This is a genomic window from Saccharibacillus endophyticus (genome assembly GCF_013185185.1).
GTDB classification, from domain to species: Bacteria; Bacillota; Bacilli; order Paenibacillales; family Paenibacillaceae; genus Saccharibacillus; species Saccharibacillus endophyticus.
In genome coordinates, this window is sequence record NZ_JAAZWE010000005.1 from 1 (window position 1) to 57671 (window position 57671).

General features: G+C 54.2%; 44 protein-coding genes and 1 pseudogene (1 of these 45 running past the window's edge). 19 read left to right on the top strand and 26 right to left on the bottom strand.

The window, feature by feature from the left end:
* On the top strand, positions 1-201 hold a 201-nt coding region (locus HRQ63_RS25750), incomplete at its 5' end, for a hypothetical protein (protein WP_216673984.1).
* Positions 202-504: 303 nt separating this feature from the next.
* Here HRQ63_RS25750 and HRQ63_RS17545 read toward each other — a convergent pair.
* Together HRQ63_RS17545 and HRQ63_RS17550 are read right to left on the bottom strand one after the other, a co-directional pair.
* On the bottom strand, positions 505-2097 hold the full coding sequence (locus tag HRQ63_RS17545; RefSeq protein ID WP_172246178.1) for a gluconokinase: 1593 nt from the start codon (positions 2095-2097) through the stop codon (positions 505-507).
* 204 nt (positions 2098-2301) lie between these two features.
* Positions 2302-2970, bottom strand: a complete 669-nt coding sequence (locus HRQ63_RS17550; protein ID WP_172246200.1) for a TorD/DmsD family molecular chaperone — start codon at positions 2968-2970, stop codon at positions 2302-2304.
* A gap of 463 nt (positions 2971-3433) precedes the next feature.
* Between HRQ63_RS17550 and HRQ63_RS17555 the strand changes: the two genes are divergently transcribed.
* Positions 3434-4684 carry an MFS transporter gene (locus HRQ63_RS17555; RefSeq protein ID WP_244966324.1) on the top strand — a complete coding sequence of 417 codons (1251 nt, stop codon included), beginning with the start codon at positions 3434-3436 and terminating at the stop codon, positions 4682-4684.
* Positions 4685-4814: 130 nt separating this feature from the next.
* Here HRQ63_RS17555 and HRQ63_RS17560 read toward each other — a convergent pair whose 3' ends face one another.
* The gene (locus HRQ63_RS17560; RefSeq protein WP_172246204.1) at positions 4815-6518 is read right to left on the bottom strand and encodes a glutamine--tRNA ligase/YqeY domain fusion protein; all 1704 of its coding nucleotides are present in this window, start codon (positions 6516-6518) and stop codon (positions 4815-4817) included.
* Positions 6519-6849: 331 nt separating this feature from the next.
* Between HRQ63_RS17560 and HRQ63_RS17565 the strand changes: the two genes are divergently transcribed.
* A complete protein-coding gene (locus HRQ63_RS17565; RefSeq protein WP_172246206.1) occupies positions 6850-7407 on the top strand; it encodes a GNAT family N-acetyltransferase in 558 nt (185 codons plus the stop codon).
* 18 nt (positions 7408-7425) lie between these two features.
* Here HRQ63_RS17565 and HRQ63_RS17570 read toward each other — a convergent pair whose 3' ends face one another.
* The 3 genes from HRQ63_RS17570 to HRQ63_RS17580 all read right to left on the bottom strand — a co-directional run bounded on the left by HRQ63_RS17570 (position 7426) and on the right by HRQ63_RS17580 (position 11604).
* Complete coding sequence (locus HRQ63_RS17570; RefSeq protein WP_172246208.1) at positions 7426-7926, bottom strand: GNAT family N-acetyltransferase; 501 nt, start codon at positions 7924-7926, stop codon at positions 7426-7428.
* An 82-nt stretch (positions 7927-8008) separates the two neighbouring features.
* Positions 8009-9217 carry an MFS transporter gene (locus HRQ63_RS17575; RefSeq protein WP_172246210.1) on the bottom strand — a complete coding sequence of 403 codons (1209 nt, stop codon included), beginning with the start codon at positions 9215-9217 and terminating at the stop codon, positions 8009-8011.
* A gap of 266 nt (positions 9218-9483) precedes the next feature.
* Positions 9484-11604 (bottom strand): molybdopterin-containing oxidoreductase family protein, encoded by a 2121-nt coding sequence (locus tag HRQ63_RS17580; protein WP_172246886.1) that lies wholly within the window; start codon positions 11602-11604, stop codon positions 9484-9486.
* 347 nt (positions 11605-11951) lie between these two features.
* Here HRQ63_RS17580 and HRQ63_RS17585 point away from each other — a divergent pair, with 347 nt between their 5' ends.
* Entirely contained in the window at positions 11952-12761 is an 810-nt protein-coding gene (locus HRQ63_RS17585; RefSeq protein WP_172246212.1) for a hypothetical protein, read from the top strand.
* 206 nt (positions 12762-12967) lie between these two features.
* Positions 12968-13552: an LOG family protein gene (locus HRQ63_RS17590; RefSeq protein ID WP_172246214.1), complete on the top strand. Its 585-nt coding sequence runs from the start codon at positions 12968-12970 to the stop codon at positions 13550-13552.
* Positions 13553-13770: 218 nt separating this feature from the next.
* On the opposite strand, the gene HRQ63_RS17595 is transcribed toward HRQ63_RS17590, so the two are convergent.
* Positions 13771-14607, bottom strand: a complete 837-nt coding sequence (locus tag HRQ63_RS17595; protein ID WP_172246216.1) for a formate/nitrite transporter family protein — start codon at positions 14605-14607, stop codon at positions 13771-13773.
* Positions 14608-14849: 242 nt separating this feature from the next.
* On the opposite strand from HRQ63_RS17595, the gene HRQ63_RS17600 reads away from it, so the two are divergent.
* A complete protein-coding gene (locus tag HRQ63_RS17600; protein ID WP_172246218.1) occupies positions 14850-15803 on the top strand; it encodes an aminoglycoside phosphotransferase family protein in 954 nt (317 codons plus the stop codon).
* A 225-nt stretch (positions 15804-16028) separates the two neighbouring features.
* Here the strand turns inward: HRQ63_RS17600 and HRQ63_RS17605 are convergent, their stop codons facing one another.
* The 4 genes from HRQ63_RS17605 to HRQ63_RS17620 form a co-directional block, all read right to left on the bottom strand.
* Positions 16029-17423, bottom strand: a complete 1395-nt coding sequence (locus HRQ63_RS17605) for an FAD-dependent oxidoreductase (protein WP_172246220.1) — start codon at positions 17421-17423, stop codon at positions 16029-16031.
* A 384-nt stretch (positions 17424-17807) separates the two neighbouring features.
* Positions 17808-18686, bottom strand: coding sequence for an ABC transporter ATP-binding protein (locus tag HRQ63_RS17610; protein WP_172246222.1), 879 nt, complete (start codon positions 18684-18686; stop codon positions 17808-17810).
* A 292-nt stretch (positions 18687-18978) separates the two neighbouring features.
* Positions 18979-19425 carry an AbrB/MazE/SpoVT family DNA-binding domain-containing protein gene (locus HRQ63_RS17615; protein WP_172246224.1) on the bottom strand — a complete coding sequence of 149 codons (447 nt, stop codon included), beginning with the start codon at positions 19423-19425 and terminating at the stop codon, positions 18979-18981.
* Positions 19426-19838: 413 nt separating this feature from the next.
* Positions 19839-20033 (bottom strand): aspartyl-phosphate phosphatase Spo0E family protein, encoded by a 195-nt coding sequence (locus HRQ63_RS17620; protein WP_229714329.1) that lies wholly within the window; start codon positions 20031-20033, stop codon positions 19839-19841.
* A gap of 248 nt (positions 20034-20281) precedes the next feature.
* Here HRQ63_RS17620 and HRQ63_RS17625 point away from each other — a divergent pair, with 248 nt between their 5' ends.
* Positions 20282-20713: a MarR family winged helix-turn-helix transcriptional regulator gene (locus HRQ63_RS17625; RefSeq protein ID WP_172246226.1), complete on the top strand. Its 432-nt coding sequence runs from the start codon at positions 20282-20284 to the stop codon at positions 20711-20713.
* A 751-nt stretch (positions 20714-21464) separates the two neighbouring features.
* Here the strand turns inward: HRQ63_RS17625 and HRQ63_RS17630 are convergent.
* The 5 genes from HRQ63_RS17630 to HRQ63_RS17650 all read right to left on the bottom strand — a co-directional run bounded on the left by HRQ63_RS17630 (position 21465) and on the right by HRQ63_RS17650 (position 27921).
* On the bottom strand, positions 21465-23159 hold the full coding sequence (locus tag HRQ63_RS17630) for a DEAD/DEAH box helicase (protein ID WP_172246228.1): 1695 nt from the start codon (positions 23157-23159) through the stop codon (positions 21465-21467).
* 111 nt (positions 23160-23270) lie between these two features.
* Complete coding sequence (locus HRQ63_RS17635) at positions 23271-24713, bottom strand: SulP family inorganic anion transporter (protein ID WP_172246230.1); 1443 nt, start codon at positions 24711-24713, stop codon at positions 23271-23273.
* A 235-nt stretch (positions 24714-24948) separates the two neighbouring features.
* Entirely contained in the window at positions 24949-26622 is a 1674-nt protein-coding gene (locus tag HRQ63_RS17640; RefSeq protein WP_172246232.1) for an ABC1 kinase family protein, read from the bottom strand.
* A 1-nt stretch (position 26623) separates the two neighbouring features.
* The gene (locus HRQ63_RS17645; RefSeq protein WP_172246234.1) at positions 26624-27010 is read right to left on the bottom strand and encodes a phasin family protein; all 387 of its coding nucleotides are present in this window, start codon (positions 27008-27010) and stop codon (positions 26624-26626) included.
* Between the two features lie 65 nt (positions 27011-27075).
* Entirely contained in the window at positions 27076-27921 is an 846-nt protein-coding gene (locus tag HRQ63_RS17650; RefSeq protein WP_172246236.1) for a uroporphyrinogen-III synthase, read from the bottom strand.
* A gap of 567 nt (positions 27922-28488) precedes the next feature.
* On the opposite strand from HRQ63_RS17650, the gene HRQ63_RS17655 reads away from it, so the two are divergent.
* From HRQ63_RS17655 to HRQ63_RS17670, 4 genes are all read left to right on the top strand, one after another.
* Entirely contained in the window at positions 28489-29856 is a 1368-nt protein-coding gene (locus HRQ63_RS17655; protein ID WP_172246238.1) for a DNA-binding protein, read from the top strand.
* A 242-nt stretch (positions 29857-30098) separates the two neighbouring features.
* Positions 30099-31430, top strand: a complete 1332-nt coding sequence (locus HRQ63_RS17660; RefSeq protein ID WP_172246240.1) for a helix-turn-helix domain-containing protein — start codon at positions 30099-30101, stop codon at positions 31428-31430.
* A gap of 510 nt (positions 31431-31940) precedes the next feature.
* Positions 31941-33086, top strand: a complete 1146-nt coding sequence (locus HRQ63_RS17665; RefSeq protein ID WP_172246242.1) for a hypothetical protein — start codon at positions 31941-31943, stop codon at positions 33084-33086.
* Positions 33087-33096: 10 nt separating this feature from the next.
* Positions 33097-34458 (top strand): helix-turn-helix domain-containing protein, encoded by a 1362-nt coding sequence (locus HRQ63_RS17670; protein ID WP_172246244.1) that lies wholly within the window; start codon positions 33097-33099, stop codon positions 34456-34458.
* 157 nt (positions 34459-34615) lie between these two features.
* On the opposite strand, the gene HRQ63_RS17675 is transcribed toward HRQ63_RS17670, so the two are convergent.
* The 5 genes from HRQ63_RS17675 to HRQ63_RS17695 form a co-directional block, all read right to left on the bottom strand.
* On the bottom strand, positions 34616-36067 hold the full coding sequence (locus HRQ63_RS17675) for a stalk domain-containing protein (protein ID WP_172246246.1): 1452 nt from the start codon (positions 36065-36067) through the stop codon (positions 34616-34618).
* A gap of 32 nt (positions 36068-36099) precedes the next feature.
* On the bottom strand, positions 36100-37494 hold the full coding sequence (locus tag HRQ63_RS17680; RefSeq protein WP_172246248.1) for an MBOAT family O-acyltransferase: 1395 nt from the start codon (positions 37492-37494) through the stop codon (positions 36100-36102).
* Between the two features lie 310 nt (positions 37495-37804).
* The gene (locus HRQ63_RS17685) at positions 37805-38437 is read right to left on the bottom strand and encodes a hypothetical protein (protein ID WP_172246250.1); all 633 of its coding nucleotides are present in this window, start codon (positions 38435-38437) and stop codon (positions 37805-37807) included.
* 230 nt (positions 38438-38667) lie between these two features.
* Positions 38668-39606, bottom strand: coding sequence for an aldo/keto reductase family protein (locus HRQ63_RS17690; protein ID WP_172246252.1), 939 nt, complete (start codon positions 39604-39606; stop codon positions 38668-38670).
* A gap of 58 nt (positions 39607-39664) precedes the next feature.
* The gene (locus HRQ63_RS17695; RefSeq protein WP_172246254.1) at positions 39665-40696 is read right to left on the bottom strand and encodes a phosphotransferase family protein; all 1032 of its coding nucleotides are present in this window, start codon (positions 40694-40696) and stop codon (positions 39665-39667) included.
* A gap of 332 nt (positions 40697-41028) precedes the next feature.
* Between HRQ63_RS17695 and HRQ63_RS17700 the strand changes: the two genes are divergently transcribed.
* On the top strand, positions 41029-41895 hold the full coding sequence (locus HRQ63_RS17700; protein ID WP_172246256.1) for a manganese catalase: 867 nt from the start codon (positions 41029-41031) through the stop codon (positions 41893-41895).
* A 105-nt stretch (positions 41896-42000) separates the two neighbouring features.
* Here the strand turns inward: HRQ63_RS17700 and abc-f are convergent, their stop codons facing one another.
* Together abc-f and HRQ63_RS17710 are read right to left on the bottom strand one after the other, a co-directional pair.
* Entirely contained in the window at positions 42001-43986 is a 1986-nt protein-coding gene (gene abc-f, locus HRQ63_RS17705; RefSeq protein ID WP_308809938.1) for a ribosomal protection-like ABC-F family protein, read from the bottom strand.
* Positions 43987-44229: 243 nt separating this feature from the next.
* Positions 44230-44481 carry a hypothetical protein gene (locus HRQ63_RS17710; RefSeq protein WP_172246258.1) on the bottom strand — a complete coding sequence of 84 codons (252 nt, stop codon included), beginning with the start codon at positions 44479-44481 and terminating at the stop codon, positions 44230-44232.
* 195 nt (positions 44482-44676) lie between these two features.
* Here HRQ63_RS17710 and HRQ63_RS17715 point away from each other — a divergent pair, with 195 nt between their 5' ends.
* Together HRQ63_RS17715 and HRQ63_RS17720 are read left to right on the top strand one after the other, a co-directional pair.
* Positions 44677-46215: an FAD-dependent oxidoreductase gene (locus tag HRQ63_RS17715; RefSeq protein WP_172246260.1), complete on the top strand. Its 1539-nt coding sequence runs from the start codon at positions 44677-44679 to the stop codon at positions 46213-46215.
* 185 nt (positions 46216-46400) lie between these two features.
* Positions 46401-48692 carry a hypothetical protein gene (locus HRQ63_RS17720; protein ID WP_172246261.1) on the top strand — a complete coding sequence of 764 codons (2292 nt, stop codon included), beginning with the start codon at positions 46401-46403 and terminating at the stop codon, positions 48690-48692.
* A gap of 91 nt (positions 48693-48783) precedes the next feature.
* Here HRQ63_RS17720 and HRQ63_RS17725 read toward each other — a convergent pair whose 3' ends face one another.
* The gene (locus HRQ63_RS17725) at positions 48784-49488 is read right to left on the bottom strand and encodes a GntR family transcriptional regulator (RefSeq protein ID WP_172246263.1); all 705 of its coding nucleotides are present in this window, start codon (positions 49486-49488) and stop codon (positions 48784-48786) included.
* A gap of 190 nt (positions 49489-49678) precedes the next feature.
* On the opposite strand from HRQ63_RS17725, the gene uxuA reads away from it, so the two are divergent.
* The 4 genes from uxuA to HRQ63_RS17745 are packed head-to-tail and all read left to right on the top strand — an operon-like array spanning position 49679 to position 55460.
* Complete coding sequence (gene uxuA, locus HRQ63_RS17730) at positions 49679-50794, top strand: mannonate dehydratase (RefSeq protein ID WP_172246265.1); 1116 nt, start codon at positions 49679-49681, stop codon at positions 50792-50794.
* Complete coding sequence (locus HRQ63_RS17735; RefSeq protein WP_229714328.1) at positions 50778-52541, top strand: mannitol dehydrogenase family protein; 1764 nt, start codon at positions 50778-50780, stop codon at positions 52539-52541. Before uxuA ends, HRQ63_RS17735 begins: the two co-directional genes overlap by 17 nt.
* Positions 52538-54631, top strand: coding sequence for an alpha-glucuronidase (locus tag HRQ63_RS17740; protein WP_229714327.1), 2094 nt, complete (start codon positions 52538-52540; stop codon positions 54629-54631). The genes HRQ63_RS17735 and HRQ63_RS17740 overlap by 4 nt, the downstream gene beginning before the upstream one ends.
* Positions 54632-54653: 22 nt before the next feature.
* A complete protein-coding gene (locus HRQ63_RS17745; protein ID WP_172246267.1) occupies positions 54654-55460 on the top strand; it encodes a Nif3-like dinuclear metal center hexameric protein in 807 nt (268 codons plus the stop codon).
* A gap of 98 nt (positions 55461-55558) precedes the next feature.
* Here HRQ63_RS17745 and HRQ63_RS17750 read toward each other — a convergent pair whose 3' ends face one another.
* A complete protein-coding gene (locus tag HRQ63_RS17750) occupies positions 55559-56029 on the bottom strand; it encodes a hypothetical protein (protein ID WP_172246269.1) in 471 nt (156 codons plus the stop codon).
* A 273-nt stretch (positions 56030-56302) separates the two neighbouring features.
* Here HRQ63_RS17750 and HRQ63_RS17755 point away from each other — a divergent pair, with 273 nt between their 5' ends.
* The gene (locus HRQ63_RS17755) at positions 56303-57025 is read left to right on the top strand and encodes a 3-ketoacyl-ACP reductase (protein ID WP_172246890.1); all 723 of its coding nucleotides are present in this window, start codon (positions 56303-56305) and stop codon (positions 57023-57025) included.
* Positions 57026-57492: 467 nt separating this feature from the next.
* Here the strand turns inward: HRQ63_RS17755 and HRQ63_RS17760 are convergent.
* Positions 57493-57671, bottom strand: a pseudogene (locus tag HRQ63_RS17760) (nitric oxide synthase oxygenase); its annotated part runs 910 nt beyond the window's last position; the annotation flags it as partial.

Consider the following 57671-nt stretch of genomic DNA (forward strand, 5'->3'; position numbering starts at 1 on the left):
GGCTCGGCTCGGCTCGGCTCGGCTCGGCTCGGCTCGGCTCGGCTCGGCTCGGCTCGGCTCGGCTCGGCTAACGGATTCTATGTCCTTCAGAAGCCGAAATCAACCCTCTTCGCGATTTTAACGGATCACATATCCGTTAGCCGCTTTTTCATCGCTTTTGCCAACAAAATCAAGCCAATTCCTATTCTAAGCGTCACCTGAATCCGTTAGAATTTTCAAACCGCTAAAAACAGCTTCTAAGCGTCGCCTCGATCCGTTAGAATCTCCGGACGTTCGAGAACAGTCTTCGAATGTCTCCCTGTTTCTTGAACGTTCATCAATCGCAACGATCCAACCGGATCGATCCGATCATAACGTATTAACCTTGCCGTCCAAGCACCTAGCCAACCATACATTATCCATCACGTCTGCGCCGATCTGCATCGATCCTCGCCGATAACCGCCTACATCAGACCTCGCACGTCGAGCACGTTTAAAAGCAACAGGATTCCATCCCGCGTCACATCAATTTTGCCGCTCCGCTTTGGCATGACCGTTTTCGCTTTCTTCTTCCTCGTTCACGCCCGTTCCCCGCTGAAGCTCCGCAATCTCCGGGAACACCGGTTCCAACTGCTCGTAAACGCGTTTGAACAGCGAATAATACTGTTCGTACGTTTTGAAGCGACCGGAGTCCGGCTCGTGCGTGCGCAGGATATGGATTCCGTTTTTCAAGTCGGCATAATCGCCGATCGCCCCGTCCGCTTTCATGGCGACGGCTGCCGCGCCGAACGCGGAAGCTTCGTACGTATCGGGCACTACCACCTGAGTCCCCGACAGGTCCGCCAGCATCTGCGTCCAAATATCGCTTTTGGCGAAACCGCCCGAAGCCAGCAGCGTACGGCGCTCCCCGCCAAGTTCCGTCAACGCGTCGTATACCGTCCGCACGGCAAACAGTACGCCTTCCATCGTGGCCCGGCCGAAATGCGCCCGCCCGTGATGCAGCGTCGCTCCGAAATAAGCGCCGCGCGCATCCGCGTTCCAATAAGGCGCGCGTTCGCCGCTCAAGTACGGCAAAAACAGCAGCCCTTCGGAGCCCGGAGGCACGGAATCCGCCAGTTTGACGATCCGATCGAGCGCCTGCTTTTCTTTCAGATCGCCGCTTTCGCCTTCCTCTTCGTCGATCACGAACTTCTCCAGATACCAGCGCAGCGCGATGCCGCCGTTGTTCGTCGGCCCGCCGACGAGCCAGCGATCCTGCTCGAACGCGTAACAGAAGGTCCGGCCGGCCGGATCCGTCGACGGACGGTCCGCGAACGAGCGAACCGCGCCGCTCGTGCCGATCGTCACGGCGGTTTCGCCTTTGCCCAGCGCGCCTACGCCGACGTTCGCCAATGCGCCGTCGCTTGCGCCTGCGATCCAAGGCGTGTCGGGATGCAGGCCCATCCGATCGGCCAGCTTGCGGTCCATGCCGCTTAACCGCTCGGTAATCGGCACGATCTCGCCCAGTCGATCCGGCGATAGCCCGGTCAGACTTAGCGCCGAATCGTTCCATTTCAACGTATGCAGATCAAGCATGCCGGTTGCCGAAGCGAGCGAAAGATCGAGCGCGTACCGTCCGAACAACCGGTGCAGCAAATATTCTTTGAAAGATACGAATTTGGCGGCTCGCTTGAACAGCTCCGGCTCGCGGTCGGCAAACCACAGCAATTTGGTCAGCGGAGACATCGGATGGATCGGCGTTCCCGTGGCGCGGTACAATTTGCCGGCTTCGCGGCCTTTCCGCAAAGCGTTCACCTGTCCGATGCTGCGATTATCCGCCCAGGTAATCAGCGGCGTCAGCGGATGTCCGTCATGATCTACGGCCATCAGGCTGTGCATCGCCGCGCTGATGCCGACCGCCGATATATCGTCGGCATGGGCCTTAGCGTCCGTCATCGCTTCGCGAATCGCGTCGATCACCGCATCCAGCAATTCGTCCGGCCGCTGCTCCGCCCGTCCCGCTTCGGGAACGAGCAGCGTGTACGCGGACTGCGAACCTCCGCGAATTTTTCCTTGTTCGTCGTATACAAAAGCTTTAGTGCTCGTCGTACCGATATCCAGCCCGATATACAATCCCATCCGTGCTTCCTCCTTCGCTTCCGGACGTCGCTTGGCGCCAGGCTTGGTCGGACCGCGGAGATCCGCGATCCGTCGACTCGCCCGCCTATTCGCCAAGCGACGATACCCGGTCTATGCCTCATTTGGACGTGCGGCGAGCAATCGAAACAAAAAAGCCGCGCGCTTCCTTCCCGAAAGAAGAAAACGCGCGGCTTGCTCGTGTGCCTACTTGCTGATCCGGTCGCTCAACCAGGCATAATCGGAAGCAATCAGTTCTTCCATCAACGTGCACAGGCTCAAGTACAGCGGACTTTCCGTATGTTTGCGAAGTTCGCCGCAAAACGCGGGCACCCAGGTCAACAGATGCCGTTTGACGAATCCCCATTGGATACGCGTAAGCTGCTCGCATTCGCCTTGCGAACGCACGCCTTGCTCGGTCAAGCGCTCGGACAGCACGGCCATGAATTCCAGTTCCATGCTCAGCTCGTCGTCTTTTTCCCCGGAAGTCTTGTTGAGGATCACGCCGGCCCGGTCGTATTCCGCGCTGACGCGCATCGCGGCCAACTCCGCTTCGCATCCGGCGTAGAAAGATTCACGCAGCGGAATGCCCGCCTGACGCTGTCCGACCAATCGATCGTACTCCGACGTTTCGTTTCGGCAAAAAGCTGCCAACGAAGCCGTGTCGGGCTCGGAAATGATCGTTTTGAACTGATCGAAAGCTTCGCTTTCCCATTCCAGCCGTTGCAGTTTCCCGCGCCATTTCATCACCAGATGCACGCTCGGTCTATAAATAATAAAATCGCTTAACAATTGATACATCATCCATCGGGTATGCGTCCATTGATTCTCTTCTCGCTCCATCGTAACCGCCTTTTCCATCGTCGCACTCGTCATGGACATGAGCCTCCTTATGGGAATAAGCGTCCGGAGTCATTCCGATCGGGATCAAAGAATCCGGTCGCCCATTACTTATTCTGAAATGTTCGGGTTGCGTACGCTTACACTTAAATTATACCCGCAATTTGAAACAGCTCGAATAGCATGATGTGACAAAACGGTAGCAGTTCTGATCGAGGCGCGTCTTTTCGAGTAAGCTTCGCGTGATTTCTTTTCGACACAACCGACAATTTCGCAAACGGCATACTGTCGAAGCTGCATAAGAGTAGGCTTTTTCAATATGATTTCCCTTTCTTCTATTAACGCTTTAGATGATTTTGTTGTAATCTGTCTTGGGAAGGACTATATTGTCGATTAGGGACCCTGCCGTCCGGCTTGGTTCCCTCGCTAAACCTTACACGAAATGAAAGCCCTTACTTATTCGGACCAAGACCGATTTTCCGCAAGGAGCGTGCTCGACTTGTCGCAACCACAATCAAATCAACCTCAAAATCAACCTTCAAGCCCTTCGCCTTTCCTCCCGCTCAAAGCCTTCAATTTCTTCCTTTACGGTGCAATTGCAGTCTTCGCCAGCTTTTTCCCGCTTTATTTGCAAGACGGGGGCATGAGCAAATTGGAGATCGGAACGCTGATGGCGATCGGGCCGTTCGTGTCGCTGATCGCCAATCCGTTCTGGGGATACTTGGGCGACCGGCTGGAAAATACGCGGCGCATGCTGATCCTGATGCTGGCCGGCACGTTGGTGCTGTCCCAGTTCGTCTTTCACGTGCAGTCGTATGCCATGATCTATCTGGCGATGATCGCTTTTTATTTTTTCCAAAGTCCGGTCTTCGCGCAGAGCAATACGATGATTCTCGGCTATATCGACGGAACGAATCGAAAATTCGGCGGATTCCGACTCTGGGGTTCGTTAGGCTGGGCACTGACCGCCGCGGCGGCAGGATTCGTTATTGATCGGGCCGGAACGTCGCCGGGCGTACCTTGGTTATTCACCGGTCTCATCGGTGCAACGCTGCTGGTAGCAGTCGTGCTGCCGTCGCTTCGTCGTCCGGCCGCGACCAGCATCGTCGCGCCCGGCGGCTTCGGCAAGGTATTGGCTAACCCGACCTTCGCGAGTTTCCTGCTGCTGGGTGTACTGGTCTCTATTCCGAATGCGATGAACGGAACGTTCATGACGCTCTACATCACCGACCTCGGCGGATCGCGTCAGATGGTCGGCTGGGCCGTCTTTTCCGCATCGGCTGTCGAAGCACTGTTCTTCCTGTTATTCGACCGCTTTTTCCGCAAAAAATTGGGCTTCATGATGGTATGCCTGACTGTGGTGAGCGCATTGTTCGCCGTTCGTTGGTACCTCATGTCGACCGTGACCGATCCGATGCATATCGTCTATATCCAGATGCTGCACAGCGTGACGTATGCCGGCTACTTTTACGTGGGCACGCTGATGACCAGCATGTTCGTGCCGACCGCGTACCGGGGAACGGGACAGGCTCTGTTCACATTGTCGTGGAGCGGCGTATCGGGCATCGTGGCGGGCATTCTCGGCGGCTGGATGTTCGACAATTTCGGAGCGCCGATGATGTACCAGAGCGGTACCGTGCTGTCCGTGATCGGAGCCGTCGGCTTCACCGCGATGGGCTATACGCTGTACCGAAGCGGTCAACTGACTCCGGCAGCGGCTTCCAACGTTTCTGCGGGGTCCAAAAGATAAAGATGGACAAGTTCGGGAAAAACGATATGACGCAAAAAGGTCCCGATTCTCCGGCGCGCGGAGAGCGGGACCTTTCGATGTTTCCGGTTCCGATATTTATCGTTTGATACCTATCGCCGGAAGCTTCATCTTATTTCTTCGGCAGCTTGAACGAGCTCTTCATCGACACGATGCGGCCGAAGACCGGTTTTCCCGGCTCGGACAGCTTCGGATCAACGTTGAAGTAGCCGTGACGGAAGAATTGGAACTTGTCCTGCGCTTTCGCGTCTTGGAGCTGAGGCTCCACGAATCCGTGCACGATTTCCAAAGAGTCTTTGTTGACCTTTTTCAGGAAATCGTCCACTTCGTCCGCGGATACGTCGTTTGTTTCGTCCGTCGCCAGCTCTTCCGATTCTTCGTCTTCGCCGAGCAGCGGCTCGTACAAACGGAATTCGGCCGGAACCGCCGCGGAAGCATCTACCCAGTGGATCGTGCCTTTGACTTTGCGGGCGTTGAAGTCGCTGCCGCTTTTCGTTTCCACGTCATAGGTACAGTGGATTTCGACGACATTGCCGTTCTCGTCCTTGATGAAATCATGGCATTTGATGAAATACGCATGCTTCAGACGAACTTCGTTACCCGGGAACAGACGGAAATATTTGCTGACCGGCTCTTCCATGAAGTCGTCCTGCTCGATATAGATTTCACGCGAAAACGGAATTTGGCGAATGCCCATCTCTTCGTTTTCGGTGTTGTTTTCGGCCGGCAGCAGTTCGCTTTCGCCTTCCGGATAGTTGGTGATGACCACTTTCAGCGGACGCAGGATCGCCATCGTGCGCGGTGCTTTGAGCTTAAGGTCTTCGCGTACGAAATGCTCCAGCGTTTGGATATCGACCAGGCCCTGGCTGCGCGAAATCCCCGTCTCGTAAATGAACGCTTTGATCGCTTCCGGCGTATAGCCGCGGCGGCGCATCCCCGAGATCGTCGGCATGCGCGGATCGTCCCAGCCGTCGACCAGGTTTTCTTCGACCAGTTTGCGCAGCTTGCGCTTGCTCGTCACCATCGTCGAGACGTTCAGGCGGCCGAATTCGTATTGACGCGGCTGAGCCTCCATCTCGCACTGCTCCACGACCCAATCGTAGAACGGGCGTTGATCTTCGAATTCGAGCGAACACAAAGAATGCGTCACGCCTTCGATCGCGTCTTCGAGCGGGTGCGCGAACGTGTACATCGGGTAGATGCACCATTTGTCGCCCGTGTTATGGTGCGTCGTATGCGAAATGCGGTAGATGACCGGATCGCGCAGGTTGATGTTCGGCGATGCCATGTCGATCTTCGCGCGCAGCACGCGTTCGCCGTTTTGGAACTCGCCGTTACGCATGCGCGTGAACAGATCCAGGTTTTCTTCCGTGGAACGATCGCGGTACGGGCTGTTTTTACCCGGCTCGGTCAATGTGCCGCGGTTCTCGCGAATCTCGTCGGCCGATTGATCGTCGACATAAGCAAGTCCTTTGTTGATTAACAGGACGGCGCGCTCATACATTTCATCGAAATAATCCGACGCGTAATACTGGTTATCCCATTCGAATCCGAGCCACTTGATATCTTCCTTGATCGAGTTCACGTATTCCACGTCTTCCTTGACCGGGTTGGTATCGTCGAAACGCAGGTTGGTGCGTCCGCCGAACTCGTCAGCCAACGCGAAGTCGATAAAGATCGCGCGAACGTGCCCGATATGCATGTAGCCGTTCGGTTCCGGCGGGAATCGGGTCACGATTTCTTTGACTTTGCCGTTCTTCAAATCTTCTTCGATGATGCTTTTAATAAAATTCGGTGGGGTCTTGGCGTTCTCCACATCGATCAACCTTTCGTTATGCCCGGATATACCGGTTTTTAACCGTTATGTCTGCTCTTTTCGGCCTCTGCTCTTGCTCTACACTTCAATATAACGCAAATCAGCCTTGCCGTTCAATAAAAACGCCTGTCTTTTACTCGGTATAATGTTTTGTCAACTCTTAATCAGAGGATTACGTTTGGCTGAAACTCACACGCTTTAGGTGTGTTTCAGACGGGCGTAACCTCACTTTTAGCGTTGACAAAGCAATAGACCGCTTGGGCGGTTTTGACGCACTCCGTGTGTTGGAGTAGCATAAGGAACATCATCCCCGCGAAAAGGAGACCTCTCTATGTTCAGCCTGCCGTTAAAAGAATCCGTACAGCTTAAGCCCCTGCGCAGCGGTCACGCCCCCGAGCTGCTTCAATTGATCGAAGGCTCCCGTCACACGCTGGGCCCCTGGATGCCGTGGACGCAGCAATTGCGGGAGCTTGAAGATGCCGAAGAATTTATCGGCAATGCCGCCCGGCTTTATGCCGACAACGACGCGGTTACCGCCGGGCTGTGGGAACGCGAGCGATTGGCCGGAGTGATCGGCTTTCACGAGATCAACTGGCGCAGCCGTTCGACCCAGATCGGGTATTGGCTGGGTGAATCGTTCGAAGGACGGGGCTTGATGTCGCTGGCTTCCCGGGCGCTGATCGACTATGCCTTCATCGAGCTGGGCCTGCATCGGATCGAGATTCGCTGCGCGACGAACAACCAGCGCAGTCGGGGAATCCCTGAACGGCTCGGCTTTCTGCTTGAAGGCGTTCTTCGCCAAGCCGAGAAGCTGAACGACGGTTATGCGGATCATGCGGTCTACGGAATGCTGGCCGAAGAATGGGGCGCGAAACGGCCGCTTTTTTAAGTAGGTTATCCATCCCTTTTACAGAAGCCAGCAGCTCATGAGTACGTCATCGACGAACTTTCCGTCAATATGATACTCCCGCTCCAGCTTACCTTCCATCGCGAAGCCGCAGCGCAGATAGAAACGAATGGCGTCTTCATTGGTCGACAGCACGCGCAGGCGCAATTTTTTCACGCCCCGACGCATCGTGTGCAGCTTGATCGCCGCAATGAGCTTCCGACCGACCCCCATCCCTTGGTAAGCCGGATGGACCGCGATGTAGATCTCCGCCACATGCGCGTTGCTGAACATCAGAGTCGGCGGCCGCCAACCGATGCAGCCCACCACGATTCCGTCGCATTCGGCCACCAATTGATTCTCCGGCGGGCAGTTGCGCAGATAATGCGTACGCGACTTCCAGACCGGAATCTGCGGCGAGTTGCGAGAATTCCACACCAGCTTATCGATCCGCATCAACGGCTTGGCATCTTTTATCGTCGATTCGCGAATCGTGACTTCGTTTTCGATCGTTCGCTTCATCCCCGCTCCTCCTCTACTCCCTTTTGGGTTACCCCGACAATCCGGCTTTGCACGGTTTCTCTTTTCAAGCAACTTGTCCGATCTATTCCGCCATCATCGCTTTGGGCGAACGTTGAAGTCGATGGTTCAGCACGAAGAACAAACAGGATAAGACCGCCGCTGCCACAGCCAGCCATGCGACAGGCCCAAGCCCGCCCCTATCGTACAAAATCCCCATGATATAAGGTCCGATCACTCGTCCTGCTTGCCCGATGCCGCCGGATACCCCGAGATAGAACGGCGCATTGGCGCTCGTGCGCTCGGAGATAAAAGCAGGCATGGCAGGCTGGAATAAAATCTCGCCGATCGTCGCCAGGAACATCGCCGCGACCAGCGCTCCGTAATGAGGGAATAGCAGAATAACCAGATACCCCGCCAGATAAAATAAGCTGCCTGCGGTCATTTGCGATTCCGGCTTGCGGGCGAAAGCACGCTTCATCCAGGAAATAAGCGGCTGAAGCGCGAAGATCAGCACGCCGTTCATCGTCCATAGAATACTGTAATGGGACGGCGGCTTGCCTTCCGACAAAATCGCCGGCGATACGCCGCCGTTCCAAATGCAATTGCCGAGCCATAAGAATAACGCGCCTAGGCCCATATACAGATAAACGCGGGTGTTCATCAGCAGCGGCAGCGCTTTTTGCTGACGCTTGGACGCTTTCGCTTCAACATGCAAACCGCCTGCCCGATCGACGCGATTCAAATAAACGAAGAAATAGACGGCAAACAACAGGCACGTAAAACCGTTCAGTACAAAAGTGAGCGGAAACGAAAGTTGAGCCAGAGGTCCGCTCAGTGCCGTACCCAATGCAACGCCGATATTGTTGCCGACATAGATGGTATTGAAAATTTCGCCTCGGCGCGAAGCAAAGCGGAAGCCGATAAAAGCCTGGATCGCAGGCAGCGTCATCGCATTGCTGAAGCCGACGATCAGCATCGTCGCCATGTACAATCCCCAATGGCTGCTGACGATCGGCAAAGCGAACAGCGATAACGCATTGATAAACAGCGAACCGACCAGCAGTTTTTTCACGCCGATCCGATGATACATCGCGCCGCCGACCAACTGTCCGGCGATCCCGCCGAGCGATTGCAGCAAAATGACCAGTCCGGCATCCTGCATGCTGCGGCCCAGTTCGCCGAACACGTACATGGTGGTCAGCGGCCACATGAGCGCGCTGCCGGTAGAGTTGATCAGGCTGGCCAGCAGCAAGGCCTGAATTTCTTTGGGATAACGTTGGAGCCAATTCATGTACGTTCTTGTTCCTTTCTTTGTCGAGCTGAGGCTGGCGGGAAAGTCACTTTGGCGAGGGAAGCGAGAAGACTGCGAGAAAAATTGCCAGCATACGCTTCCGAAGTGCATTTCTTCGAAATGCTTCACAAGACGCTGTCTCACTCGGAAAATGGATTGGATTGAAATAAGGAATTTTCCGAGTTCAAAGGCGTCTTTCACTGAATTTTTCTCTCCGTCTTCTCGCTTCCAGCTGCGTCGGACTTTCTCGGCAGGTTTTTATGTTTTTATAAAGAAAATGATTTGGGCTTCGGCGTCTCCGCTTTCTGCGCGTGTCTGACTTCGACCGTTGTTGAAAAGAAAGTCGCGCCGCCGCCCATGTCGGCGATTCGGGACGAAGTGAGAGCGTTGGCCAGGCGGCGTTTGTTGGTGCCGTTTTCGCCGGGGTTCGTGTTCCACCATAATCCTTGGCTGACGACGGTTCCCGGCAGCATCAGGTCGGTGACGACGGCTTTCAGCGCATAGACGCCGCGGGCGTTGTACGCTTCGACGAGCTGTCCGTCTTCGATGCCGCGGGCTTCCGCGTCGTGCGGATGGATTTGAAGCGTCGGTTCTTTTTCCATCGACTGATGCTTCTCTACGTTGGCGAACGTGGAGTTCAGGAAGTTGTGATTGGGCGGACTGACGAACATAAGCGGATACGCGGTATGCTTATGTTCGCGATTCTCGCCGTCGAAGCCTTCCTCAAGCGGCATGTAGGTTGGGAGCGGCGGAAGGCCGAGTGCTTGAAGCTGCTGCGAATACAGTTCGATTTTGCCCGAAGGCGTCGTCAATCGCTGCAAGTAATCGGCTTTGGGCGACATATCCAGTTCGACGAAACGTTCGGCTTGCAGACGCTCCAGCGTCACGCCTTTCAAATAAGGGTTATCCGGGTTGTCCAACGCCGCGCGAACGACGGTCGCTGCCGGCTCGCGGAAAGCTTCGTCTTCAAAGCCCATCGCTTGAGCCAGCAGACCGAATAGCTCGAAGTTGCTTTTGCTCTCGCCGACCGGTTCGATCACAGGCTCTTGAAGCTGCACATAATGATGCCAATACGACGTATATAAATCGGTATTTTCGAAGCTTGACGTAGCAGGCAGCACGATATCCGCATACTTCGCCGTATCCGTCAGGAACAGTTCGTGCACGACGGTAAACAGGTCTTCTCGCTCCAGTCCCTCGCGTACGCGGTCAGACTCCGGCGCGACGACGGCGGGATTGCTGCCGAACACGAACAGTCCTCTTACTTTCGGCTCGGTTGTCAGCAGCGCATCGGCCAACTTGTTCATATTGATCGTGCGAACGCCGGGATTCGGCCGCAGATCGGGACGCGTCAGCGCATCGTCGTTCAGCGAAGCGTACGAACCGTTGGACTTGAACGCACCGCCGCCGCGCGTCCATTGTCCGGTCAATGCGGGCAAACAGGATACGGTGCGCACCGCCATGCCTCCGTTATCGTGATGCTGAAGCCCGTTGCCGATATGAATATGGCTCGGCGACGTCTCTCCGTACATCATCGCCAGCCGAATAATATCGTCGACGGGCACGCCCGTGATGCGCGAAACCCGCTCAGGCGTATACGCTTTGGCGTGTTCGCGCAGCTCTTCGTGCCCGACGGTATAGGCTCGAAGGAATTCGTCGTCCGTCAGACCGCGTTCGAACAGCACATTCATCATACCGAGCGCAAGCGCCGTATCCGTGCCCGGGTACAGCGGAATGAACCAATCTGCCCGGCGTCCGGTCAGATTTTTATGCACGTCGATCACGACGATCTTCGCCCCGTTTTTGCGGGCCTGCTCCATCAGGACGGCCTGGTGCATGCTTGTGCTGACGATATTGCCGCCCCATACGATAAACAGCTTGGCGTTCAGCGTATCCTCCGGACTTGAACCTCCGCCGAATCCCATCGTATACTTCCAACCGGTATTCCCTGCGGAATTGCAGATCGTATAGGCAAGCTTGGACGCCCCAAGTTTGCCGAAGAAACGTCGATCCATGCCTTCCGCGTTCAACGCGCCCATATTGCCGTAAAAGCTGTACGGGAGGATCGAATCCGACCCGTGCTCGGCGGACAACCTCCGAAACTTTTCCGCGATCTCCGCAAGAGCTTCTTTCCACGAAATGCGCACGAAGCGCCCCGATCCTTTTGGACCGGAACGCTTCATGGGATAGAGCAACCGATCCGGATGATGGACCTTTTCGGCCATATGCCTGACTTTATTGCAGATCGCCCCTTTGGTTGCGGGATGATCGGGATTACCTGTGACTTTGACGATTTTGCCTTCTTCCTTGTGCAGCAGCAGGCCGCAGGTGTCCGGGCAGTCGAGCGGGCAGACCGCCGGAAACACGCCGCTAGGCCGTTCGGTCATGGACATGACGGACGGCTCCTTTCTCCAATAAAATCATAAATTCTTCCAGGCCTTCATTGTAGCATAATTTTTCGGCAAAATATTTTTTCGGAAGCTTAGCATACAAGTGTTTCAATTGGACGTACTCGCGGTTATTTAAAAGCATTGGCAATTAGGCGGTAAATGATGTCCCCTTCATGAGCTGTACCTGCTGCCATATCATGGACCACTCCCGAAATTCGCCTTCACAAGCTCCTTCCCCCGGACTTGTGAAGGCGAATTTATTTTGTATGACTTTTTCTTCCCTTGACGCGTCTATACCCTATAGGTGCATCTTTATTACGCGTTCATTCGAGGAGGAGAAGACTTTGCTTACAACGAAAACACGCATCGCCGCCATAATCGGAGCAGCAGCAATCTTGGCGCTCACCGCCTGTTCGCCAACCGAATGGGCCAATCAAGTGGTCATGGATCGGATGATCCAAGTCAAGCGCTATCCCGATCAGCAGCGCCCTTCGGTCGGCTACGCGGCGGCTTTTATCGGATATAAATGGAAAAGAGGCGGAGAAACGCAGCCTCGCGCAGCCTGGCAAAACGTGCCGGAAGTCCAAACGATGTACGATCCCGAAGAAGTGGACCTCGGCGCGTCGAATCAAGGCATATCGGTTCGCGTCAAAACGATAACGGGCAAGTCGCTGGAAGACATCGTGAAAGAAGCGGCGGCCTACGAATACAAGCATCAAGTGGACGGGATTCATATCGATGCCGAAATGGTCGACGGCGATTATGTGCTGGCCTCGTTTCCGTATATTTATCGCGGCGAGCCTTATCAAGGAACCGTATTGGCGAAACGCAAAGGAAACAGCTACGTCTATGATCGTTTGAACTTTTCGCCCGAATTGACCGACGAAGGCAAATCGCTGCCGTTCGTTCCCGGCACGGGCTCGATGAGCCTCCCAGGTCAAGAAGAAAGCCTGTCCTGGGTCGGAGGAACGATCAACGATAAGCGGATTCATCGGATCGTCATGAACTATGAACTGGGCAAGATCGAGATCCCGATCGAGGACGATCAGACGACTTACATCCGGGCGGATCGCGGGGACGTCATGGAATCGGAGCTTTTATACATCGAAGGACAAGACGAGAACGGCAAAGCGCTGTATACCTGGCAGTATTAAGTGCGGACAGGGTTTATTGGGCTTTAGGCGACGCGGCCAGCACTCTGTATCAAGTGAAGGCATTAGTCTGTTCAACTTCGATTCGACGGCTTTTAACATAAGTTTTACCTAGCGTTCGGACCTGTTAGCTTCGGCGGCGCTATGTTATATTGAGCCTAATGCAGCAGCAGGTTTATCCATTTTTCGAAAAAGGAGAGGCGCACATCATGCCAAACACCATTGCCGTATTCTGCGGTTCAAGAGAAGGGGCTTCACCTGCTTATATGGAAAGCGCGCGCGCACTCGGTCTTGAAATGGCCAAACGCGGAATCACGCTCGTGTACGGCGGCTCGCGAGTCGGTCTGATGGGTGCGGTCGCCGATGCCGTGCTGGAGAACGGCGGAAGCGCCATCGGCGTGCTGCCTACGTTCATGCAGACGCGCGAAATCGCGCATCTGGGCTTGACCGAGCTGATCATGGTCGAGTCGATGCACGAGCGCAAAGCCAAAATGGCCGAGCTGGCCGAAGGCTTCGTAACACTGCCCGGAGGCTCCGGCACGATGGAAGAATATTTCGAAGTTTTCACCTGGGCGCAGCTTGGCTTACATGCCAAACCGATCGGCGTGCTGAATGCCGCAGGCTATTACGATCCGCTGATCGCACTGTTCGACCGGATGACCGGCGAAGGCTTCGTTACGCCTCAGCACCGCGAGATTCTGTTAACCGCTCAAGAGCCGTCGGCGCTGCTGGATCAGATGCAAGCCTACCGCGCGCCGGAAGTGCCGCAGATTCTGACCGAAGAACGGACTTAGTACCTTGAGCGCATTAAATTTAAGGTTTGCGTCCATCGGAAACATGCACGGTTCAAGCGGGTTTTCGGGGGGCATAACCTAACATCTTACGCGGTCAAGGTACCCGTACGTTTTCTCGCTTTGATCTTTTAAAAACGGCAGTAAAAGAACCTGTGCACGCCGCCTTTTGCGCGACGATCTACAGGTTCTTTTTCAGCTCAACGTATCGAGGACTTTTTTCAGGCGTTCTTTTGCAACTCTTGAGCGCCATAGCCGACTTGTCCCGCCGGAGCCGCTTTCGCTTCAGCGGGTTTGCGCAAGTAGGTGCCCCAATAAGCAGCGGCGACGAAGATCGCTCCGCCCGTGAGGTTGCCGAGCCATACCGGTACGAAATTCGCGAAGTACTGGGCCCATGTAAAATGTCCTTCGAAGATCGCGGCCGGGATCAGGAACATATTCGCCACGACGTGCTGGAAGCCGATCGCGACAAACGCCATCGTCGGGAACCAAATGCCGAGGATTTTCCCGCTCATATTGTCTGCTCCGTAGCTAAGCCATACCGCCAGAGCGACCAACCAGTTACAGCCGATGCCGGAGATAAACGATTGCAAGAAGGTGCTGTCGATCTTATGCCCGGCCATATCCACCAGCTTGTCCAGATAAGGGCCCGAAGAAGTCAGACCCACGACGTGACCGAAGAAATAAGCAACGAAGATCGCCCCGGCAAAGTTCGCAATCGTGACCAAAATGAGGTTTTTCACCATTTCTCCTGTCGTAATGCGGCGCGTGATGCGTGCCAGCGGTACGGCCATCATATTACCTGTCAGCAGTTCCCCGCCGGCAAGCAGAACCAGGATCAGTCCGACCGGGAACACGGCCGCCCCGATAAAGTTCGCCATGCTGCCCCATTCCTCCGGCGTGTTGGCAATCACCCGAATATCCAGCAGGAATCCCAGCGCAATAAACGCCCCGGCCAAAAATCCGAGGATCAGAACGGAAGAAAGCGGACTGTGCGCCTTCTTGACGCCGTTCTCGACCGTAACTTCTGCGATTTGCGGCGGTTTGTTGTAAGCCATTATTGTCGTCCCCTTTATAGCTAAAATTTGAACAATTCCTTCTCGTACCCCATTTTAGCCTAGACGGCCGAGCGAGTACGTGATAAACCTCATAAAATCACGAATAAAGTGAATAATTTCACGTATTTTCAGGAAATTTATTTCCTTCATTGTCCATTAGGGCGATCCCTATCAGCGTCCCATATTTTCCCTATTATTTTTCTCGCCTGATCCATATAGTGTATACAAAAGGGGGTTTCACGATGAAAAACACTTCTTCGATTCCGGATTGGATGAATAACATCCCGGATTCGGACCGATGGCAGACGGCAGAACCGATCCTCAAAGGCTGGTCAGCCGATCAAAAGTACCGAATCTTTACGCATGACGGTCGCTCTTTGCTGCTGCGCCTGTCCGATGCCTCTTTGGCGGAAGCCAAAAAAGCCGAATTCGAGCGTGTCCGCCAAGCCAGCGCGCTGGGAATTCCCATGTCCTTTCCCGTTGCCTTCGGCATATGCACAGGCTCAGGCGCTCAAGGCGGACCGGAGGGTCAACCTTTCGTCTATTCGCTGCTGGATTGGATCGAAGGCGAAGATGCACAAGATATCCTTCCTCATCTTGCGGATGACCAAGCTTACCGTCTCGGGTGCGAGGCCGGAGAATGGTTACATCTCATGCACACCCTCCCCGCTCCGGCAGGGAGCGCTTCTCCGGCCGCTGCCGCCCGGTCGGAGATCGAACGCAAACAGGGCAAGTACGATTCATGCGGTCACCGCCTTCCCTTCGATCGCGAACTGATCCGGCAGATCGAAGCCCGTCTTCCGCTCCTGGAAAACGCCGCTCCGGCATTCCGTCAAGGCGACTACCATCCGGGAAACATGATTCTGGCGCCCGGCGGCAGCCTGCACATCATCGACTTCAACCGTTCCGATTACGGAGACCCTTATCGCGATTTCAACCGCTTGGTGACCTTTACGAGCCGGATCAGTCTTCCTTTCGCCAAAGGACAACTGGACGGTTACCTTCAATCCGAACCGCACCCTCCGGACTTCTTCGGACGCTTATCCCTCTACTGCGCCTTGGAATGCCTGTACGCTATCGTCTGGGCCGCCCCCTTCGGCGAACCCGAAATCAGCGATACCCTGAAGCGCTCCCGACAAATCTGGACCGACTTCGACGGCTTCAAGCAAAACGTCCCGATCTGGTACGACAAATAAGCCGTGCGACGCATTGCGCCGCACGGCGGAGCCAAACCCGAATAGCCGTCCGTGGCCGCAACGCGGCGCCAGGACGGCTTTTTCTTTTATCTCTATTCTTATTTTATTAAAAGTCCGAGCACGGACGCCTGTAGCAAGCGGAGGGAGAAATTCAGTTTAAGACGCCTTTGAACCCGCAAGGGTGAGACAGCGACTTAAACGAATTTCTCCCGCAGCCCCAGCTTCTTAGGCGTTCGTCTGCTCCTTCACCGAACGTGCCGCTCTTTCCTCCGCCTCCGAAGCCGGCTGCGCGTCCATCGCCGCGAAGCCCAGCGAGTTCAGGTAGTTCCACGGTTTGTTGTAGTGCGGTTGGAAGAAGAAGTCGACGAAGGCCAGTTCTTCGACGGTCATCTTGTTTTGAATGCAGACCGACAGCGTGTTGATCGACTGCGTGAGGTCTACCTTCGACATCAACTGAGCGCCGACGATGCGGCGGCTGTCTTTTTCGAACACGATCTTGAAAGTCGCTTTTTCGTACTCCGGCATAAACTCCGGACGGTAGTTGTCTTCGAACGTCGCCACGGCTACGTCGAGGCCCGCTTCGCGAGCAGCCACTTCGATCATGCCGGTAGCCGCGATATTGTTTTCATAGATTTTGATGCCGCTTGTGCCTTGGGTGCCCATGTAGGCGATCTTTTTCTCGACCAAGTTCAAAGCAACGAGCGTACCCATGCGGACGGCATTCGTCGCAAGCGGGATGTAAGCGGCTTTGCCTGTCGGATTGTAACGGATCGCGCAGCTGTCGCCGGCGGCGTATACGTCTTTGACGCTGGTTTCCATATAGTTGTCGACCAGGATCGCGCCGTTCGGCAGCATGTCGACTTGATCTTTGAGCAGCTCGGTGTTCGGACGGAAGCCGATGCACAGGATAACCATGTCCGCTTCATGTTCGCCTTTCGACGTGACGACTTTTTGGACTTTGCCGTCTTTGCCTTCGAAGCGCTCCACTTTCTCGTCCAATGCCAGCGTGATCCCTTTTTCCATCAACGAGTCTTCGATACGGTCCGTGAACTCGGCGTCCAGGTACTTGCTCAGGATACGTTTTTCCGCGTCGATCAGCGTCACTTCTTTGCCGTTCATTTCGAATGCTTCGACCAGCTCGACGCCGATGTAACCCGCGCCGATCACGACGACGTTTTTGGCGGTTTTCGCTTTTTCGATGATCATATTGGAGTGATTGAAGTTTTTCGACAAGATGATATTGTCCAGCTCGATGCCTTCGAACTGCGGAATGATCGGCCACGAACCCGTAGTCACGATCAGCTTGTCGAACGTGTCGTCGAATTCTTCGCCGTTTTCCAGGTTGCGCACGGTAAGGGTCTTGCCCTCGGCATTCACGTTCAGCACTTCATGACGCATGCGGGTCTTCACGCCCAACGTCATCAAATGTTCCGGCGAAGAATAGAAAAGGCCGTCCGGGTCTTTGACCACGCCGCCGACGTACAGCGCGATGCCGCACGAGAGGAAAGAGATATTGTCGTTGCGCTCGTAAACGGTAATTTCGGCATCCGGGTAAAGCTTGGCGGTGCGGACGATAGCGGCGGTTCCTGCGTGCGTACAACCGATAACTGCGATTTTCATGAGTGAATTCCTCCAATAGGATGATTTTTTATGAGACATGACTTTGCTTGCAAAGTGATGTGAAAATTTGTACATAAGGTTTTAAAAAAAAGATTTTCTAACAACTACCCGGCTCAAGGTGCAGTGACGCTTTATTGTGAAATTCTTCACCTTGCTAGCTGAGTTAGTTTGTGAATGTGTTCACCTGATACCCTTATTATAGTGTGACATTTTTCACATTGCAAGAGGTAAACCTTAAATTGAGACGAATTTCACATAGTTGTCACAAAAAGCTGCTTTTTGATCGATCTCATCGCATCTAAGCGTAAGATTTATCATGGAAATGCGAAAAACCGCATGCCCAAGCTTGCTCGGCATACGGTTTCCTATCGGCGGATTGTTTTCTTATTGCGAAGCGGTACGGCGCACTTCGCCGCCGCTTCCGTTATTGAGCGGCATGACGCCTTGTACGGCAGCATCGCGTTTGCGTTCTTCCGACAACGCGTACAGCGCGTACGGCAGGCACAGCGGTACGCCCGTGCGCGGATCGGTCACGATGTCCGCTTCGATGCCGAACACTTCGTGCATGACGAGCGGGCACATGACTTCGAGCGGAGTCCCTGAAGCCAGTGCTTCGCCCTGCTTGATCGCGATCATATGTTGGGCAAAACGGGACGCATGGTTCAAGTCGTGCACGACCATGACGATCGTCCGGCCCTGCGTTTTGTTCAAATCGTAGAGCAGTTGAAGAACTTCGAGTTGGTGCGCCATATCCAAATACGTGGTCGGTTCGTCCAGGAACAGAATATCCGTTTCCTGAGCCAGCGCCATCGCGATCCAGGCACGCTGACGCTGACCGCCGGAAAGCTGGTCGATCGGACGATCATGGAATTCGCGCATGCTCGTAACGTCAAGCGCCCATTCTACGACCTTTTTATCTTCAGCCTTCAGCGTACCGAAGCCCTTTTGGTGAGGAAAACGACCGTAGGAAACCAGTTCGGTCACGGTGAGTCCTTCCGGCGCGGTCGGCGTCTGCGGCAGAATTGCCAGCTGCTTCGCGATTTCGCGGGTCGATTGTTTGTGAATGGACTTTCCGTCGAGCAATACGCTTCCGTTTTTCGGGCGCATCAGGCGGGCCATCGTTTTCAAGATCGTCGATTTGCCCGAGCCGTTGGCTCCGACCAATGCGGTAATTTTCCCTTGCGGAATTTCAATATTAAGATCCTTGACGATCAGACGATCCTCATACGCGATATCAAGGTTAGTTGTGCTTAAACGGAACATAGAGTGAATCATTCCCTTCCGAAAAGTCTTTAGCCCTTATGTGAAAACCAAATGGAGTTGCTCGTCTGCGTCCATACTATAGCCATCATCAGAACTTCATTCTTTCTTCATTACTGTTTAAGATACTGATAATCATTATCAAATGTCAAGTTAAATTTAAGCCGTGCCATTTTGTTAACCAAGACAAAAAGGCCCAAAAGCCCCCTTGGCTTTTGGACCTCTCCCATCGGGAAGTCGCACAACAAACACGTGCTAATAGAGGATTGGTAGTTTGGAAACGGGCAGCGAGCGTCTAGGATTTGTACTTCAATTGCTTTTTGAGCTGGCTTACCCGACTCTGGCTGATTCCCAACATTTGAGCAATCTCGCTTTGACTGGCTTCCGGATGGTCGATCAGTGCCTGCTCCAGGCGCGGCAGCATATCCGACACCCGAATCCGCTTCTTGGATGCAGATTCGTCAATGGTCGGAGCGTGAGTCACCGGCACGACCGGTGCATGCTTGAGTTCCTGTAGACAAGAAGCACATACGAATTGATCCTTATAATAGACAACGCTATCCAGCGTGCGACAGAATGAACATTCCGTCGACTTATATTTACGCATGACAAGCATGCCGTCGTCCGTTACGAAAAATTCCAACGAATCGCCGATCTCGATATTCCTCGTTCCCCGAATTTCGCTAGGGATCACGATTCGCCCGAGACTATCCAAACTACGAATCATACCGGTATCCTTCATTTTGAATTCCTCTCTATGTGAAATTAGAGTTTAGCTAAAAGGTTTATTTAATATGCAGTATAGCATATTTCGGAATAATTTCTACTTTTTGTTTAAAAAATTACTGAATATCCAAATGCGATTTGTAAGGCCTTCCAAGGCGAAACCATGCTAAATTCATTGTAACTGCAAAGCGTATGTACATCAAGATAACAAAAAAATAAAAAAATAAAAAATGTAAACATGATTCATCTTTTAAAATTTTGTATAGAAAAAACCGCTTTGATCAAAAGACGGATCGGTGGGGCCGGAATCCATGCGTTTTGACAAAACGGTTTTTCACGAGATTTCATTGTACGGCTTCAGCATCATCTAATAGTTCAATCGAAAGCCGTCAGACTTCTGTCGACTTGCAGCAAGCCATACTGTTGCAGTTACCTCGCTCCTACTTCCGAACGTCCCGATTTCTGACGCTGCGCGAGTACAATATAAGCATCCAACCGCTGGCTTAATTCGACAACGTCCCGGTCACAAAAACTCTTATGTTCCGTGATCTTCAGCAGCTCATGCCGCAAACGTTCGATCATGGTGTATAGCGGTTCTTCGTTGCGATAAGAATTGTAAGCCAATGCGGTCACCTTCCCTCTCGTGCTTACTTTTTAATCATAGCCTTTGATAGTAAAAAACAATTTTTGCTAAATTCAGATGAAAGCACACTTTTTTGTGCAACTCATTACAGGTACTACGCAGTGCTATTAGCTTGACCAACTTTACTTTTGACTTGGTCAAGCTATTCTCTATCTCGGATCTATTGCGTCTGATTCTTTTCTCTGGTATACCTGAACGTACCTAATCTTAATATTAAAGGAGGTTGCGCGTGCCGCCCGATTCCAACGAATTGACGCATCTGTTTATCCGGACGCTCCGCGCCCATCACAGTCGTATGCACGCCGTACATCAAACCCTCGACATCCATCCCGGACAGGCTCCGGTGTTTTTTATTTTGTCCAATCATGAAGGATTAAACCAGAAAGAGTTGGCAGAGCGCATGCATATCAAGCCTGCCACCCTTACGGTTATGCTGACCCGCCTTGAACAAGCAGGCTTTGTCGAACGCTTCTCCGATCCGAACGACCAGCGTGTTTGGCGAATTCGTTTGACGCCGGAGGGGCATGAGATTTCCCGGCGCGTGCATGATGCGGTGGAAGAAATTGATATCATGACGTTCGGGAATTTCTCGGAGCACGAGCGGGAGCAGTTTCGCGGGCTGATGAATAAAATGTACGATAATTTGAAAAACGAGGGGTAGGGCCGAGGCTTGAACTCGGCGCTCGAGGAAGTCTTATTCGTGGAAAGGCTCGGGCGCTGCGGGAGAAATTGCCAGCATACGCTTCCGAAGTGCATTTCTTCGAAATGCTTAAAGACGCTGTCTCGCGCAAAAAGCGCGCTCAAAGGCGTCTTGACCTGAATTTCTCCCTCCGCTGGGCTTTGCCGCGAATTGGACATCTCAATCAACGAGTTCCGGGCCTAGGCCGGAACTCGTTTTTTTGTGGGAAGGGAAGTTAGAGAGAGAAGAGAAGAGAAGAGAAGAAAAAAAGAATAGTCGAGTTGATCTAACAATTACGGACTTTAAGGAAGGAGACAGCAGTGCGGCTTGTAGTTCAGTTTTTCATTGTTGCGGATAAGCAACAATTTCATGAGATTTGTTTGAATCGGCGTTCATTCCTGCGAATAAGCAACAATTCACTCAAAAATCACTGCCCGCCGGCTTTATCCAGAAAAATTGTTGCTTATCTGCATGAATGAAGTAATTTAGCCCGGTTAAAAGTAAGATTCGTCAAGGCACGAGTAGTATGCAGAGATGTAATGTAGGCGACTAAAAAGCGCTCTTCGCCCGTAATAGGGCGGAGAGCGCTTTTGGTTAAGGCATGATTTGGGTTTGATTAGATAGGGGTACTCTGTCTGATCCGAATACCAGATAGACGGATTGTTTGCGAATCTTGCGGATTGCGGTTCGCTTTGGCTTGCCGTAAGAGCCGCTTCAGTGCCTCAGACTGATCTTAGCGGCGGCGTCCGCGGCCGCTGCCTGGATCGGAGCCGCGGCCGTTTCCGCCGCGGTTGCTGTTGTCGTTGCGGCCGCCATTGCGGGCGGAGCCTGTGCCGCTGCTTTTGCCGCCTCGGCCGGATTCCAAGCGGCCGGACTCGCTGCGGTTGTAGCCGCCGCTGCGTGCGGATTCGTTGTTGCGGCCTCCGAAGCCGCCTTCGCTGCGCGCGCTGCCGCGGCCCGTGCTCTCGCCGCGGGAACTTCCGCCCCGGCGGCTGGCGCCCGCGCCGTCGCGTCCAGCACGGTCTTCGCCGCCGGCTACGCGGCGAGTACCGCCACGCGAACTTTCACCGCGTGCTTGATCGCGGCTTTCACCGCCGCGACCGCTGTCGGCGCCCCGGCGTCCCCCGTCGCCGCCGCGACGGCCACGGCCGCCTTCTTGACCGCTCCGGCCCGCTCCGGCGCCGCGTCTGCCGCCGCCTTTGACGGAACCTTCGCGGCTGTCGCGACGGTCTTCGCGACTCTCGCTCGACCGACGCGTTGCGTCGGCGACGCGGATGATGCCGCCGTTTTGGAATGCGACTTTTTCCGGACGCTGATTGGTCGCCGCTTCGATCAGGTCCAGCGTGCTTTGCTCGCGCTGCGTCACGAACGTGTAGGCCAGGCCTTTATCCCCCGCACGGCCCGTGCGTCCGATCCGGTGGATATAGCTGTCCGTATCCTGCGGGATATCGAAATTGAACACGTGCGAGACGCCTTCCACGTCAAGACCGCGCGCCGCGACGTCCGTCGCGATCAGGATTTGCAGACGGGCGTCGCGGAAAGCGCGCATGACCTGCTCGCGCTTGTTTTGCGACAAGTCGCCGTGCAGCTCCGCGGAATTGTAGCCTTCCAATTGCATCTCTTCGTTCAGCTTGGAAGCGCGGCGCTTCGTCCGGCAGAACACGACCGCCAGGTAAGGGTTGTCGCGGTTGATCAGGAACTTGAGCGCGTCGTACTTGTTGCGATCCGTGCACTCTAGCGCGATCTGGCGGATATTGCGCGCCGGAACCTTTTCCGCCGGCGTGATGCTGATCTGCTCGGCGTTTTTGGTGTACGCGCCGGCCAGATGACGCACGTTATCCGGCAGCGTCGCGGAAAACAGCATCGTTTGTCGGGACGGCGGCGTCGCTTCGATAATCGTTTGAACTTCTTTCAGGAAGCCCATATGCAGCATTTGGTCGGCTTCGTCCAGAACCAACGTTTTCACGCGGCTCAGATTGAGAGTCTCGCGGCGGATATGGTCGAGCAGGCGTCCCGGCGTACCGATGACCAGATCGCAGCCGCTTTTGAGCTTGTGCAGTTGGGCTTCTACGTCTTGACCGCCGTATACCGACAGAATCCGCATTTCCGGTCCGGCCATTTTACGGGCTTCTACGGTGATTTGCAAAGCCAGTTCGCGTGTCGGCGCAACCACCAGCGCGGGCGGCAATCCTTTTCCTTCCGAGCGTCCGCCGTCGTGCCATTCGCGTCCGGCCGCGATTTTTTCCAGGATCGGCAGGATAAAGGCCAGCGTCTTGCCCGTGCCCGTCTGTGCTTGCACCATCAGATCGCGGCCTTCCAAAGCGAGCGGCAGCGAAGCGGCTTGTACCGGCGTCGGTACGGTAATACCCTGTGCTTGCAAACGGTCCAGCACCTCGGGAGCAATCCCCAAATCTTTAAATGTCTTCATTATCTTCATTCCTCCGTATGGGGACGTCTTCCGCGATGCTGGCATTCGCTTGCGCGAATTCCAAAAGAAGGGGCATCCGTCATTCTCTTAACGGATACCCCTTTTCCGAAATCAATGGCCCGAAGGCGCGGAAAGTCCCGATTTTTCGATCAAAACGCGGCTGTCTTCATTCAACCCGCGAATCTCTACCTGCTTGCCTTGCTTATAATATTCAAACTTGACTCTGGCGATCGCCGAAGCGGCGGAGTGGTCCCACACATGCGAGTGCGAGAGATCAATCACCACTTGATGCGGATCACCGGCCGGAGTAAAATGATCCACGAAATGGGCGGCTGTTCCGAAGAACATCTGTCCGCGCACTTCATATACTTTTACCCCGCTGCTTGTCTCGGACGTCACCTTAAGCTTCGCAATCTTCCAACCGAAATGCAGCGTGCACAATACAACGCCCACGCCGACGCCGATCGACAGATTATCCGTGACCACGACGATTCCGACGACGACAAGCATGACGATCGTATCGGCAAGCGGAATCTTTTTCATCCGATAGAGCGAACTCCAATCGAACGTCCCGATCGAAACCATAATCATGACCCCGACCAGCGCCGCCAGCGGAATTTGACTGACGATATCACCGAGCAGTACCAGGAGAATCAACAAGAACGCTCCCGCCGTAAACGTGGACAAACGTCCGCGTCCGCCCGACTTGATATTAATGACCGATTGTCCGATCATCGCGCAGCCGGCCATCCCGCCGAAAAATCCGTTGACGATATTGGCAATGCCTTGACCGCGCGCTTCGACGTTTTTGTTGCTTTTGCTATCGGTCATATCGTCCACGATCGTGGCGGTCAGCAGCGACTCCAGCAGGCCGACCAACGCAAGAGAGATCGAGACTGGCAAAATGGTCGCGAACATGCTCCAAGTCAAGTCGATCTGCGGAATATGGAACAGCGGCGGCGTCGTGCCCAATTCGCCCATTTCCCCGACCGTCTTGACGTCCAGGTTCAACCAGACCGCCACCAGCGACATGACCACGATCGCGACGAGCGGTGCCGGAACGGCTTTCGTGAATCGCGGCAAAATGTAAATGATCGCCAGCGTCCCCGCCACGATGATATACATCGCCGGCCCTGCTCCCACGAACTGCGGAAGCTGCGCCATGAAAATAATGATCGCCAGCGCATTAACGAACCCGGTCATGACCGGCTTGGGGATAAACGTAATGAATCGCCCTATGCCGAACACCCCGAGCAGCACTTGAATAATTCCTGCCAATACGCCTGCCGCAAGCAAATACTCCATGCCGTGATCGCGGTACAAACTGCCCATCAGCACGGCCATCGCGCCGGTTGCCGCCGAGATCATGCCCGCGCGTCCCCCGACGAACGCAATGACGATCGCGATCACGATCGAGGCATGCAAACCCACGATGGGATCGACGCCCGCCACGATCGAAAAGCCGATCGCTTCCGGAATAAGCGCGAGCGCCACCGTGATGCCGGACAGGATGTCGCCGCGCACATTTCCGAACCACTGCTGTCTTAGCTCCATAACCATCCTCTATTCTATATGATGTTGTGGAGTTTTCCCCTTTCAGAAAAACCCGGGTCCGTTGTAGTCAAGACCCTCATTATACAGAATTTGAACAAGCGAGGCTACCGGAGTAAAACGGCATAAAACGAAGCCAGGCAGCGATTTTCGACGTCTTTCGCCACCCGGCTTCCTTAATCCTGCCTTTTTCGAAAATTTGCAGGAAATGTTTCATCAAAATGCTGTGGTCATCATACTAAAACCTGCCGGATTTGAAAATGGAATAAAACAGCAGAACCACCATCAGCACCGCGACCACGAGGCCCGTTTCGATGATCGGATAATTCCAGATCATGGTCTCTTTTTGCGCCAAAGAAGCCCCGACGACGAGTCCCGCCATCACGATGCTGAACGCGAGCAGCACAATGCTGAACGCCAGGCGGTTGACCAGACGATCGACGCCGCGCGAAGCTTTTCTCAGTTCCGGAACTTCCACCTCTACACGAACCCGTCCACCGCTGATAAACGAAGTCAGATGACGCAGCCGATCCGGCAAATTCGCCAACGAATCCGCCAATCCCAGCGCGCCGCTGACCGTTTTGCGGCGCAGCCGGTCGGGTCCGAACTTTTCCCGCGCCAGCTTGCGTCCGAAAGGTTCGGCCAGCGTCACGATGCTTAACGTCGGATCAAGACGCTCCACCATGCCTTCCGTCGTGATCAGCGCTTTGCCGAGCATCAACAGATCCGGCGGAATGCCGATTCCGTGCTGCCGGGCCGTGGAGAAGAAGTCGTTGATGACCTGACCCAGATTGACATCGGAAAAAGCGACGTCGTAATACCGCTCCCGCAGCCGTTCCAAATCGCGCTTGAGCGCGCCGACGTCGGTTTCGTCCGGAATCATGCCCATGCGCTCGATCGACCGCACCATGGCCGGCGTGTCCTGGCGCATGAGCGCGATGACCAGCGAAGACAGATATTCCCGCATATCCGGACTGAGCCGCCCGACCATGCCGAAATCCAGAAACGTGATTGAGCCGTCCTTCATGATCATCAGATTGCCCGGGTGAGGGTCCGCGTGGAAAAAGCCGCCGATAAAGATCTGGTTCAGCACGGCGTTGACGATTCGCGAAGCGATCTCCTTGACGTCGTATCCGCGCTGCTCCAAATAATTGCGGTCGGTCGGCTTGACGCCTTCGACGAAAGACATCGTCAGCATGCGTTCGGACGTGAAGTCCCAAAACACCTCGGGCACGTGAATATGCGGATCTTGAACGAACTGTTTGGCGATTCGCTCCATGTTGCGCGCTTCCGCCGTGTAATCCATCTCGGCTTCCATGGAGCGCGAAAACTCGTCGACAAGCTGGGGAACCTGGTAACGCGTCACCCATTCCCAACGCTTTTCGCCCAACGACACCAGGTCATGCAAAATTTCCAAATCCCGCATGACCTGTTTTTTGACGCCGGGACGCTGGACTTTGACCGCTACGCGCTGCCCGCCGTCGACCAGCCTTGCACTGTGCACCTGCCCGATGGAAGCGGCCGCGATCGGCTGCTCGGAAAAGTCGCTCATCACTTCTTCGATCGAACTCCCCAGCTCCAGCTCGACGATGCGGCGCGCTTCTTCCGCATCGAAAGGGGGCACGTCGTCTTGCAGCTTGGACAGCTCCTTGATCACGCCCGGCGGAAGCAGATCCGCGCGCGTGCTCGCAAGCTGTCCCAATTTGATGAAAGTCGGTCCTAACGCCTCCATGACCAACCGGATACGCTCGCCTAACGTTTTCGTTTCCGGCCTCTCGCTCCTGATCCAGCCGATCGGCATGCGCAGCACGCGCGTAAGTCCCATCTCCTCGACCATGTACCCGAAGCCGTGCCGGATCAATGCGACCGCAATCTCCCGGTAGCGGCCGGCATGGCGGATATGGACAGCCATCTTACTCCGCCGTCGTTTCCCCGGATGCGCCCGGACGGTACGTATTCGTTTCTGCGGCCGGGTCCGCCGTTACGGCAGGCTTGTTGCCTTCGAGTTCCGCGATGCGCTGTTCCAATACCGAAATGCGCTGCTCCAGGCTCGCCACGTCGCTGCCCGCGGGAACGTCCAGATCTTGAAGCACCCGACGAACCTGCTCCTGCACCATGTTTTTGATCGTATTGCGTTCTTCTTCTCCGCGTTCGATCAATTTGTTCACGACGGCTTTGGATTCGGACGGCGCGATTTCGCCTTTTTTCACGAGATCGTCGACGACTTTCTCCACCTTTTCCTTGCTTGCCACAGTCAGGCCGATTCCTAGCGACAACGCCTTTTTCAACAGATCACTCATGAACGATTCCTCCGTTTTCAAATGGAATATTTTCGCTTGCTCTGCCTTGCTCGTGTACATACCGACTACAGGGACTCCGACTCTTCCGAAGATTCTCCGGCGGATGAAGCTGCATAATATTTGGCCAATTCGACCATCATACTGCCCATGCGTTCTTCTTTCGGGGCTACGACGCGCTCAATGCCCTCCTCGCGGATCGACTGCGCGGTTACTTTACCCACCGCCACGGCGACCACCTCGTCTTCGAAAGAAGCCCGCAGCGCCTCTTCCAGTCCGCGTTCGGCCGCATGCCCGATCAGGAAGCGCACTTGAGGTCCGCTTGTGAACGTGACCGCATCGACGCGGCGTTCCAAAATATCGTCCAGCAGCTGCTGCAACTGTTCTTCCGGAGGCGCAATATGCTTGTAAGGCAATACGGTTCGCACCGTCGCTCCGCGTTCCTCCAACCACGACACCAGATGCGGAGCAGGATCGCCGTGAAGCTGAACGACTACATTTTTGCCGGTAAAATCGTATTCCTCCATTTGACGCAGCAGTCCTTCCGTACTGCCGTCGTCATCGCGCACAAGCGAAGTCAGCCCTCGTTTTTTCAAAGCGTTCACTGTCTTATACCCGCGAGCCGCGATCTTTGAATGCGCGATGGATTCGATAAAGTTCTCTTCCAGTTCCATCTCCTGCGCCGTATTGATCAGAGCTTCCAAGCCCATGCCCGTTGTCAAAATGGACCATTCCGGCTTGAGACGAATCCATTCCGAGATTCCACCGCCGAGTTCGGGTTCATCCAGAAATACCGTTCCTTGAGCCGGCCGAATCAGCGCGACTCCTCCCATTTTATGCACGATGCTGCTCAACTCTTCCGCTTTGCGCGGACCGGTAATCGCAATACGTTTTCCTTCCAGCCTTTTCGCCAAGCCATTCGCCCCTTCCTATTACCTTGACAAGGTCTTACTTATTATAGAAGGCATTCCAATGCGCGGCTGTGCCGCTTTCCACCTATTTTCGCTTCCCGGACGCAAAAATGCAACCGGACCGTCAGATGCAAGCTTTCAATTCTTATATGTAACCCAAGTTTCGCCTGCATATCGATGATTGCGAGAAAAGTATGCGAATAACCCGAACATTTTCCGATCGAATTTCGTCTGTATAGAAAGAATGCCGGTTTTTGCGCGAAAATCGCTTGCGGCGCCTGCGTAAATACTTATATTCTCAATATCCCGAAATTACTATCATATCCGCTTGTTCTCTTCCGATATATAACTTAACGCACAATTCAACCTTGCACAGCACATAAGAAAAAGCCTTAAAAATCCTAAATGGTAACGTTTTATTCTCTGATTTTACCTGCCTGTTTTTCCCAAGCCCAAAGCGATTGACCTTTATTCATTCGTTACTGTATATTGTAAATTACTAGTATTAAAAGAATTATATGAGATGCTAAAATTTGAATGGAATTTAGCAGCGTGAGCGAGGTGCAGATTATGGAAACGACAATGACTCTCCGTTCGGAAATCGAAAAAGGCATCACGGAACTCGGCATGAACTTTTCAAGCTTCGGCGAATTATCCGGCATCAACCGCGGCATTTTCAGTGCAATCCTGAACGGAAGCCCTCCGAAGCCGATCTCGCTGAACCAGATGGAAGCCATCACCCGGGCATTCGGCTATCCGGAAGGCTGGATGTTTGACCTTTATATCGAGGAGTGCTTCTACGACGGCAAGCCCAACCGCCGCCGCGTCGAGCCCTTCCTGATCCGCTGCGCCGAACTGGGCAAGACCGACTGCATCCGCGAAGTGCTATCCCGCCTGCTCGAAGACCTCAAGCACGTCTCGATGATCTTCGACATTGCGGAGAATCTGTTCACCTCGGGAAAAGTTAAAGAATCGTTGGTGTTTTACGAGTGCGTGGTGGAGAATGAGAAGTACCACCATTCGGAGCGTTTGGCTATCAGTCATTATAGATTGTTCCGGGCATCGATCGGGGAAGATAATGAACAAAACCTTCGAGCAGCGCTTCGTTTCGAATCTTACTGCGGGAAACTGCCGGATCATCATAGGCTCGATGGTCTACTTCAATTGACGAACGTTTATTTTAATCTAGGCAGGTGGAGTGAGGTTGAGTTTTACGCAGATGAACTTCGCCTTTTTTCAAAACATATCTATGAAAATAGAGTACATCACAAGAAGTTCAAAGCAAACCATGAGTTTTTAAAAACGGATCGCCACTTGGTTGTTTATTACGGTCAAGGATATTTGCAAAAAGGCAATGCATTAGAGCATCAAGAAAAATACGATAAAGCCATGGAATATATTCAAGGTTATTCCGATTTGAGTTGGTTTGAAAATTTAGATGAAGTCGGCCTTACTGAGGTCAAAAAATTTAAAGATTGGGCTGTTGCTAACCAATTTAATTTAACCATCTTAAAAGGGGATGCTTCAGTTTTAGAAAGATATTCGCTTTTTCTTGAAGAACATCCGCATGAGATTCTTCCTAGCGTCTTGACGATTCTTGAGTCTGCGAATAAACACGATTTCAAAATCGAAAAAATCCTGAATAAATTTTTGTCGGTCGTTATGGATGGTAGCAAAAATAATTATTATAACTCTTCATTCAGCTTAAATAGACAAGCGAATTTATATTATCAGTTGGCTTTATATAATTTTAGAAATCAAGAAAAAAAGAATGCGATTGACTTTACTTTACAGGCGTTGGACTTATCCATTAAACTGAATAATAGAACAGTATCCATGCAATCCGTAGCGTTATTTGAAGAAATGAGAAAACAAGCTTCAGCTGAACAGGTTAAAGAATACGAGACTTTGATTAGGACGGTGTATTTGAATGCGTAAATATGTTAAAGTGCTGGCTCTTTCATTTATTGTATTAGTTAGTGTGTTAGGTTCGACGTCTGCGCCTGTTTCAGGATCGTCAGAAACAGCCTCAAACGGCTCCGGTGGCGCTCCTACGATCCAACTGTTTTCTAACGGCTCTGGCGGCTAATTAGAATTCATGCGTACAAAGCATCAAAAAAAGTGTTACTTAGCCATAAAAGGCTAAGTAACACTTTTTTAATATTGCTTCGGAGGTCTTTATGAGAATAGATGATATAGCAATTCGTTTCGCTCTAAAACAAGAAATCCTGAACAGATACTCCTCTATTTCGCAATTTGCGACCGAATCGGGTCTTCCGCGCAGCACCTTAAGTTTAATTTTCAGAAAAAAAGACCCCAAACCAATTTCCTTCGACCATTTAGTCAAAATCACTTTAGCGCTGGGTTACCCCGAGGATCATTTTTTTGGCCTTTACATTCAAGAGTATTTCACTAAAGAAAATTTCAATCGAAGTCGGATCGAAAAAGTATTGCAGCGCTGCGGAGAACTTGGATTGAATCATCATCTGAAGCATGCGATAGAACGGCTTGAAGACAATGCTTATTACATACCTATTATTTTCGTCATTGCGGAAGAGCTGAACACGAAGCAAAAAAGCGAGGCCGCTTTACTTTTATACCAATGGATCGTTTCGGTAAAAACAGAAGTCTCGCAGGTTTTGATTTCAACTTGTCATTATCGAATTTTCCGCTTGGGAATTTCTCTGGACAATGACCTTAACCTTGAACTTCTATATCGTTTTTTGCCTTATCGATCTCGTTTACCTATTCATCTAAGCTTAGACGCCGCAATCAATGCCGTTAACATTCTCTATGACCAAAAGCGATTTGAAGAATTATGGATATGTGCAGAAGAACTTATCAAAGATTGCGTTCACCTTTTCGGCACTCGAGATTCACCTAATTTTAAAGCTATCGCTCATTATGAATCCAAACTGGATCGACATCCGGTCGTTTATTACGGAAGAGCTTATTTAGCCAAACAATGCTGCTTGGAAGGGTGGAAAAAATATAAAGAGGCTCAAACTTATTGTGAAAATTATGGTCAATTGCAATGGTTTGACGACGGAAGCAAACTCGCTCAACTAGAGATCAAAAAATTCGTTATTTTTGCGCAAGCAAACGTTTGGAACTTTGAACTTCTCCAAGGAAACATGACGGTGCTCTCATCCTACGTTGCTTTTTTGGAAGAACATCCCGAAGAGCTGATTCCCGGACTGATTACCATCGTGGAATCTGCTAATATGTTTAACTTTGCGATTGATCACTTTTTGGAACGCTTCGAACACCGGTTGTATGATCTGCTCGAAAACCCGGACGGATACTACACCGAGATTGCTAGACGAAACAATTTATCATTTTTGCTTTATCACCTAGCCATTTACCACTTTAATGCAGGCCAAGTCCCAAAATCATTGAACACGGCCATAAAATGCTGGAAAATGTCTCAGACAGTCAACAACCAACAACACTTCAGGCTGCTGGCATCCTTAACCGCGTTTTATAATATGTACGACGACTCTACGAACTAATCCCCTCCTCCATTTCCCATTCTGCCCACCCCTTTCTTAAAAGTGCTATACTTAATCTCAAAAAAACCACTCCCTTACCAGTTTTATAGGTATAGGGATTTTATTGCGCATTCCGACAAATTCATCGTGCTTTGGGGATTTTGCGAATAGATATTAAAGATATGTTACAAACGTTTCACTATCGGGGCTTATAATGAATCAATTGCGGTAGACCTGTATGCCGCGGCGTTATGTTGCCTATTTCGTTGCGCGCACGATTCGATTTACCGCCCGCCACCCGTCGGGGTTGGCTTTTTCATCTTTCTGACCGAGGTGCCCTACATGCAGATCTCCAGTCCACTCCGCTCGGCCATCAAACAGAATATGCGTAAACGAGGATATAATTTTTCCGTTTTATCGGAAAAATCGGGCATTCCCCGAGGATCGCTAAGTCTGATCTTCGTCGGAGGAAGCTCCAGGCAAAGCCCGATATCATTCCATCATTTAACGAACATTACGAAGGCGCTCGCTTTGCCGGAAGACGCCTTTTTTGATTTGTATATCGACGAATGTTTTTTGGGCGGGCGACCGAATCGAAGCCGGATCGAACCGTTCCTGGAACGCTGCGTCGAACTCGGGCATCCGGCCTGCATCGAAGAGGTGCTGCGCAGGCTCGACGGAGAGCCCCGATACCTGCCGGTGATCTTCCGGATTGCCGAACGCGAAAATAAAGAAGAAACCAATCCGTTAACCATACGTTTATATGAATACCTGCTGATTCATAACGGCGATCGCCACTCCGTGGAAAATGCCGTTTGTCGCTATCGTCTTTTTTTATTGCGCTTGAATGAGGACGAAGAAAACAATTCTCGCGTGCTCAATGCTTTCTCGCCTTACCGCAATAACTTGCCGGATGAGCTGAAGCTGGAAGCCTTAACGGTTATGGGCAGTCTTTGCTTCAACCGGATGGATGCGGAGGAACTGAATACGGTCGCGGACGAATTGATTTCCCTGTGCCTGCGGTTGTTCGGATCGAAAGACCAAGCCCCGACCAAACCGTTTGCTCCGGATCGCGAGCTTGCCCGGCCGGTCTTGGCCTACTACAGCCAGGGATACGTGATGAAGCAGATCGCGCTTTGCGAGAAGGGCGAGTTCAAGGAAGCCGAAGCTTATTCGGCGCGGTACGAAGATTTGTCCTGGCTGGCAGGAACGGATTCCGCCAACAAGGAGAAGCTTGCCGATCTGGCTCTGTTCGCTCATGCAAACCGGATCGGATGCCGCTTGTTAGGCGGAGAGTTGGAAGTCCTTCCCGAGTATGTCGATCTGCTGGAGATTCACCCTCAAGAGCGGGTACCGGGGTTGATCGTCTTGCTTAAGACGGCGAATGCTTACCGAATTTCCGTGGATGAATATTTGCCGCGTTTTCCGATCGATCTGCAGCGTCTGCTCGAGACGCAAGGCAGCATGTATTCCAAGCAGGTCGGACGCAATCGCTTTGCCCGTCTGCTGTATCAGTTATCGATCTATCATTTCGGCCGCGGTCGAATCGAAGAGTCGCTTCAGGCGGCACTTCAAAGTTGGGAACTGTCCCATCAATTGAATAATCACCGGATGTTTCGTCTGCTCGCTTCGCTTACGCTGATGTATAACGAGCAGTCCGATCCGCCCGACCTCTGAGAGGTGCAGCATGGAAAAATCATTCAAACTGCGCTCGGCCATCGAAAAAGAAATGGCGGCGCAAGGACATAACTTTTCAACGTTAAGCGAAAAATCCGGGATCAACCGCGGCGTGTTCAGCGCAATCTTGAACAGCACGCCGCCCAAGCCTGTATCGTTTCATCAGCTGGCAACCATCACGGAAGCTTTAAACATGCCGCCCGGTTGGCTGTTCGACGAATATGTAGGCGAATGCTTTTATGACGGCAAGCCTAACCGACGACGCATCGAGCCGTTTCTGCTTGCCTGCTCCGAACTGGGCAGGACCGATCTGGTGCGTCATGTGCTCGAAAGACTGCTGGAAGATCTCAAATATGTACCGTTCGTGTTCGAGACGGCCGAGTCCCTGTTCATGTCCGGGAAGTTCGCGCAAGCCGTTCCGTTCTACGAGATTGTGGTCGAACATGAAAAACATCAGCATTCCGTACGCTTGTCCGTCAGTCAGTATCGCCTGTTCCGTGCCCGATTGAGCGAAGACGGAGAAGAAAATCTGAAAGCCGCCGTGCAGTTCGAACCGTTTCGCGGCCTCCTGCCTGTCTGGCTGAAACTCGACGCGCTGCTTCGTCTCGGCAACCTTTACTACGAACTGGGCAAATACGCCGAGATGGAAGTGCTGGCGGACGAGCTTTTCGAAGCGGCTTCGAAACGTTACGACGAGATGCGCGATCCGAATTTCGAAGAGTCGGCGAACGAACTCAAGCCGATGCCGTTCAAGCACCTGGTGTTCTACTACGGGAGTGCGCTGCTTCATAAGCACTTGTCGTTGATCGAGCAGGAACGCTATGAAGAAGCTCGTCCTTACGGTGAAAAGTACGCAGACTTGAGCGATTTTGCAGTCATGGACGACGAAGGACGGAAGGAGGTTGCCACCTTCAAAATTTTCGCGCTCGGCAATACCCTGGATTTGGAACTTATGCTTGGCAACTTCTCCGTCCTGCCTCAATACGCCGCTTATATGGACGAGTATCCGAACGAAGCCCTGCTCTGTCTGGTCAATCTCGTGCGCGCGGCGAATCGGCACGGCGCGGACGTTGACGATTTGCTGTCCGAGCGTTACCGACCGCTTGATCATTATCTGGAGCAGCGGCCGGACAACTATTATCCGTCTTCCGTCGTACGCAGCACGTTCGCCAGCTTGCACTATCACTTGGCCGTCTACCACCATCATCGCGGAAGGCGCGATTACTCGGCTGCCCATGTTCGCGAATGCTGGAAGCTGTCGCAAGAGCTGAATAACCAACAGCACTTCCGTCAATTGGCTTCGCTGCTCTCCTTGCCGCCGATGTTCAATCCGGGCGACGAAAGTCAGGCCGACGAACCGCAGAATCGCTGACGCCGATCCCTTGGATGCAAAGCGCATCGGACGGACTTGGTCAAAGTACCCGCGAATGCGATACGAAAAGAGCGGCAAGTCGGGAGCAAATCCCGTCTTGCCGCTCTTTGTTGACCCTGCGCGGATTTAAAGTCGAAACCGATTCGGCTCGTCCGCATTATTCCGACGCTTGAGTCTCCATATGAATTTCTTTGAGATACTGCTGCGGTTCGGTCACTTCGAACGACTCCGCAAATATGTCGGCAATCGGCTCGATCGTTACCATCATGCTGCCGCTGAGATTTTGCATCGCGTAGCCGAGATCGACCGTTTCGGCATTCGCCGCATCGTCTCCGGTCTGCACGACCATCTCCGTACTGCCTTTGGTCAAGATTGCCGTGGTATCGCCTTTTCGAAGCTTGACGACGCTTGTGCCGTCGAAGCCGAACTCCACGCCGAGAGCCGCGGACAGTTCCTTGATCGGAACGAGAATCCGGCCTTCGCGAACCTGTGCGGGCACGCTGAATTCCGCTTCTTGTCCATCGATGTACACGAACAAACTGAACGCTCCGCTGTCCATGTCGACCGCCAAATGCGCAAGCTGGCTTTCCAGCTCCTCGTTAAAGGCGTCCACGTTTTCGGCCGTCACCCGATTCTTGCCTTCGGCAATCTCGCGGATAATCAATTCGTTGATCGCCTGGCTGTGGTGGGACAGATCCTTATACTGAGCCAGATCGTACGTGATCGACGAGTCTTCCTGGAAGTCGTAAACCTTGACGTTCGGGTACTGGCTGAACTGCTCGAACATGTATTTTTTCATCGCGTACTGGTTCTCGGCCCGTACCGGATTCGTTTCCGCCCAGACCTGCTGACGCAGGATCGTGTACGGCGGATAGTAGAAGGTGAACTCCGTTTCCGGGTATTCTTTGACCAAGCTCAGCACGTATTTGTCGAAAACGGCTTTGACGTTGTCGAGCGAAAACTCGTTTTTGCCGTAGCCGATCTCTTTGGTGCGCGCTTTTTCCCAAGTCTCCAGCACGGCCTTTTGGCTGTACTTGGCCGACTTGTCCCAGTTGCGCAGCGTGTCGAGATTCCGGAACGCTTTGGATTCGCTTTCCGGCGTGGTCAGCGCGTTCCAGGCATGCTTGATGTTGGAGATGTTGAACAGGTACTCGTAATCGTTGAACGGATTATGGTCGTACATGTACATCGGCATATTTTCCGACTCCGCATCGACGTCTTGACGCATGGCGAAGTAGTCGAGGCCCCACAGCACGCGCTTGACCTGTCCGGTATCCAGCGCGACTTGGCCGACGGCATGCTGCTCCATGGCGGTAGAACCTTCGATCGACAGCTTCATGACCTCGCCGCCCATCACGCTCTCCACGTGCGACGGAACGAAGTTCTGCGTCATCGAGCTGCCGAGAATGATGGTGTCGTATTCGTAACTGTGGGCCAGGCCCGCGTTCTGGTAACGCTCCTGCGACGAATACAGCGGCGCGTAGAACGTCGATTTGCGGTACAGCTGAAGCGGATCGACAATATACATGAACAACCCGACCAGCAGCGCGAACACAAGCGTGCTGGCGGTGAATTTGACCAAAAACTTGCGATAACCCTTGTTATCCATAACCTTCCCCCATGACGAACCGAACCCTTATTTCAGAAATTGAAGTAGAGGAATTCGCTGATTTGGTTGAAATACAGAAGCGAGACGACGAAGATGGCGCCGGCAAACACCGCGCGGCCCAGAGTCGGCTTGAAGTTCTCCGTCATTTGGATCGAGTTGCGGGCGAAGAACGCGATCAGCAGCGACACGACCACGATCGGAAGACCGGCGGTCAACAGATCCGGAGGGATGATGACTCCGCTCATGCCGAACATGCCTTTGAGAATGCGAACGCCGTCCGACCAATGTTCCGCACGGAAAAATACCCAGGCGATGTTGACGAAGTTGAACGTGATGAACCAGCCTACGTACTTGTTCATCTTGATGCCCGTTAGCTGCCACAGACGCTGAACGACCTGTGCCGCGCCGTGCATCGCGCCCCAGATAATGAACGTCCAGCCCGCCCCGTGCCAGAATCCGCCGATCAGGAAGGTCAGGAACAGGTTGATATAGGTCCGGGTCGTGCCTTTGCGGTTGCCGCCCAGCGGAATGTAGATGTAATCTTTCAGGAAGCGGCTCAGCGTCATATGCCATCTTGCCCAGAAATCTTTGATGCTTGTGCCTTTGTACGGCGAATTGAAGTTGATCGGCAGCTTGATGTTGAACATCAGGCCGAGGCCGATCGCCATATCCGAGTAGGCGCTGAAGTCGAAGTACAGCTGGCCGGTATACGCGAGCGACGTCGTCCAGGCTTCCACGAAATGCAGAGACTGTCCGCTGTCGAATCCGGCCGTGGCGATCGGAGCGAGCAGATCCGCGATCACGACTTTTTTGAACAGGCCGATGCAGAAAATGAAGATACCGCGCGAAATATTGTCCGCGCGCGCGCGTTTGCCGTCCGGATCGTCGAACTGCGGCATCATTTCTTTGTGATGCAGGATCGGTCCGGCGATCAAGTGAGGGAAGAACGTCACGAACAGCACATAGTTCGCGATATTGTACTCTTTCACCTTTCCGCGATACGCGTCGACCAGATAGGCGAGCTGCGTGAACGTGAAGAAGCTGATCCCGAGCGGAAGCACGATATGTAACAGCGAGACGTCTTGGCCGAGCAGCCCGTTATAGTTTTCGATAAAGAAATCGGCGTATTTGTAGTAAGCCAGCAGACCTACGTCGCCGACCACGCCAAGGATCAACAACCAGCGTCCCTTATGGTTCACGCCGTCCGAGTTGATATGGCTGAGTCCGCGTCCGACCAGATAGTTGAAGGCGATCGAACCGAGAATCAGCGGCAGGTAGCGGGTGTCCTCATACGCGTAGAAAAACAGCGAGGCCAGCGCCATCCAGATTTTTGCCGTGTTATAGAACTTGAAACGATTCAGCAGAAAGTAGCCGATAAACACGACCGGCAGATACACGAAAATAAACTCGTACGAATTGAAAAGCACGTCTTCCCTTCCTCTCTTGGTCCCGCAGGTCCGCCTGAGGCGGGTACGCAGAGCTGCGATTGCGAGATTTACCTTTTACAAATCACGAACTTCAAGCAAAAACGCAAGCGGGGCGCGTGCGGCAAGTCCCCGTCCGCCTTTTCGGCACAACGCCCATTATACCTATTGAGCACCTGTCTAAGCAACGCAGTTGCGGGAAATTTAAACGATTCTTCAGGTTCTTAAGACTTTGCTGACATATGCAAGGCCGAATGCGGAACCAAAAAAGCATGCCGGAAAAACGATTCGGCATGCTTGACGCATTTTTCTATTATTGGTGGAGTTGAACCATCGTCTCTATAGCGGGCAAGGTTACCCAATCCGGCGCATCCTGCAATCCGGAATCTATTTCTTCGGAAAGCCCATCATCGGGCGATGCCGCCGAATACGCTTCTTCCAGCAGGTGCAGCGACCGATGCAGCAGTATCGCATTGCTGACGATGAACAGCAAAGTGCCGAAGATCCGCACGCTGCTCAAGAAAAAGAAGCAGCCGAGCAGGGACAAAGCAAGCGGGATCAAAGCCGCGAGCTTACCGCTCTCGCGTTTGCGGACAGCGGGTACGATCCGAGTCGCCAGCGCGTACACGCTGCCTGCAATGAAAAGAAAAGTTCCCGTCGGAACATCCCGCACATAGTAAAAGCACGATCCGGCCAAATAAAGCAGCAGCGGCAAAACTTCATGCAGCATTCCCGGTTGAAAATGCCGGACCCGGGACGCGAACAGCCGCAGCAAGGCGGCCGCGTTACCGGCGATAAAAAGCAGGCTGCCCGTTTGCATTTCTCCCGCCAAAAAAAGCAAACTGCCGAGCAGATAAACGGCGTTCAGGGCCGCGTCGTGCCATACGTTCATTCGGGCCAGGGACGAAGGTTGGAAAGTCATTTGTCGATTCGGCTCGGTCGCCATTTGTCGTATCCCCAATACATCATAATACTTACAATCCAATATATCGTGAAATAAGCGCCAACAAATAATAGCGATCAGCCGCATTTTACAACAAAATTTTTCGAACCTTATTCACGCCGAAAAGCACCGATCGCATCGTTCGCGATCGGCGCTTGATACAACCTCTATAATTGCTAGTTGGTATGCAGTCAATCTGTCGAGAAAGCCAAACGTAGCCGGAGTCTTCACTCTTACACTAAAATCTCCTCAATGCGCTCAAGCACGCCCGCATCCAGCTTGATTCCCGAAGCGGAAGCATTTTCCTTGACCTGCTCCGGACGGCTTGCGCCGACAAGCGCGCTGGCCACGTTCGGCTGACGCAGAATCCAGGCAATCGCCAGTTGGCTCACTTTGATGCCCAGTTCGTCCGCGATCTTCGACAGCTCTCCGACTTTGGCGATCCGCTCCTGATTGAGCTTTTCTTCGCTCCAGCCCAGCTTGGCCGCGCGGCTGTCCTGCGGCGCGGCCGCGCCCGGTTTGTACTTCCCGGTCAGCAAGCCTTGCGCAAGCGGCGAATAGACGACCTGGCCGACGCCTTTGCGTTCGCCGAGAGGAATGATCTCCTGCTCGATGTAACGGTCGAACATATTGTAGACCGGCTGATTGACCACGATCCGGTCCAGCAGATAACGGTCCGCCGTGCCGAGCGCTTCTTCGATCTGCGCCGCGGTCCACTGGCTCACGCCGACATACAGGACTTTGCCTTGGCGCACCAGATCGTCGAGCGCGCGAAGCGTCTCGTAGACCGGAGTCTCCGCATGGTGGCGGTGGCAATAATAGAGATCGATATAATCATGACCCAACCGCGACAAACTGGCATTGCACTGCTCCACGATATGCTTGCGCGACAAACCCGAATCATTGGGACCGTCGCCCATTTTGCCGAATACTTTGGTCGCCAGCACATACGATTCGCGCGGATAACGCTTCAGCGCTTCGCCGACGACTTTCTCCGCTTCGCCGCGCTCGTACACGTTGGCCGTATCGAAAAAGTTAATGCCTTCGTCATATGCCGCATGGATCGAGTTGACCGCGTTTTCGCGTTCCACATATCCGCCGTACGTCAGCCAACTGCCCAAACTGATTTCGCTTACTTTAAGCCCTGTCCCGCCAAGTCTCCGATAGTCCATTCGTTCATTCGCCTCCGTTTGCGTTTTTTTTGAATAAAAAACCCTGCCCGTTTATCTTCTAACAATCTCGCGTCGCCGTCAAAAAACGTTCCCAACCGTCCTGAAGGTTTTGGTGCGCCCACTGCGTATGCTCTTCGCCGAAACCCCGGTAATGGCATTCCACGCGCATGACCAGGTCAAGATACAGCGGATACAGCGCCCTGCGGATCTTTTGCGAGCGTTCGCTGCCCTCCGGCAAGCTTGCGGTCCGCGAAGCGACTCCGCCTTCTTCGGCATCGGCATTCATTCGCGCATCCTCTTCCGCATAGCCCTGCCCGAAAGCGGCCGAGTACCCGAATTTGCCGAAGCCGTATTCCATCAGCGGATCGGCCCAGAGCGCGCGCTCGAAGTCGATCAGGCTTTCGGCTCGGCCGTTTTTGACGAACACGTTGCCTGCCCACGAATCCCAATGGATCAGCCTCGGCGTCTTCACCTCGCGCAGCGCGTTCCGGTGAAGCTCCAAATGCCGCTCCAACGTCGCATCATCCATCGGCAGGGTTATTCCGGCATCTTGCCCGTCCCGCATAACGTCTCTCATCAATGCGATAAAAGCGTCGTCCCAGGCGGTCGAGTTGGCGGCGTTGGGCAGGTAATAACCGAATTCCTTCCCCGTTACCGAATGGATCCGACGGAAATAACTCCCCAATTCCCGGTCGATCGCATCCCGCTGAGTTTGCGGCAGCTCGCCTTGGATTTTGTCGTAGGAAGCGCCCTCCAATTTTTCCATCAGGAAATATTCGCACGGGACGATCGTTTTTGACGCATCATGCGCATAAATTTCGGGAACCGGCACCGTGCCGAGCGATTCGACCCGGCGGATGACTTCCACTTCGGTCCGCATCAATCCCCGCTCGCAGCGCATGCGCCCTTCTTCCGATTCGGCCGCGGCTTTGAGCACCGCCGAACGGCCGTCCTCCAGTTCCAGCGCGTACGCCGAATTCGCCCATCCTTCGCTCAGCTCTTCGGAGTGCGCGCAGCCGCATCCGAAAGCCGCCTGCGCGATATTTTCGATCTCTTTCGCCGTAAAACTTCTTTTTGTCAGGCTCTCCATGTTGCTCCCCTTTCCGGAATAGCGGCCGCGCGGGTTCGGAACGTTGCGATACCAAAAATCTTTTGCTTGCCTAAAAACAATCTCGGCCGGTAGGTTCGTCCCTTGCGCGACGCGCATTTTCTTTTCCTGTTCTTTTACTTCTAGCTAAAGTTCCGTATCCCTTGCCGCAAGCAAAAAAGTTTCGCACTACGGAGACGGGGTAAATCAGTATCGGAAACGGCGATCACGAAATTCCATATATGCATCATTTTGTCAGCTTCGTTCGTTAAATTCGATTGTCTACAAGTCCGAACAGCCAGAAATCGAAACCTATCCAACGAGGAGGAATGAAGATGTTTATTCACATGAAGGAACTGCAGTACCATGCCAAGCCGGAGAAGCCGGACCCGATTTATGCCAAAAAGCTTCAGGAAGTATTGGGCGGCCAATACGGCGAAATGTCCGTGATGATGCAGTATTTGTTCCAAGGTTGGAACTGTCGGGCCGATCAAAAGTATCGCGACATGCTGCTCGATATCGGAACGGAAGAGATCGGCCACGTCGAGATGCTGAGCACCATGATTGCCCAGCTTCTCGACGGCGCTCCCGTCGACCAGCTCGAAGAAGCGGCCAAAGATCCGATCATCGAAGCTTCGCTGGGCGGCATGAACCCGCAGCATCTGATCGTGTCGGGTCTCGGCGCCACGCCGACGGACAGCACGGGCTTCCCGTGGAACTCCAGATACATCGTGGCCAGCGGCAACCTGCTCGCCGACTTCCGCGCCAATCTTAACGCGGAGTCGCAAGGACGTCTTCAGGTGGCGCGTCTGTACGAAATGACGACGGACCCGGGCATCCGCAAAATGCTGGGCTTCATGCTGGCCCGCGACACGATGCACCAGAACCAATGGATGGCGGCGATCGCCGAGATCGAAGCGATGGAGGGTCCGATCGTGCCGGCTTCGTTCCCTCGCGAACTGGAAATGCAGGAAGTCGCGCATCAATACATGAATTTCTCCGAAGGCGAAGAAAGCGCCGAAGGCCGCTGGGCGAAAGGGCCGTCGATGGACGATCAAGGCAAGTTCGAATACGTGGCGAAGCCTCAGGCCATGGGCGAGAAGCCGATTCTGAATCCGGCGCCGGACTTCACGTTCTCCCGTCCGGGAGCGATTCCGAGATTGACGAACGAAGGCAAGCACGCAGGCAAAGGATTGCTGTAAATATTCGGCGAAAAACGCCGTGTTCGACAAGAAAAGGGACCTCCTCGGGGGTCTCTTTTTTTGTCGAGAAAGTCACGTTGGAGCAGGAAGTCAGAAGGATGCGAATCAGCTTTCCGCCGTCGACAGCCACTTTTCGGTCAGTTCGTCGATCTGCGCATCCAGAATTTCTTTTTCCGCCAGCCATTCGCTTAACTGCCGGGAATCCAGCGCATGAAGAGGATCGGCCATCCTTGCGCCCAGTTCGGCCGAACGGGCTTCCAACTCGCCGATTTCCCTTTCAAGCTTCACGGGATCAAGGCGAGGCTGCCTGCTGCGGGCAGGCTTCGAGTTTTTGTTATCCGCTTGCGCCCGGCCAACCAAGGAGTCGGATTCGCCGGACGCCTGGCTTCTTGCGGCCGAAGGAGGCGTTGAGCTCCGGTCAACATTCGCGCTGCTTCCTTTTGCGGCGATCAAAACAGCGGACTGTTCCGCTTTCTTCCGTTCCTCCCTGTACTCGTCATATCCGCCCAGCGTGGCGCGAAGTTCTCCGGCTTCCAATGCCCAGACCCGCCGCGCGATCCGATTGATGAAGAAGCGGTCGTGAGACACGGCCAGAATCGTGCCGTCGTATTCCTCCAACGCCTCCTCCAGCGCTTCGCGCGAAGCGATATCGAGATGGTTGGTCGGTTCGTCGAGCAGCAGCAGGTTGGGCTTCTGGCGCATCAGCACGGCAAGCCGCAATCGGCTCCACTCCCCGCCGGACAGCCCCGCAACCGGCTTGAATACGTCTTTTCCGTAAAATAAAAACTTGGCCAGACGGCCGCGCGACTCGCCCTCTTCCATGGCGGCGTGTTCTTTGTAGTAATCAAGCACGCTCGTGCGATCTTCCGGCGGCGCTTCCTCCTGGGCCAGGTAGCCTACGCGTACTCGAGAGCCCAGACGCAGTTCGCCTTCATCCGGTTCTTCCTGCCCCAGCACCATGCGCATCAGCGTCGTTTTGCCCGCGCCGTTGCCGCCGATCAAGACGGCGCGTTCCCCGTAACGCAGCAGACCGTGAGCTTCGCGCAGCAGCACGCGTCGGCCGTACGCTTTATGAACGCCTTCGAGCGTCAATACGTCTTCGCCCGTGCGTCCGTCCGTTTCCAGCGCCAAACCGATCGAGGCTTGTTCCAACACCGGACGCTTGACCTTCTCCATCCGATCCAGCGCTTTTTGCATCGAAGCGGCTTTGCGGAAAAACTTCGGATTGTCTCCCTGCTTGCCCCATTCGATCAATCGCTTGATCGCTTCCTTCATCTGCTTGATGACCTTCTGCTGCTCCTTGTACTCCTCGAATTGGCGCAGCAGGCGAGCTTCTTTCTCCTCGCGGTATTGCGCATATCCGCACGGGTAGGCCGTCGCCTCTCCATCCTCCAGCTCAATGACCTTTTCGACCGTCTGCGTCAGGAAGTAACGGTCGTGGGAAACCACGATAATCGTCGCGGGCGACTCGCGAATGAATCCTTCCAGCCACGCTGCCGCCTCCATATCCAAATGGTTGGTCGGCTCGTCGAGCAGCAGCAGATCCGCTTCCCCCAGCAGCAGTGCCGCCAGCGAGACTTTGGTCTTCTCCCCGCCCGACAATTCGGCAAAAGGCCGTGCCCGCTGCTCTGCCGGAATGCCGAGACCGGATGCGACCGCATCGATCTTCGCCGGAATCTCGTAGCCTCCGGCACGTTCGAACGCTTCCTGAGCTTCGCCGTACTCGCGCAGCAGTCGATCAAGCGCCGCGCCTTCCGCTGATCCCATCTCCGTTTCCAGCTCGCGCTGCCGATCTTGCAGAGCCAAAACGTGCGCGAATACGTCCAGCAGCACTTCGCCCACGCTTCGAAGGCCGTAGTCCGGTATTTGATCCAGCACGCCTACTTTCGCGCCGCGGCGCAGCGATACCGTTCCTTCATCCGGCGTCTCCGAGCCGGATAACAGGCGGAACAAGGTTGATTTTCCCGCGCCGTTTCCGCCGAGCAGTCCTACTTTTTCTCCGTCGTACACATCGAACGATACCTCGCTGAGCACTTCCTGCGCCCCGTAAAACTTTTTGACTTGATGGCAGCCGATCATTAACATCTTCATTCATCCTCTCGTGAAGGTTCTTTTTGAGCTTGATTCAGTTGGGTTGCGTCGCAAGATTCCTGGACGGGAATCCGGACATTCCCCGGCGGCTGCCACACAGGCCGTAGAAAAATAAATACGCAAAAAAGGCCGCAAGGGAAATGTCCCCTGCGGCCTCGGATATTAGATTGGAGGTTGCACCCATACGCGCGGCCCGGCATGCCGGAACCTTTTCATAACGGAACCCCCGGGGTTCTCAAAAGGTCAAGGCTGCGGAAAACAGAGCGGCCGCGCGAAAAGCGCTGACCCAATCCGCAGACGCGAGACAGGAGCGACATTTCGCTGTTCATTCCGAATTGTGGACAGACGGGTGCCTTTGACAAATTTCAGCGCTGAAAGCTCAAATTTGGACAGACTGATCCCGTTGTGCATGACGGAATGTACAATGCCGCTCAGCGCCATCGGCAGCTGATCGAGCACTACGAATAAACTTGCAAGCGATTCTTTTTGTCGCATCCTATCTCACCTCCTTGTCGTCGTATGGATTCATCTTAACCGCGTTTTGCGCCGGATGGCAAGCTTTTTTTAGGTGCCCGATTTCCGTTCTCTTCTTGTTTGCTTGCACGGATTCGTTTCTGAATTGCCTGAAGTGGTAAATAAGAAAGGTAGAGTTCAACTCATCCCGATCGAATCTGAGGAGGTCCCACTGACATGAGCGAAAAATTCAATGTTCCATCCGAACTTCCGAGATATCCGCGTTCCATGTGGAGAACCGTTACGACATTGCCGACCTTCCCCGAGCTCAAAGAAGAAATCAAAGTAGACGCAGCCGTAATCGGCGCGGGCATCGCCGGCGTGACGACTGCCTATCTGCTGTCTCTGGAAGGCTATAAAGTCGCTTTGGTCGACGCCAGCGAGATTCTGAGCGGCACGACCGGTTTCACGACGGCCAAAATCTCGGCGCAGCACGGTCTGATCTACAGCGAACTGCTGACCAACTTCCGCCCCGAGATTCCGAGATCGTACTACGAAGCCAATATCGAAGGACTTCGCTTTATCCGCGAGATGGTGGAAACGCACGGCATCGACTGCGATTTCAAAGAAGAAACGGCTTATCTGTACACCAATCAGGAAGACAAGCTGGACAATCTGCGCAAAGAGTTCGACGCCTATCAGGAACTCGGCATTCCGGGACAATGGCACGACTCGCTTCCGATTCCGGTCGACGCCATCGGGGCGATCTCCATGCCGGGACAAGCGCAGTTCAACCCGATCAAATACCTGAAATTCCTGGTGGAGAAATTCATCGAGAACGGCGGCTTGATCTACGAAAACACGACGATCGAAGGCGCGGTATACGGCAAGCCGATCAAAGCCTACACGATCGACGCGGAGCTGCAAATCAACTGTAACGAAATGATCGTCACGACGCATTATCCGTTCTGGAACGTGCCGGCCGGTTACTTCTCGCGCCTGAACGTCGAACGCTCGTACGCCCTGGTGGTCAAGCCGGAAACGACTTTCCACGGCGGCATGTACCTGAATATCGACGACGAAAAGCGCTCGATCCGTTCCGCGACGTTCGAAGGCGAAGAAGTGCTGATCGTCGGCGGCGAAAATCACGTGCCGGGCAAAAGCGACAACACCTTCGACCATTACCTGGAGTTGGAAAAATTCGCGGGCAAAACGTTCGGTTCACGCGAAATCCCGTTCCGTTGGTCGGCGCAGGATATCACGACGCTGGACAAAATTCCTTATATCGGACCGCTGTCGGCGGACTATCCGTTCACGTTCATCGCGACCGGTTTTAACAAATGGGGCATGACCAACGGGACATTCGCCGGACTGCTGCTGCGCGACAACGTGCTGCGCCGCTCGAATCCGCATATGGAAACGTTCAATCCGGGACGCTTCAACGACAAGAGCTTGGCGCAGAATCTGGCGACCGGCGTGAAAATGGCAAAAGAACTGATCGCGGGCAAGTTTGCCGGCGCGCACGAGAAGATCGACAACCTGGAGCCGGACGAAGGCGGAATGGTCCGCCATAACGGCAAAAAAGTCGGCGCTTACCGCGATCCGAAAGGCGAGCTGTTCCTTGTCGATACCACCTGCACCCATATGGGCTGCGAAACGGCCTGGAACGAAGCCGAGCGTTCGTGGGACTGCCCGTGCCACGGCTCGCGCTTCTCGTATACGGGCGAAGTGCTGGAAGGCCCGGCGACCGATCCGCTGGAACGCATCAAAGAATAATCATCAAGCTTGACCCATTGTTAACCGCGACCCGAACCCCCGCTTCCCGATTGAGGAAACGGGGGTTCTTTTGATCGTCCTCATCATGTAGAATAATAGTAAAATCGTTCCAAAATTCTCGTCGACCGCGCTTGGCCCTCGGGGTCGGGACAGTCGGTCTACTACTACGCAAATCGAGGTGGCGCATGAGTTCCCGCAAAAAATTTCGCAGACCGAAGCAGGTTCCCTATGTGTTCCTGAGCTTTCTCGGAGTCATCGTCTTGGTGCTGGCCGGCACGCTTGTTTGGCGCCTTGCCGGCTCCGACGCGACTTCGCCGGCGGCCACCGGGCCGATCGATCCGGGGGGCGGCGTTCCGGAAGCCAGCGTTCCCGTTTTCGAAGAAAACGGGATTAAACGCACGGCATCCGTCGTAGACGGCCAGCTCGCCGTATACGACGGAAAAGATTGGCAGAAATCGTTCTGGCCGGGCATCAACTTCGGCGCGACGACGCCGGGGCATTATCCGGGTCAGGTGTCTCCGACCAAAGAAGACTATCTTCGTTGGTTTCCGATGATGCAGGACATGAACATCAAGGCCGTGCGGATCTACACGATCCTGCCGCCGGATTTTTACGAAGCGCTGGCGGAATACAACGCCGGCCGAGAAGAGCCTTTGATGCTGATGCAGGGCATCTGGTCGCCGGAAGAAGAGCTGATCGGCGAAGACGGCAACGGCAGGGATGCTTTTTCCGATACGATCAAAACCGGCTTCGAACAAGAAATCCGGGATGTTGCCGCCGTCGTTCACGGTCAAGTCGATCTTCCGGAACGCCCGGGGCACGCTTCGGGCACGTATAACGCAGACGTCTCGCCTTATCTGCTCGGTTGGGTGCTCGGTACCGAATGGTATCCGTATACCGTCCAGACCACCAACGAAGCCCATGCGGGACTGCAGCCTTATGCAGGCGAATATTTCCGTGCCACAGCCGAAGCTTCCCCGTTCGAGAGCTGGCTGGCGGAAATGCTGGACGTGCTCGCGACGGAAGAAACGAAATACGGCTGGCAGCATCCGGTTTCTTTCACGAACTGGGTGACAACCGATCCGCTCGACCATCCGAACGAACCGCTGGCACAGGAAGATCTGGTTCCCGTCGATCCGATGCATATGGAGCCGACCGAAGCTTGGACGGCCGGATATTTCGCTTCTTATCACGTCTATCCGTACTATCCCGACTCTCTTCGCCGGGATCAAAAGTATCTGGATTACGTGAACGACGAAGGCGTCAACGATCCGTATGCCGGCTATCTGCACGAACTGCGCGAGCATCACAAAGGCATCCCGTTAATCATCGCCGAATTCGGCATGCCGAGTTCGCGGGGCATTGCCCACTACGGCCTGCTGGGCCGCAGCCAGGGCATGCATACCGAGAAGCAGCAGGGCGAGCTGAACGCGGGCATGCTGCATCAAATCTATAACGAAGATTATGACGGCGCGATGCTGTTCGAATGGCAGGACGAATGGTTCAAGTTCACCTGGAACACGATCGAACTCGAAGTGCCCGGCGATCGACGGGCCATGTGGCGCAACCGCCTGACGAACGAAGAACATTTCGGCGTCATGGCGATCGAACCGGAAGAAAGTGCGGAAGAGCTGATGAAGATCGACGGAAAAACCGACGATTGGGAAAAGCGCGGCTTGGCGGCTGAAGACGTCGGAAACGGCCTGCGGATGGCGATGACCAGCGATTCTTCCGACCTGTATGTCCTGCTGCAAAAAGACGGCGGAGACTGGAACTTCGACGACGACGTGCTGACGCTCGGATTCGATACGACGTCCGGCGGCAGTAAGTCCGCGAAGCTTGCGCCGGGCATCCAGTTCGATAGCGGCCTGGAATTTCTGGCCCGGTTCGAAGCGGGTCAGGGCGGACGCTTATACGTGAATAGCGCTTACGATCAGTTCAGCTGGCTGTACGGCTACAAGCTGAAGTCCGTGCCGTACAAAGCGGAATATGCCGATGAAGAAGCCGGAATCTTCCTGCCGTGGAAGCTGGCACTGAACCGGGAGTTGTACATGCCGCAAAGCAAAGTCACCGCTCCGTTCGAGGCTTACGACGTCGGCAAGCTGCATTGGGGCACCAACGATCCCGAAACCGAAAAGTTCAATAATTTGTCCGACTGGTACGTGCAGGGCGATACGTTGGAGCTGCGCATTCCGTGGATGCTGCTCGGCTTCACCGATCCGAGCAAGCTGCAAGTTTGGAAGTATCCATACGGTACCGAAGCCGTTACGCCGATCGATACCGACGGCGTATCCGTCTCCGCGGTGCTGTCGGAAGCGAGCTCCGACGCGGCGCCGGCCAAGCCGGTTTCCAAATCTTATACTTGGGATGCCTGGGATCTGCCGCCTTACCATGAACGACAGAAGAAAAGCTTCGACATTCTCAAAGACGCTTTCGCCGAATACGACAAACCGGTCAAAGGAACGGCGCGCGAGTAGCCGTTGCGGGAAACCGACTTGTATGCGTACCGGCTTCCTTTTCGACGCAAACAGGCCTGACCGGATTCTTTTCCGGCAGGCCTGTTTTCATTTATGTTCGATCCGCCGGCTCCGACGAATCGAAGCTTGGCAGGTTCAAATATTCCGCAAAGTTTTCCGACAAATAAGCCGCATTGATATCTTCATGCAAATGATGCTGAACGATCTCGTCGATCTTTTCCCCGTTACGCCCGATCACGCTGTCGAGAATCAAACGATGTTCGGCAAGAATTTCTTTGAGCTTTTCCTTTTTGAGCAGATGAAGCCGCCGATAGCGGGCATAATGCGCATTGGACTGTTGGATCAAATCCCATAAAAACACCCGACCCGCCAATGTGAACAACGCCTTATGAAACGCATCGTCCAACCTCAGAAATGCTTCACGCGCATGTTCTTGCTCCTGCTCGATCGTCTCCTCCTGGCGCTCCAAAATTTCTTTCAGCTCCAGCACCCCGCGAAGAGGCAGCGGAGACGCATGGGAAGCCAAATTTTTGATCATGTCTTTTTCCAAAGTGCTCCGCAAATAAATGATCTGCTCCACCGATTCCAGATCGATGTACGAAACCAGATTGCCCCGCTTCGGATACACGTCGATATACCCTTCATGCGCGAGCTGCTTGAGCACGTCCCGCAGCGGCGTACGCGAAATTTCGAAACGCTCCGACAAAGCCGTCTCGCTGAGTATACTGCCCGGCTTCAGCTCCAGCGTCAAAATTTCGTTCCTCAACTGACGCAGAATGTCGGCCTTGCTGGTCATGCCCTCGCCCTCTTTCTTCAATGATGTCATTTTCCGCCTCTATTCACAAGTAGTATACAACGTTTCTTCCCAAACAAAAACAAGCGCTCCGAAAAGAATTGACATGAAGAAGTAAGGACACTATGATATAGCTATTCTTGTATACAAGACTTGTCAAAAAATGAAATCCAAGCACTTGGGAGGCTATTTCATGAAAATGACCTGGCGATGGTACGGTGAAGGCAATGATAATATTACGCTTGATCAAATCCGGCAAATTCCCGGCGTGAGCGGGATTGTATGGTCGCTGCATCATAAAACGGCCGGCGAAGTTTGGGAAGAAAACGAGATCCTCGCGGAAGCCGAACAGATCAAAGCCAAAGGATTTTCCGCGGCTGTGGTAGAGAGCGTGAACGTCCATGACGATATCAAAATCGGACTGCCTTCGCGCGATCGTTACATTGAGGTCTATGCCGATACGATTCGCAAACTTGCGGCGGTCGGCGTTGAAGTCATCTGCTATAATTTCATGCCGGTCTTCGACTGGACGCGCACCGATCTCTACTACCCGCTGCCGGACGGTTCGAATGCTTTGTTTTATGAAAAGGCTTCCATCTCGGCCGATCCTCATGGGATGGCGGAGATGATCATACGCGGCGGCGGCGATTTTACGATACCCGGTTGGGAACCGGACCGGTTAGCTCGACTGGACGAGCTCTTCGCAGCTTATGCCGATGTCACCGAGGCGAAGCTGTTCGACAACCTGGTTTATTTTCTGCAAAAATTGATGCCGATCTGCGAAGAATGCGGAATCAAGATGGCGATCCATCCGGACGACCCGGCTTGGCCGATCTTCGGACTACCGCGCATTGTGCGCAGCCAGGATACGATTCGCAGATTGCTGAATGCCGTGGACAATCCGCACAACGGCCTGACTTTCTGCTCCGGCTCGCTGGGAACGAATCCGCACAACGATCTGCCGGCCATTATTCGCGAGTTCAAAGATCGGATCTACTTCGCGCATCTGCGCAACGTGAAACTTTTCGACAACGGAGATTTCGTCGAAGTGTCCCATAAGCTCGGCGACGGAAACGTGAATCTGCCGGAGTTGGTTCGCGTGCTGCACGAGAACGGATACGCCGGCTACGCGCGTCCGGATCACGGACGTCACCTCTGGGGGGAAGAAGCCCGCTGCCGGCCGGGATACGGATTGTATGATCGGGCTTTCGGGGTCATGTATCTGCTGGGGGTCTGGGACGGATTGGAGAACGCCGAACGTCATGCGGCACAAACCCAAGGAGGCGATGTCCGTGTTGGAGCTGAGTGAACGGGGCCTGGAGCAGGTTGAAGCCTGGGCCGCAGCCGGTGTTGAACTTCCTAAGTTCGATCGCAGACAAGCTGCGGAGAATACGCGGAATCGCCCGCGCTGGATTCACTTCGGGGCAGGTAACATCTTCCGGAGCCTGATCGCAAAAGCGCACCAAAAGTTGCTGAACCAAGGACTTGCGGATACCGGCATCCTTGCAGCAGGCACGCCTGATTCGGAAACGATCGATCGCGTGTATCGGCCGCATGACAATTTGACGCTGCTAGTCGAGACGGACGCCGAAGGCAACTTGCGAAAAGAAATACTCGCCAGCGTGGCGGAAGCGCTCTATGCCGACCCGCTGCGCACGGACGACTATGCTCGCTTGGTAAGGGTGTTTGAAAACCCAAGCCTCCAGCTCGTCTCCTTCACCGTGACGGAAAAAGGGTACGCGCTGACCGAACCTGGCGGCGGGTATACGGAAGAAGCTTTGCGGAATTTCGAAGCCGGACCGGAAAGGTCCGAAAACGTGATGGCCGTCGTCGCCGCTCTAGCCCTTCGTCGCTACCGCGCGGGAGCCTCGCCGCTGGCTTTCGTCAGTCTGGATAATTGTCCGAATAATGGCGACGTGCTGCGAAAAAGCCTGATCACGGTCGCGAAAGAATGGGCGATCCGAGGACATGCGGAAGAAGGATTTGTTCATTACTTGGAGAATCGAAGCACGGTTTCTTTTCCGCTTACGATGATCGACAAAATTACGCCGCGGCCTTCTCCCCTGATTCGGGAAGAGCTGACGCGGCTCGGCATAGGCGGCATGGAGGAGACGACATCCTCGCGTCATACGTACGCCGCTCCGTTCGTAAACGCCGAGAACGCGGAATATCTGGTGATCGAAGACGACTTCCCGGCGGGCCGCCCGCCTCTCGAAGCGGCGGGCATCCTGCTCGCCGACCGGGATACCGTCAACCGTACCGATACGATGAAAGTCACCGCCTGCCTCAATCCGCTGCATACGGCACTGGCCGTAACCGGATGCCTGCTCGGATATGCCAAGATTTCCGACGAAATGCGCGATCCGCTGCTCCGAACCTTGGCCGAACGGATCGGCAGAAGCGAAGGCCTGCCCGTCGTCGTCGATCCCGTCATTTTGTCTCCCGAAAAATTTCTGGACGAAGTATTGAACGAGCGATTCCCCAACCCGTTTATTCCGGATACCCCGCAGCGAATCGCTTCGGATACGTCGAAAAAAATCGGGATCCGGTTCGGACATACGCTTCGCGCCTATGCGGAGCGGGAAGAATTGAAAACCGCCGATCTGGTTGCGATCCCTTTGGCTATCGCTGTCTGGTGTCGGTATTTGCTGGGCGTCGACGATGAAGGACGAGCTTTCGAGCCGAGTCCCGATCCGATGCTGGACGAGCTGAGGCGGCGCTTGGCCTCTCCCGCGGCCGAAGATGCCGAAAGTACGGAAACCGCCGAAACGGGAAAAGCTCATGCAGCGGGACTTCCTCCCGACGGTGCACGGCTTGGCAGCGTACCGAACGTTCCACCCGTTCTCGCAAGCAGCGCTTTGTTCGGTACGACGCCGAACGTTCGCGCCGTCTTAGCGGACGCCGAATTATTCGGCGTCGATCTCTACTCGGCGGGACTGGGCGGCAAGATCGAAAAAATGTTCTTCGATATGCTGGACGGACCCGGAGCCGTACGGCAAACATTGGAGCGGGAGCTCGGAATCGGGCAGCCCGATCGAAAGGAGAAACAATCATGACTTCATCATCAAGAGGCAGCGCGGCGTGGCTTCCGGCCGATCGCTGGCAAGACCCGGAGCGAATCGAACGTTGGCGTCCGCTGCTCGAACGAATCGAGGCCCGCATGGAACTGCGTCCCGAAGGTCCCGGAGCCTCCGCTCTGCAGGAACTGGTCGGCGGGATCAAAATGCTGACCGGATTGTCGCCGTCGCTGACGCTGAAAGCCGGTTCGCCGCTCCTTATATTGGGGTCGCCCGAATCGGCCGCGCGGTCGTCGGGTGAATGGAACACGCTTCCTTTGGCGGAAGAAGCTTATGTACTTCGCATCAAAATGGCGGATGAAGACGGAAACCAAGCCTGTCCGAAAGCCGAGTATGCGATCCTGCGCGGCGGCTCGGAGCGGGGACTTTTATACGGAGTATTCGCTTTGCTCCGCCTTATGGGTACGCAGCCGCATGGACCGCGCGAGTCGGACATCGCGGAAGCGCCGAGAAATCCGCTGCGCATGATTGACCAATGGGACAATATGGACGGCAGCGTCGAACGCGGTTACTCCGGCGGTTCGATCTTTTACCGGGATAATCGCATCCTGCCGGAATCCGATCGAATTATCGGTTATGCCAGGCTGCTGGCTTCGGTCGGCATCAACGCGATCTCGGTCAATAACGTCAATGTGCACCGGGAGGAAACGAAACTGATTACCTCTTCCCTGCTGCCCGACGTCAAACGCTTAAGCGATATATTCGGGCGCTACGGCATCCGAATGTTCCTGAGCGCAAATTACGCCGCTCCGCTTGAACTTGGCGGGTTGGACACGGCCGATCCGCTGAACGAAGACGTCAAGCAGTGGTGGCGGCGCAAAGCCGAAGAAATCTATGCGGCGGTGCCGGAGCTCGGCGGTTTCGTCGTCAAAGCCGATTCCGAAAATCGACCCGGCCCGTTCACCTACGGACGCGACCATGCCGACGGTGCCAACCTGCTGGCCGACGCTTTGGCTCCTTACGGCGGAACGGTCATGTGGCGCTGCTTCGTGTACGACTGTCATCAGGATTGGCGGGACCGCTCTACGGATCGTGCGCGAGCCGCTTACGATCATTTCCGCGATCTGGACGGACGATTCCGCGACAACGTCATTTTACAAATCAAAAACGGCCCGATGGACTTCCAGGTGCGCGAGCCGGTATCCCCTTTGTTCGGCGCAATGCCGCAAACGAACCAGGTGATGGAATTCCAGATCGCGCAGGAGTATACCGGACAGCAGCGGGACGTCTGCTTCCTCGTGCCGCAATGGAAAAAATCGCTGGACTTCGATACTTTTCTGAACGGGGCAGGCAGCACGGTCAAACAAATCGCCGCCGGAAAAGTCCATCCTTTTACCCGAAGCGGCGTTGCGGCGGTATCCAATATCGGCGACGACGACAATTGGACCGGTCACCATCTGGCGCAGGCCAACCTGTTCGGCTTCGGTCGCCTGGCTTGGAATCCGGACCTGGAATCGGACGTCATCGCGGCGGAATGGAGCGCGTTGACGTTCGGCGTCGATACTCCGGCCGCGAAGTTCGTCGAAGAGCTGCTGCTGGAATCCTGGCCGGTATACGAAAGCTATACCGCTCCCCTCGGCGTAGGCTGGATGGTGCAGCCGCATTACCATTACGCGGTCGACGTGGACGGCTATGAGTATTCGAAATGGGGGACTTATCACTTTGCCGACCGGACCGGAATCGGCGTCGATCGGACGATGGCGACCGGCACCGGTTACGTCGGACAATATGCCGCCGAAAACCGGGACATCTACGAGTCGCCGGCCGAATGCCCGGACGAGCTGCTTCTCTTTTTCCATCACGTGCCTTATACGCATGTGCTGAAGTCGGGCAAAACGGTCATCCAGCATATCTACGATAGTCGATTCGAAGGCGCGGAGAAGGTGGAGCGCTGGATCGCGCGTTGGCGGGAGTTGGAGAGCGAAGCGGATCACGAACGCTTCCTGCATATCCTGCGGCGCCTGGAAGGTCAAGCGGAGAACGCGAAGCAGTGGCGGGATGTGGTAAACACGTACTTTTACCGCAAATCGGGCATTCCCGATGAACGCGAACGGATGCTTTATGCCTGAGCGGCTAACGGACGCCGACGCCATGAATCCGTTAACGACCGTACAGACGGTCATCGACGCGCTGACGGCGAACATAACCGCGGCACGACCCGAACCGACGGTAGACAAGCTGCTGATCGGCGATCCGAACGCTCCGGTCAGCGGAATCGTCACGACATTCATGCCCACTTTATCGATCGCGCGGCAGGCCGCCTCGCTCGGGGCCAATCTGGTGATCGGGCATGAAGGACTCTTTTTCTCCCATCATGAACGCCTTGACGGATCGTCGGAAGGCGAGATCGAGCGAATAAAGCGGCAGCAGCTTGAAGCTTTGGAAGTCGCGATTTTCCGTTTGCATGACGGCATTCATCGCTATTCCCCGGACGGAATCACCGAAGGACTCGTCGCCAAGTTGGGCTGGTCCGACCATGTTCGCGAGTATCGGCCGGAAGCCTGCTTGCTCGATATCCCTTCCGCCCCGCTGCGCGACATCGCCGAGGAAATCAAGACGCGGCTCGGACTCGCATGCTTAAGAATCTCGGGCCGTCCGGAAACGGTCTTTTCGCGTGTCGCGCTTTTGGCCGGCTATCGCGGCGGCGGAACGCTGACGATTCCGCTGCTGGAGTCGAAAGACGCGGATCTCGTCATTTACGGAGAAGGTCCGGAATGGGAGACGCCGGAATATGTACGCGAGGCAGCGCGGATCGGGCGGCAGTGCGGACTGATCGTTCTCGGGCATGCGGAAAGCGAAGATCCCGGCATGGAACGGCTCGCCGAATCTCTGTCGGGCCTTTTTCCCCATATTCCGGTTCGCCATCTGCGGGAAGAAGCCTCGCTCCGGATCTTGTAGCTTATCGCCGTTTTGCGAAAAAACAAAAAGCTCCCCATGGAAATATCCGAATAACGGACATCCTCACGGGAGCACGATGGTAAAGCTCGGGACAGACTCTACGCTGTCGTAGCCGCAGACTCGGCATACTCGGGCAGCAGCTCGTAGTAGCTGCTCAACGATTGTCCCATGATCGTATCGAAGACGGCAGGGTTCTCCATGCGGAGCAGCCTGTTCGCATATCTCCAGGCGTTCTCTTCCAGGCGAAGCGTGATACGCGTGCGAGGCAAGCTGCCCCGGATGTTGACGAGACGGTCCGACAAGTATTCCAGTTCCGGATCATTGGCATGACCGAGTTCATGAGCTAATACGACACGTACGTATTCTTCGAACGGCTCGAGCGAACCGAACAGGATCAAGCATTGTTCTTCAAGCGCACCGAGGTAAAGGGTGATGCGATGATCGTCGAGATTGTACTTGCCTCCGATCAATCGTTTTCCGGGAAACAGGTTTTCCAGCACCACTTCGATCTCGCTATTCGAACGGGTCAAGACGTCGGTTACGGTATCTTCGATAAGAGTTCTGTTCATGCAGTTTCTCCCGTTCCTTTTTTACAATAAATATCGGCAGATCGCCGCTCTTTTTAAAGGGAAGCCGGAGAATAGTATAACGCTATTGTAAACGAAATGGAAACAAAATATTATTTTACCCGCTTACTGACTTTTTGAAACAACTTACCAAGTACGGAAGCAAAAAAAGCTTTTATTCCTTCCCTTGTGCGATGTTCGCTTGGAAAATCCGGGCGCGTCCGTTACACTTTCAGGGAGGGATTTTTTACTTCAAGGAGGATATGAATAGTGACTATGCTTGAATTGAAAAACCAAACAGCCGTCATTACGGGAGCAGGCAAAGGAATCGGGCGCGCCGTCGCGGAAGCACTGGCAGCCGAAGGCGTGCATTTGGGACTGATCGCGCGTACTTCTTCCGATTTGGAATCGCTAAGCAGCGAACTTAAAGAAAAATACGGCGTGAACGTGTTCGTACAGGCTGCCGACGTGTCCGTTCGCACGGAGATCGAAGCGGCCGTCCAAGCCTTGCATGAACAGCTTGGCGCGATCGACATTCTGATCAACAACGCGGGAATCGCTTCGTTCGGCAAATTGGTCGACATGGACCCCGAGGAGTGGGAGCGCATCATCCGCGTCAATCTGATGGGCGCTTACTATACGACTCGCGCGGCTTTGCCGTTCATGATCGAACAAAACAGCGGCAATATCCTGAACGTCGCTTCGACGGCAGGCGAGCGCGGCTTTGCCACCGGTTCTGCTTATTGCGCATCGAAGGCGGCGCTGATCAGCATGAGCGAAGCGCTGATGCAGGAGGTTCGCAAGTCGAACATCCGCGTCGTCACGCTCAACCCGAGCACGGTGAACACGGAACTTGCGACCAACAACAATCTGCCGATCGGCGACGAAGACCGCATGATGCAGCCGGAAGACGTAGCCGAGCTTGCACTGGCTACCCTGAAGCTGCCTGCGCGCGTGTTCGTGAAGTCGGCGGGAATTTGGACGACGAATCCGCAATAACGGGTGGGTGGAGGGAAGCGAGAAGACTCCGAGAGAAATTCGTTCAGCCCGCTGTCTCACTTGGAAAACTGGATTGGAATTTTATAATGGGGTTTTCCAAGTTCAAAGGCGTCCTTCACTGAATTTCTCTCTCCGTCTTCTCGCTTCTAGTTAGGCTGGAGTTTGTTGATACGTTAAACACGCTTTGTCCTTGGGACAAAGCGTGTTTTGTATATTTGCGGATCATATCCTCGTAGATCCTGTGTTTTCAAAAGACATTCTATGCCTCAATGAAACGGGCAGCCGCTTCTTGCTTGCGCAGTATAAGATTCGCGTTCAGGCAGTGCTGTTTGCGGATGTTCGGCTACATTCGACAGATGTTCCTCCGGAAAAGCTGCGATCGGCAAACCCGCTCCGGTGACCGGGCAACCGCCGGGTAACGCGCCTGCCTCGGTTCGTTCGGCCTTCGTTTCTTTGAGCAGATCTGCATACGGCTTTTTCCCGTAAAAGAAGTTCGGCTTCACGATCGTGTTGTCGTAACGCTTATGAAAAACATGCGTCGTGGCAGGCGCCATCGGCGGAATGAGCCAAGCCCAGTTGCCCGTCACGTCTCGCCCCGCTTCCCGCTCGCGCTTTTCAAAACGTTCGAATTGCGCGGCTGCGGTAT

Excerpts from the sequence above, each read along its gene's own strand:
- HRQ63_RS17580 (WP_172246886.1), bottom strand. The coding sequence starts at position 11,604 with ATGACCGAACGGCCTAGCGGCGTGTTTCCGGCGGTCTGCCCGCTCGAC.
- HRQ63_RS17655 (WP_172246238.1), top strand. The coding sequence starts at position 28,489 with ATGGAAACGACAATGACTCTCCGTTCGGAAATCGAAAAAGGCATCACG.
- HRQ63_RS17720 (WP_172246261.1), top strand. The coding sequence starts at position 46,401 with ATGAGTTCCCGCAAAAAATTTCGCAGACCGAAGCAGGTTCCCTATGTG.
- HRQ63_RS17755 (WP_172246890.1), top strand. The coding sequence starts at position 56,303 with ATGCTTGAATTGAAAAACCAAACAGCCGTCATTACGGGAGCAGGCAAA.
- HRQ63_RS17640 (WP_172246232.1), bottom strand. The coding sequence starts at position 26,622 with ATGGCTGTCCATATCCGCCATGCCGGCCGCTACCGGGAGATTGCGGTC.
- HRQ63_RS17575 (WP_172246210.1), bottom strand. The coding sequence starts at position 9,217 with ATGAATTGGCTCCAACGTTATCCCAAAGAAATTCAGGCCTTGCTGCTG.
- HRQ63_RS17645 (WP_172246234.1), bottom strand. The coding sequence starts at position 27,010 with ATGAGTGATCTGTTGAAAAAGGCGTTGTCGCTAGGAATCGGCCTGACT.
- HRQ63_RS17605 (WP_172246220.1), bottom strand. The coding sequence starts at position 17,423 with ATGAAAATCGCAGTTATCGGTTGTACGCACGCAGGAACCGCCGCTATC.
- HRQ63_RS17570 (WP_172246208.1), bottom strand. The coding sequence starts at position 7,926 with ATGAAGCGAACGATCGAAAACGAAGTCACGATTCGCGAATCGACGATA.
- HRQ63_RS17740 (WP_229714327.1), top strand. The coding sequence starts at position 52,538 with ATGACTTCATCATCAAGAGGCAGCGCGGCGTGGCTTCCGGCCGATCGC.
- HRQ63_RS17595 (WP_172246216.1), bottom strand. The coding sequence starts at position 14,607 with ATGGCTTACAACAAACCGCCGCAAATCGCAGAAGTTACGGTCGAGAAC.
- HRQ63_RS17630 (WP_172246228.1), bottom strand. The coding sequence starts at position 23,159 with ATGAAGACATTTAAAGATTTGGGGATTGCTCCCGAGGTGCTGGACCGT.
- HRQ63_RS17685 (WP_172246250.1), bottom strand. The coding sequence starts at position 38,437 with ATGGCGACCGAGCCGAATCGACAAATGACTTTCCAACCTTCGTCCCTG.
- HRQ63_RS17660 (WP_172246240.1), top strand. The coding sequence starts at position 30,099 with ATGAGAATAGATGATATAGCAATTCGTTTCGCTCTAAAACAAGAAATC.
- HRQ63_RS17545 (WP_172246178.1), bottom strand. The coding sequence starts at position 2,097 with ATGGGATTGTATATCGGGCTGGATATCGGTACGACGAGCACTAAAGCT.
- HRQ63_RS17670 (WP_172246244.1), top strand. The coding sequence starts at position 33,097 with ATGGAAAAATCATTCAAACTGCGCTCGGCCATCGAAAAAGAAATGGCG.
- HRQ63_RS17715 (WP_172246260.1), top strand. The coding sequence starts at position 44,677 with ATGAGCGAAAAATTCAATGTTCCATCCGAACTTCCGAGATATCCGCGT.
- HRQ63_RS17565 (WP_172246206.1), top strand. The coding sequence starts at position 6,850 with ATGTTCAGCCTGCCGTTAAAAGAATCCGTACAGCTTAAGCCCCTGCGC.
- HRQ63_RS17615 (WP_172246224.1), bottom strand. The coding sequence starts at position 19,425 with ATGAAGGATACCGGTATGATTCGTAGTTTGGATAGTCTCGGGCGAATC.
- HRQ63_RS17710 (WP_172246258.1), bottom strand. The coding sequence starts at position 44,481 with ATGCGACAAAAAGAATCGCTTGCAAGTTTATTCGTAGTGCTCGATCAG.
- HRQ63_RS17610 (WP_172246222.1), bottom strand. The coding sequence starts at position 18,686 with ATGTTCCGTTTAAGCACAACTAACCTTGATATCGCGTATGAGGATCGT.
- HRQ63_RS17550 (WP_172246200.1), bottom strand. The coding sequence starts at position 2,970 with ATGACGAGTGCGACGATGGAAAAGGCGGTTACGATGGAGCGAGAAGAG.
- HRQ63_RS17635 (WP_172246230.1), bottom strand. The coding sequence starts at position 24,713 with ATGGAGCTAAGACAGCAGTGGTTCGGAAATGTGCGCGGCGACATCCTG.
- HRQ63_RS17675 (WP_172246246.1), bottom strand. The coding sequence starts at position 36,067 with ATGGATAACAAGGGTTATCGCAAGTTTTTGGTCAAATTCACCGCCAGC.
- uxuA (WP_172246265.1), top strand. The coding sequence starts at position 49,679 with ATGAAAATGACCTGGCGATGGTACGGTGAAGGCAATGATAATATTACG.
- HRQ63_RS17750 (WP_172246269.1), bottom strand. The coding sequence starts at position 56,029 with ATGAACAGAACTCTTATCGAAGATACCGTAACCGACGTCTTGACCCGT.
- HRQ63_RS17725 (WP_172246263.1), bottom strand. The coding sequence starts at position 49,488 with ATGACCAGCAAGGCCGACATTCTGCGTCAGTTGAGGAACGAAATTTTG.
- HRQ63_RS17745 (WP_172246267.1), top strand. The coding sequence starts at position 54,654 with ATGAATCCGTTAACGACCGTACAGACGGTCATCGACGCGCTGACGGCG.
- HRQ63_RS17600 (WP_172246218.1), top strand. The coding sequence starts at position 14,850 with ATGAAAAACACTTCTTCGATTCCGGATTGGATGAATAACATCCCGGAT.
- HRQ63_RS17690 (WP_172246252.1), bottom strand. The coding sequence starts at position 39,606 with ATGGACTATCGGAGACTTGGCGGGACAGGGCTTAAAGTAAGCGAAATC.
- abc-f (WP_308809938.1), bottom strand. The coding sequence starts at position 43,986 with ATGAAGATGTTAATGATCGGCTGCCATCAAGTCAAAAAGTTTTACGGG.
- HRQ63_RS17700 (WP_172246256.1), top strand. The coding sequence starts at position 41,029 with ATGTTTATTCACATGAAGGAACTGCAGTACCATGCCAAGCCGGAGAAG.
- HRQ63_RS17695 (WP_172246254.1), bottom strand. The coding sequence starts at position 40,696 with ATGGAGAGCCTGACAAAAAGAAGTTTTACGGCGAAAGAGATCGAAAAT.
- HRQ63_RS17590 (WP_172246214.1), top strand. The coding sequence starts at position 12,968 with ATGCCAAACACCATTGCCGTATTCTGCGGTTCAAGAGAAGGGGCTTCA.